Source organism: Paenibacillus sp. 01T47 (genome assembly GCF_056398245.1).
In genome coordinates this window covers 519,044-576,714 of record NZ_JBFTPA010000003.1, presented here as the reverse complement: position 1 = coordinate 576,714, position 57,671 = coordinate 519,044, and the positions used below count along the sequence as shown (strand labels likewise).

The 57,671-nt window shown below is 45.0% G+C and carries 57 protein-coding genes, 1 pseudogene and 1 other annotated feature (2 of these 59 running past the window's edge); of the genes and pseudogenes, 4 read left to right on the top strand and 54 right to left on the bottom strand.

Annotated elements, in window-relative coordinates; genetic code table 11:
- The 20 genes and pseudogenes from AC1DOV_RS09960 to AC1DOV_RS09865 all read right to left on the bottom strand — a co-directional run.
- Positions 1-409, bottom strand: partial view of a glycoside hydrolase family 32 protein gene (locus AC1DOV_RS09960; RefSeq protein ID WP_477549803.1) — the start only. The gene continues 1,085 nt to the left of window position 1, outside the view; only the first 409 of its 1,494 coding nucleotides appear in the window; the start codon lies at positions 407-409; its stop codon lies beyond the left edge, outside the window.
- Positions 410-624: 215 nt separating this feature from the next.
- Positions 625-1,638: a S66 family peptidase gene (locus AC1DOV_RS09955; RefSeq protein ID WP_477549812.1), complete on the bottom strand. Its 1,014-nt coding sequence runs from the start codon at positions 1,636-1,638 to the stop codon at positions 625-627.
- 2 nt (positions 1,639-1,640) lie between these two features.
- Positions 1,641-2,687, bottom strand: a complete 1,047-nt coding sequence (locus AC1DOV_RS09950) for a hypothetical protein (RefSeq protein ID WP_477549802.1) — start codon at positions 2,685-2,687, stop codon at positions 1,641-1,643.
- Between the two features lie 41 nt (positions 2,688-2,728).
- Positions 2,729-3,643 (bottom strand): NAD-dependent epimerase/dehydratase family protein, encoded by a 915-nt coding sequence (locus AC1DOV_RS09945; protein WP_477549801.1) that lies wholly within the window; start codon positions 3,641-3,643, stop codon positions 2,729-2,731.
- Positions 3,644-3,696: 53 nt separating this feature from the next.
- Entirely contained in the window at positions 3,697-4,560 is an 864-nt protein-coding gene (locus tag AC1DOV_RS09940) for a MerR family transcriptional regulator (RefSeq protein ID WP_477511700.1), read from the bottom strand.
- 5 nt (positions 4,561-4,565) lie between these two features.
- The gene (locus tag AC1DOV_RS09935) at positions 4,566-5,483 is read right to left on the bottom strand and encodes a phosphotransferase family protein (protein ID WP_477511699.1); all 918 of its coding nucleotides are present in this window, start codon (positions 5,481-5,483) and stop codon (positions 4,566-4,568) included.
- 215 nt (positions 5,484-5,698) lie between these two features.
- Positions 5,699-6,085 (bottom strand): VOC family protein, encoded by a 387-nt coding sequence (locus tag AC1DOV_RS09930; protein ID WP_477511698.1) that lies wholly within the window; start codon positions 6,083-6,085, stop codon positions 5,699-5,701.
- Between the two features lie 63 nt (positions 6,086-6,148).
- Positions 6,149-6,613: an NUDIX domain-containing protein gene (locus tag AC1DOV_RS09925; protein ID WP_477511697.1), complete on the bottom strand. Its 465-nt coding sequence runs from the start codon at positions 6,611-6,613 to the stop codon at positions 6,149-6,151.
- A 4-nt stretch (positions 6,614-6,617) separates the two neighbouring features.
- Positions 6,618-8,264: a methionine--tRNA ligase gene (metG, locus tag AC1DOV_RS09920; RefSeq protein WP_477511707.1), complete on the bottom strand. Its 1,647-nt coding sequence runs from the start codon at positions 8,262-8,264 to the stop codon at positions 6,618-6,620.
- Positions 8,265-8,306: 42 nt separating this feature from the next.
- Positions 8,307-8,568: a binding site (T-box leader), on the bottom strand.
- A gap of 93 nt (positions 8,569-8,661) precedes the next feature.
- The gene (locus AC1DOV_RS09915; protein ID WP_477549800.1) at positions 8,662-9,300 is read right to left on the bottom strand and encodes a hypothetical protein; all 639 of its coding nucleotides are present in this window, start codon (positions 9,298-9,300) and stop codon (positions 8,662-8,664) included.
- Positions 9,294-9,422 carry a hypothetical protein gene (locus tag AC1DOV_RS09910; RefSeq protein ID WP_477549799.1) on the bottom strand — a complete coding sequence of 43 codons (129 nt, stop codon included), beginning with the start codon at positions 9,420-9,422 and terminating at the stop codon, positions 9,294-9,296. The genes AC1DOV_RS09915 and AC1DOV_RS09910 overlap by 7 nt, the downstream gene beginning before the upstream one ends.
- A pseudogene (locus tag AC1DOV_RS09905) lies at positions 9,415-9,753 on the bottom strand (sigma-70 family RNA polymerase sigma factor); the annotation flags it as partial. The pseudogene AC1DOV_RS09905 and the gene AC1DOV_RS09910, both read right to left, overlap by 8 nt.
- Before the next feature lie 41 nt (positions 9,754-9,794).
- Positions 9,795-9,965 carry a hypothetical protein gene (locus AC1DOV_RS09900; protein WP_477549798.1) on the bottom strand — a complete coding sequence of 57 codons (171 nt, stop codon included), beginning with the start codon at positions 9,963-9,965 and terminating at the stop codon, positions 9,795-9,797.
- Positions 9,966-10,121: 156 nt separating this feature from the next.
- A complete protein-coding gene (locus AC1DOV_RS09895; protein ID WP_477549797.1) occupies positions 10,122-11,585 on the bottom strand; it encodes a serine hydrolase domain-containing protein in 1,464 nt (487 codons plus the stop codon).
- A gap of 38 nt (positions 11,586-11,623) precedes the next feature.
- Positions 11,624-12,097: a GNAT family N-acetyltransferase gene (locus AC1DOV_RS09890; protein ID WP_477549796.1), complete on the bottom strand. Its 474-nt coding sequence runs from the start codon at positions 12,095-12,097 to the stop codon at positions 11,624-11,626.
- Positions 12,098-12,134: 37 nt separating this feature from the next.
- Positions 12,135-12,392: a hypothetical protein gene (locus AC1DOV_RS09885; protein WP_339207948.1), complete on the bottom strand. Its 258-nt coding sequence runs from the start codon at positions 12,390-12,392 to the stop codon at positions 12,135-12,137.
- 14 nt (positions 12,393-12,406) lie between these two features.
- Complete coding sequence (locus tag AC1DOV_RS09880) at positions 12,407-12,991, bottom strand: GNAT family N-acetyltransferase (RefSeq protein WP_477549795.1); 585 nt, start codon at positions 12,989-12,991, stop codon at positions 12,407-12,409.
- A 133-nt stretch (positions 12,992-13,124) separates the two neighbouring features.
- Complete coding sequence (locus tag AC1DOV_RS09875; protein ID WP_477549794.1) at positions 13,125-14,963, bottom strand: FtsX-like permease family protein; 1,839 nt, start codon at positions 14,961-14,963, stop codon at positions 13,125-13,127.
- 9 nt (positions 14,964-14,972) lie between these two features.
- Positions 14,973-15,779, bottom strand: a complete 807-nt coding sequence (locus tag AC1DOV_RS09870; protein WP_076270790.1) for an ABC transporter ATP-binding protein — start codon at positions 15,777-15,779, stop codon at positions 14,973-14,975.
- A gap of 234 nt (positions 15,780-16,013) precedes the next feature.
- On the bottom strand, positions 16,014-17,270 hold the full coding sequence (locus AC1DOV_RS09865) for an MFS transporter (protein ID WP_477549793.1): 1,257 nt from the start codon (positions 17,268-17,270) through the stop codon (positions 16,014-16,016).
- A 596-nt stretch (positions 17,271-17,866) separates the two neighbouring features.
- Here AC1DOV_RS09865 and AC1DOV_RS09860 point away from each other — a divergent pair.
- Complete coding sequence (locus AC1DOV_RS09860; RefSeq protein WP_477549792.1) at positions 17,867-18,481, top strand: 3'-5' exonuclease; 615 nt, start codon at positions 17,867-17,869, stop codon at positions 18,479-18,481.
- On the opposite strand, the gene melA is transcribed toward AC1DOV_RS09860, so the two are convergent.
- The 18 genes from melA to AC1DOV_RS09770 all read right to left on the bottom strand — a co-directional run bounded on the left by melA (position 18,478) and on the right by AC1DOV_RS09770 (position 35,852).
- Positions 18,478-19,974, bottom strand: a complete 1,497-nt coding sequence (melA, locus tag AC1DOV_RS09855) for an alpha-galactosidase (protein ID WP_477549791.1) — start codon at positions 19,972-19,974, stop codon at positions 18,478-18,480. The genes AC1DOV_RS09860 and melA overlap by 4 nt on opposite strands.
- 132 nt (positions 19,975-20,106) lie before the next feature.
- Positions 20,107-21,021, bottom strand: coding sequence for an AraC family transcriptional regulator (locus AC1DOV_RS09850; RefSeq protein ID WP_477549790.1), 915 nt, complete (start codon positions 21,019-21,021; stop codon positions 20,107-20,109).
- 32 nt (positions 21,022-21,053) lie between these two features.
- The gene (locus tag AC1DOV_RS09845) at positions 21,054-21,776 is read right to left on the bottom strand and encodes a nucleoside phosphorylase (RefSeq protein ID WP_477549789.1); all 723 of its coding nucleotides are present in this window, start codon (positions 21,774-21,776) and stop codon (positions 21,054-21,056) included.
- A 4-nt stretch (positions 21,777-21,780) separates the two neighbouring features.
- Positions 21,781-22,455 carry a sulfite oxidase-like oxidoreductase gene (locus AC1DOV_RS09840; protein ID WP_076270796.1) on the bottom strand — a complete coding sequence of 225 codons (675 nt, stop codon included), beginning with the start codon at positions 22,453-22,455 and terminating at the stop codon, positions 21,781-21,783.
- A 61-nt stretch (positions 22,456-22,516) separates the two neighbouring features.
- The gene (locus AC1DOV_RS09835; RefSeq protein ID WP_076270797.1) at positions 22,517-23,440 is read right to left on the bottom strand and encodes an ABC transporter permease; all 924 of its coding nucleotides are present in this window, start codon (positions 23,438-23,440) and stop codon (positions 22,517-22,519) included.
- A gap of 2 nt (positions 23,441-23,442) precedes the next feature.
- Complete coding sequence (locus tag AC1DOV_RS09830) at positions 23,443-24,492, bottom strand: ABC transporter permease (RefSeq protein ID WP_477549788.1); 1,050 nt, start codon at positions 24,490-24,492, stop codon at positions 23,443-23,445.
- Positions 24,485-25,984: an ABC transporter ATP-binding protein gene (locus AC1DOV_RS09825; RefSeq protein WP_475447458.1), complete on the bottom strand. Its 1,500-nt coding sequence runs from the start codon at positions 25,982-25,984 to the stop codon at positions 24,485-24,487. The genes AC1DOV_RS09830 and AC1DOV_RS09825 overlap by 8 nt, the downstream gene beginning before the upstream one ends.
- Positions 25,985-26,100: 116 nt before the next feature.
- Positions 26,101-27,138, bottom strand: coding sequence for a BMP family lipoprotein (locus AC1DOV_RS09820; protein WP_339207934.1), 1,038 nt, complete (start codon positions 27,136-27,138; stop codon positions 26,101-26,103).
- A 145-nt stretch (positions 27,139-27,283) separates the two neighbouring features.
- A complete protein-coding gene (locus AC1DOV_RS09815; RefSeq protein ID WP_076270801.1) occupies positions 27,284-27,727 on the bottom strand; it encodes a MarR family winged helix-turn-helix transcriptional regulator in 444 nt (147 codons plus the stop codon).
- 196 nt (positions 27,728-27,923) lie between these two features.
- Positions 27,924-28,817: an urease accessory protein UreD gene (locus AC1DOV_RS09810; protein ID WP_477511684.1), complete on the bottom strand. Its 894-nt coding sequence runs from the start codon at positions 28,815-28,817 to the stop codon at positions 27,924-27,926.
- On the bottom strand, positions 28,817-29,545 hold the full coding sequence (gene ureG, locus AC1DOV_RS09805) for an urease accessory protein UreG (RefSeq protein ID WP_441912557.1): 729 nt from the start codon (positions 29,543-29,545) through the stop codon (positions 28,817-28,819). The genes AC1DOV_RS09810 and ureG overlap by 1 nt, the downstream gene beginning before the upstream one ends.
- A 25-nt stretch (positions 29,546-29,570) precedes the next feature.
- A complete protein-coding gene (locus AC1DOV_RS09800) occupies positions 29,571-30,263 on the bottom strand; it encodes an urease accessory protein UreF (RefSeq protein WP_477549787.1) in 693 nt (230 codons plus the stop codon).
- A gap of 42 nt (positions 30,264-30,305) precedes the next feature.
- Complete coding sequence (ureC, locus tag AC1DOV_RS09795; protein ID WP_477549786.1) at positions 30,306-32,021, bottom strand: urease subunit alpha; 1,716 nt, start codon at positions 32,019-32,021, stop codon at positions 30,306-30,308.
- Positions 32,018-32,386 carry an urease subunit beta gene (locus tag AC1DOV_RS09790; protein WP_477549785.1) on the bottom strand — a complete coding sequence of 123 codons (369 nt, stop codon included), beginning with the start codon at positions 32,384-32,386 and terminating at the stop codon, positions 32,018-32,020. The genes ureC and AC1DOV_RS09790 overlap by 4 nt, the downstream gene beginning before the upstream one ends.
- 93 nt (positions 32,387-32,479) lie before the next feature.
- Entirely contained in the window at positions 32,480-32,782 is a 303-nt protein-coding gene (locus AC1DOV_RS09785; RefSeq protein WP_441875885.1) for an urease subunit gamma, read from the bottom strand.
- Positions 32,783-32,998: 216 nt separating this feature from the next.
- Positions 32,999-33,967 (bottom strand): D-alanyl-D-alanine carboxypeptidase family protein, encoded by a 969-nt coding sequence (locus AC1DOV_RS09780; RefSeq protein ID WP_477549784.1) that lies wholly within the window; start codon positions 33,965-33,967, stop codon positions 32,999-33,001.
- Positions 33,968-34,063: 96 nt separating this feature from the next.
- The gene (locus AC1DOV_RS09775; RefSeq protein WP_441875879.1) at positions 34,064-35,158 is read right to left on the bottom strand and encodes a sensor histidine kinase; all 1,095 of its coding nucleotides are present in this window, start codon (positions 35,156-35,158) and stop codon (positions 34,064-34,066) included.
- The gene (locus tag AC1DOV_RS09770; RefSeq protein ID WP_339207922.1) at positions 35,148-35,852 is read right to left on the bottom strand and encodes a response regulator transcription factor; all 705 of its coding nucleotides are present in this window, start codon (positions 35,850-35,852) and stop codon (positions 35,148-35,150) included. Before AC1DOV_RS09770 ends, AC1DOV_RS09775 begins: the two co-directional genes overlap by 11 nt.
- A gap of 241 nt (positions 35,853-36,093) precedes the next feature.
- On the opposite strand from AC1DOV_RS09770, the gene ilvD reads away from it, so the two are divergent.
- The gene (gene ilvD / locus AC1DOV_RS09765) at positions 36,094-37,779 is read left to right on the top strand and encodes a dihydroxy-acid dehydratase (RefSeq protein ID WP_076270807.1); all 1,686 of its coding nucleotides are present in this window, start codon (positions 36,094-36,096) and stop codon (positions 37,777-37,779) included.
- 170 nt (positions 37,780-37,949) lie between these two features.
- Here the strand turns inward: ilvD and AC1DOV_RS09760 are convergent, their stop codons facing one another.
- A complete protein-coding gene (locus tag AC1DOV_RS09760) occupies positions 37,950-39,341 on the bottom strand; it encodes a polysaccharide deacetylase family protein (protein WP_477549783.1) in 1,392 nt (463 codons plus the stop codon).
- A gap of 166 nt (positions 39,342-39,507) precedes the next feature.
- On the opposite strand from AC1DOV_RS09760, the gene ytvI reads away from it, so the two are divergent.
- Positions 39,508-40,671 carry a sporulation integral membrane protein YtvI gene (gene ytvI, locus AC1DOV_RS09755; protein WP_441875872.1) on the top strand — a complete coding sequence of 388 codons (1,164 nt, stop codon included), beginning with the start codon at positions 39,508-39,510 and terminating at the stop codon, positions 40,669-40,671.
- A 68-nt stretch (positions 40,672-40,739) separates the two neighbouring features.
- Here the strand turns inward: ytvI and AC1DOV_RS09750 are convergent, their stop codons facing one another.
- The 15 genes from AC1DOV_RS09750 to cymR form a co-directional block, all read right to left on the bottom strand.
- The gene (locus AC1DOV_RS09750; RefSeq protein WP_477549782.1) at positions 40,740-42,803 is read right to left on the bottom strand and encodes a peptidoglycan D,D-transpeptidase FtsI family protein; all 2,064 of its coding nucleotides are present in this window, start codon (positions 42,801-42,803) and stop codon (positions 40,740-40,742) included.
- Positions 42,804-43,012: 209 nt separating this feature from the next.
- Positions 43,013-45,229 carry a methyl-accepting chemotaxis protein gene (locus AC1DOV_RS09745; RefSeq protein WP_477511677.1) on the bottom strand — a complete coding sequence of 739 codons (2,217 nt, stop codon included), beginning with the start codon at positions 45,227-45,229 and terminating at the stop codon, positions 43,013-43,015.
- A 198-nt stretch (positions 45,230-45,427) separates the two neighbouring features.
- On the bottom strand, positions 45,428-46,690 hold the full coding sequence (locus tag AC1DOV_RS09740) for a peptidase U32 family protein (protein WP_339207918.1): 1,263 nt from the start codon (positions 46,688-46,690) through the stop codon (positions 45,428-45,430).
- Positions 46,691-46,865: 175 nt separating this feature from the next.
- Positions 46,866-47,798: a peptidase U32 family protein gene (locus tag AC1DOV_RS09735; RefSeq protein ID WP_441875863.1), complete on the bottom strand. Its 933-nt coding sequence runs from the start codon at positions 47,796-47,798 to the stop codon at positions 46,866-46,868.
- 55 nt (positions 47,799-47,853) lie between these two features.
- Complete coding sequence (mltG, locus tag AC1DOV_RS09730; RefSeq protein ID WP_441875860.1) at positions 47,854-48,960, bottom strand: endolytic transglycosylase MltG; 1,107 nt, start codon at positions 48,958-48,960, stop codon at positions 47,854-47,856.
- 217 nt (positions 48,961-49,177) lie between these two features.
- Positions 49,178-49,489, bottom strand: a complete 312-nt coding sequence (locus AC1DOV_RS09725) for a DUF1292 domain-containing protein (protein ID WP_054027280.1) — start codon at positions 49,487-49,489, stop codon at positions 49,178-49,180.
- Positions 49,489-49,785: a DUF1292 domain-containing protein gene (locus AC1DOV_RS09720; RefSeq protein ID WP_076270813.1), complete on the bottom strand. Its 297-nt coding sequence runs from the start codon at positions 49,783-49,785 to the stop codon at positions 49,489-49,491. Before AC1DOV_RS09720 ends, AC1DOV_RS09725 begins: the two co-directional genes overlap by 1 nt.
- Positions 49,786-49,793: 8 nt before the next feature.
- Positions 49,794-50,210 (bottom strand): Holliday junction resolvase RuvX, encoded by a 417-nt coding sequence (gene ruvX / locus AC1DOV_RS09715; RefSeq protein WP_076270814.1) that lies wholly within the window; start codon positions 50,208-50,210, stop codon positions 49,794-49,796.
- 121 nt (positions 50,211-50,331) lie between these two features.
- Positions 50,332-50,598 carry an IreB family regulatory phosphoprotein gene (locus tag AC1DOV_RS09710; protein ID WP_076270873.1) on the bottom strand — a complete coding sequence of 89 codons (267 nt, stop codon included), beginning with the start codon at positions 50,596-50,598 and terminating at the stop codon, positions 50,332-50,334.
- A 50-nt stretch (positions 50,599-50,648) separates the two neighbouring features.
- A complete protein-coding gene (gene alaS / locus AC1DOV_RS09705) occupies positions 50,649-53,282 on the bottom strand; it encodes an alanine--tRNA ligase (RefSeq protein ID WP_477528158.1) in 2,634 nt (877 codons plus the stop codon).
- A gap of 355 nt (positions 53,283-53,637) precedes the next feature.
- Entirely contained in the window at positions 53,638-54,708 is a 1,071-nt protein-coding gene (locus AC1DOV_RS09700) for an AI-2E family transporter (RefSeq protein ID WP_076270816.1), read from the bottom strand.
- A 155-nt stretch (positions 54,709-54,863) separates the two neighbouring features.
- Positions 54,864-55,061, bottom strand: a complete 198-nt coding sequence (locus AC1DOV_RS09695; RefSeq protein WP_054027275.1) for a hypothetical protein — start codon at positions 55,059-55,061, stop codon at positions 54,864-54,866.
- Between the two features lie 13 nt (positions 55,062-55,074).
- Positions 55,075-55,611 (bottom strand): PRC-barrel domain-containing protein, encoded by a 537-nt coding sequence (locus AC1DOV_RS09690; RefSeq protein ID WP_083682557.1) that lies wholly within the window; start codon positions 55,609-55,611, stop codon positions 55,075-55,077.
- Positions 55,612-55,628: 17 nt separating this feature from the next.
- Positions 55,629-56,783 carry a cysteine desulfurase family protein gene (locus AC1DOV_RS09685; RefSeq protein WP_339207912.1) on the bottom strand — a complete coding sequence of 385 codons (1,155 nt, stop codon included), beginning with the start codon at positions 56,781-56,783 and terminating at the stop codon, positions 55,629-55,631.
- A 12-nt stretch (positions 56,784-56,795) separates the two neighbouring features.
- Positions 56,796-57,215, bottom strand: coding sequence for a cysteine metabolism transcriptional regulator CymR (gene cymR, locus AC1DOV_RS09680; RefSeq protein WP_054027272.1), 420 nt, complete (start codon positions 57,213-57,215; stop codon positions 56,796-56,798).
- 201 nt (positions 57,216-57,416) lie between these two features.
- Here cymR and mnmA point away from each other — a divergent pair, with 201 nt between their 5' ends.
- Positions 57,417-57,671 carry the beginning of a tRNA 2-thiouridine(34) synthase MnmA gene (gene mnmA / locus AC1DOV_RS09675; RefSeq protein WP_441875841.1) on the top strand. The gene runs 879 nt beyond the window's last position, so 255 of the gene's 1,134 nt are visible here — the first part of the coding sequence; the start codon lies at positions 57,417-57,419; the stop codon falls past the right edge of the window.

The following is a 57,671-nucleotide window of genomic DNA, read 5'->3' as shown; positions in this document are numbered from 1 at the left end:
CCGGTGTTTTGCCATCAACATGCCCCGTATAAATTAACGTTAAAACCCCATTGTTATCTACTGCGCTTCCTGACCAACAGCCCTGTCCGCCAAACTCTGCTTTGTCATAATCCTCGGAGGGTGCTATCGCAACCGGCAGATGCTCCCAGTGAACTAAATCCTTGCTCCTAGCGTGTCCCCAGTGCATCGGACCTTGCTTCGATTGATAGGGGTCATGCTGATAAAACAAATGATAATGTCCTTCAAAATAAATCATGCCGTTCGGGTCATTCATCCAGCCTGCTGGCGGCATCATATGATAATGAAGCCGATATGTTGTATCAATCGTTTTCACATTTTCTTGAAGCGCTTTATTCGCATTTGCAATATAACGTTGATGAAGGTCTTGTTTGCTTGTCGTATTTTCCAACCTGATCACCCATCCTTGCTTGTGAATTTTCATCACGCCAATTGAGCATGTGTAAACGCTTAATTTTTTATACCAATCCGTCCTCCCGATCGCAAATAGCTCCAGACCATTGCTTTCGAAAGACGGACTCACCTCTGCTGTAAATACTGCTGCTACGTTCTCTTAATTCTAGGATCAGCACTATATTGCAAATAGTATTCTTTTGACCTTTGCCACTATTTAAAATACTGCTTGACTATACCTTTACCCTCATCAACTTCCACTTCGGCATAAGCACCGTTTATGAGTGTAATTTGTGGAGGGACATGCCCGCAATCCAGATCATAAATGATCGGAATTTGAAGCTCTTCTGCGAGCTCTTGATATACATCTTCAACAGTATAACCATCTACAGGTTGATTTGCTGGACTCCGTCCGAACAAAATGCATGGGCTTTGCTCAAACCAGCCTGCCAGCTTCATTTGAACCAGTGATCTTCGTAAATCTACGGTCGATAACTCACAGTTTTCGAGGTACCACAAAATAGGCTCACCATCAATAAACTGCTCTCGAAAAGCGGATACATCACCATAAGGTGTGCCGACTAAATGTCTGATCACATCAATACAGCCTCCAAGTATACGCCCCTCGGTCTTCACTTGTTGGTTGGAGGTCGATTTCCAGTATGTAGGCTCGTTCAAATGAAATACATAAGGGGTTGGATTATCGTGCTGCCATTCTTTTTGATAGTTGTTAGACGAGTATTGAATGATAACTTCTCCCGCCTTAGTTGATAAAACCGGTTGCCACATGGCTGTCGTCTCATCCGAATATTCGCCTCTTAGATCAAATAAATTAGCACCATGTGCAGTCGCTATGCCTGTCTTTAACGTAGTAGCAAACAGCAGCACGCTTATATCTGAATAGCCCATTATCCATTTATCATTTAAGCGGTTGAAATCAATATATTCAAGCATCTCAATCAACAGCTCACCTCCCCATGGAGGAATGACGATATCAATGTGATCGCTGCTCATCATTTCATTAAACTCGTCCGCACGTTTTTTGGCAGGCGATGATTTGGCTTTATTTTGCGTCCAAACTGTCTCCCCGCAAATGATTGAATATCCTTTCGTCTCCATACGACTGCAAGCCAGCTTAAACGAATCATGCATAGAAGCAGAAACCCCATGCGATGGTGCCGTTACGCCTATCGTTGCTCCTTCTTCAAACCTCGGATATTTGATCATCATTATCCCCCAGCATAAATGTCTTTTAACATAGAAAAAGCGTCATTCTCTACTGTCATTAGCTCTTTAACGATGGTTATACATTGCTCTTTTTGATTCACTTCGCTCTCTCGCGGCTCTTGATACGGATACATCTCTTTCAGCTTATTAGATCGAGAGACAACTTGTCTATACGTATGGATTAACTCGTTAAAGCTTTGTCCTCCCACGCCGGATAATTTTCCACTTAACTCCATTAGAAACAGCACGGCATGACTCCTAGCTTCGCACAAAATTTCGATAAATAAACTGAAATAATATTTATCCATCGTTTCCCTCTCGAGTGCGTCAAGCCACCGTTCGTAAGCTTTTGCACCAACGAGATACGTTTTATCCTGCCACCGATAATCGCCATCCTCATTTAAACGAATAACATAATCAAGCGCTTCTATAAAAGCGGTTCGTTCGTCTACTGCTTGAATAGGAACAACCGAATGCAAAGAAATGAGGCCGCATGCCTTGTTTTTTTGTTCGGATTTCTCTCCATTCTTTACACAGTTTATACAAGGACAGCGGCTTAGACCTAAGAAACTCCAAGGTATTGCATCTTCGCTGTGCTCATACCCTGTATGCCAATTATATGTATAATAACCGTGATCATCATGGGCGTACACGACAGATGTCTGGTTTTGAATATCAATATTTTTAGAAAAAACGGGATGATTGGCACGTAAGGCGCACTTTGCTTTCTCCCACGCTTCCGCTTGCAGACGTTTAAAGTCTTCTCCTTCCGCATAAGCATGCAACCCACTAACCTCTAATCCAATATTGCGAACAAGCCGAAAAACCTCCGGCTCAGGCGGTCCCCCGTTAGGTTCAACTAGTCTTTCATCAATGACATGTAAGAAAGCAAGACCCGTCATGCCATAAATCCATGCTGCCGATAGAGGCATTTGATAAAAGTCAGCCGTAGATTTAATGGCACCGATTAAAGAACTGTCCAGTCCACTAAATTTGTAATGATCAATTTTCACCAGTGTGTTAGCACTCCATTGATTATTTTCATCCATAAGTGTACCTCCATCTCTTCATGGTCACACCTGCAAAACCTCTACACTACAGTAGATTCCAATGTTTTTGCTATAGATTCCTCTAAGGGTGTAGCCGTGAAGCCAAACCTCTCTGAAAATAGACTGCTATCAATAATAAAATCATTTTCGAACTGGTACAGCATTTCGATGCTTTCTCGAGCTGCCGGTATAAACAATCCCCCAATTCGAAGCATCGCTTTCCCCATGGTTTGAAGGTTTGCAGGGAATCCAGCAAGTCGATAAGCTGTTTCAACAAATTCTCTTGTTGTAACCGTAGCATCGTTCGGAACATGCCACGCGCGGCCATATGCATCTTCATGTTGACTTAACACAACGAGCGCTTTACCAAAATCATCGATAAACGTATACGTATGCTTCTTATCCGGGTTTCCCATTACCGTGCAAGCTTTGCCTTTCACTATCGGCTTGAACAACCGTGAACCAACAGAAGAATGGTGAACATTCGGTCCAAAAAAATCCGCTCCCCGCCCCATCGTCACCTGCAGCATTCCCTCTTGATAGAGCTGCAGCAGTCGACTAGACATGTCTGCGCGTACTTTCCCCTTCTTAGTCACAGCTGTGTACGGTAATCCTTCATGCATGCTCCCATTAACCTGCCCATACATATATACATTTTCGGCAACGACCAGCTTCGCTCCTGCAGCTATAGCTCCCGAAATGATATGCTCCTGAAAAGGCAAAAACAACTCATGCCACTTCTGATATGGCGGCTGCGCACACTGAAAGACAACCTTTGCATGTTTCATTATGGCCTTTGTCTCATCCTCATTCATTACGTTCGCTTGCTTTACACTCACCCCTGAAGGCACAGTCGCTTTCCCGCTCAAACTAACCATTTTGACAGGTTCTCCAAGAGCAACAAGCTCCCTCATGACGGCCATACCCAGCGGACCCGTTCCGAAAATCACATTCATATTGTTTTTTCCTCCCCATTTGACGAATAAAAACAATATAAACCCTATAGTAACTATAGGGTCAACGCTTTTCGAACAGAAACTTGAAGCTCTACAATAAACTCCTCCGGCTTCATCATTTGAGCCATATCAACCAAATACAGCTCAATTGACGGACCCGCTTCGATGTAGTTATGCTTCTCCATCCACGACAGCAGCTTGCTGTAAATTCGTTTGCACGATTCGGCGTTCGGAATTCCGCAATAAAGAGCTGTAATATAATCGCCTTCAGGGATAATTCGGCTATATTCATTTGGAGCGTGAGCACCAGTAGAGTCGGTAGAAATGCAAAATTCCAAATCGGAATCCTCACGATCAAATGTCAAAATATTTTCATGGTAAATCGTCATCAATTGCTTCGGAATTAATCCGTTTGCTTCCGCCTGCTGGAATAATCGTGTAAACTTAACAACCGACGCTTCCATCCCACACGCTGATCTGCTGCGATCAGATAGGATAAGCCGCTCCGGCAAATGTTTTAATTCCACTAACACATCAAGGTTTTTAAGCTCATCGCCTAAATCCAGCAAATAATTGATTTGTTCCGATCTCTTTCCTATTAATTGTACAAGCTGCTCTAATTGTTCTATTTCAGTAATCGTGTTCCTTCGTTTTAATTCAAGCTTCTCTACTAAACTGCTTAAGCTTCCCTCTTTTAAAGCTGCTTTTATTTCATCAAGCGAAAATTGCAATGTTTTCATGTCTTGGACGATTTTAATATAAAGAAGTTCATAATTGGAATAATACCGATAACCAGTGGATTTATCCGTATGGCTAGGTATGACCAAACCGATCTTGTCGTAAAAGCGCAGTGTTTGAACAGCGATATTACATATCTTTGCCGCTTGGCCTATAGAGTAAAATTGATCGTTGCTCATCGAAACTATTCCCCTTTGAGAGTCTCGCCTGTTAATAAATCTATCTGCTGCAAAATGGGTTCAGCTAATTCAAGTTGTTTCGTTGCAAACTCCAAATCACCATGCCCTGCGAGAGCAAAATCCAGATTGCCCAAGGTAGACATCAGTATGCGTGCAGAAACTGCAAAACCAAATGCCTTTTTGTCAGAAACAATATCAGAATGATTCAGCATACATGTGAAAGTTGGCTCTTGTGTTCCACCAAATAAAACAAGATTGCCAACATAGGAGGACAAATCCCAGTAGTGGGGCATTAATGATATGTCCTCAAAATCCATCCATAACCAACCCTCCGGGCTCGGTATCAGGTTACCTGCATGGGCATCTCCATGACTGGGTACTAACAAGTCTAGCTCCTCCCGCATCTTCTCGTCCCATTTATGAAATTTCTGCAATAAAGCTTGTATTCGTTCATCGGGGTTAAGTCTTAATCTTTGTGCTGATTGACAAGTGCGCTCCCAAACACCAAGCATAGGAACCTCACCTTCAAAGTCTTTTATTGCCTTAGAAAGTTTGTTAATAAGATCAACTGCTTCCTTCGGCGATGGAGGTTGCAAGGCTACAGGAGGGACATAAGCCCACAGCGTCAGCCATGTATCTGCCACGTTATGAGGACCCGCATCAACAAGGCTAGTTGGCAGCAGCACAGGGACATTCTTGGAATGAAGGTAACGCGCTACAAGCAGCTCTCGATCCTGTATCTTGTATGCATTCTCTCCATCTGCTTCAGAGAGGACAATTGCTATTCTTGCCACAATGGGATAAGGAGCTAGATGAATAATTAAATTCCCACCCTCACTAAGCACATGAGGCGTAATATCCGTTAACCCCCATTCATTGGCCAGTAATAATAATGATGAGATAAGCTCGTTTTTATTAGGCATTGCAGCAGCTCCTTAACAAGGTTATACATTTATTTTAGCTTCACTGCTGGATCGCTCAAAGGTAAAAAACGTTTCATAGTCAACTCTAGGCAAAAACTGTCCAAACTATTTCTCAACGCTTCAACTTTATCTCATACTTCGATTAATGACATGCTTTATGCCATTATTCAAATCAAGGCTTTTAAGTTCGAGCACATCGACTTAAAAAATAATGCTTATCCGCCAAAAGCAATACGATAACCGTTATTGTCGACAATGGTAAGCTCACTCCATCCATCTGACCAATGCGGTCCTTGCACAATCTTCACTTCTTTTGAGATAAACAACTTATGTAATTGTCTTAGTCCCTCTGGATTCGTATAGCAGAAAGCATCAAAATAAAGTCCGCCTTCTACTGACGAATTGGGCCGAATATCACTTTTCAATTTAGCTTCGTGCAAAATAAAGGTCACATCGCCGTAGTTCATATGAATATGTCCGCCAATATTTTCTGAAGTAAATCCGATATTTTCATAAAAATGGATGGAATCGTGTATATCGGCTACTAGAAAAACCAATGATGGTCCTTTCAATTGAACCAAGTTTGCACTATTATTTCCCACTCTTAACAGCTCCTAAAATTTATAATTTATCCTAACTAATGTATCAAAAAGAAAATTCAATCATCACCCTCGCAAAATATCGGTTTTATGATTTAATAGATCCCTAAAAAGCTGCTTCTGCACGCTGCTAATGCATTCAATATCGATATCCTCCAATTTCGTAAAAACCAACTGCAGCGACTCATTATTGCTATCCGTATGCAGTAGATTCTTACCATCCTCAGCTAATTTACCTGTTAAATCTACCGCCACGTTGAAGATAAACATGACGAATACAACTTCATTGCCATCTGGATATCGATACTGCATATTGGGACCAGTGTAAATGGAATACAAATCATATTCATTTACTTGCAGCCCCGTTTCCTCCAGCACCTCTCTTATCATTGTTTCTTCAATTTTCTCTCCCGCTTCCATTCCGCCGCCAGGCAGACCCCAATCTCCGTAGTCTGATCTTCTCTGTAATAATATTCTTCCAGCTTCATCTTTAATAATGGCTCCGCCAGTGACGATAATTCTCTTATTCATAGGCTCACTCCCTTTTGGATTGAATCTTTAGCGCATTTGTTTCTTCCTCAATGCAACCAACGTCAATACGCTCAAACAACAGCTCTAAACCTTGAATTTTTTGGTTAGCAGCTACACTAATGAGCTCCCAGCTAGGCTCAGGAAGAGTCAGAAACCTTCTTATTTTCTCGCATGAGAAAGGAATAAACGGGCTCAACAATTGAGACAGATTCGCTATAATTTGCACGCAAGTGTTTATAGTAAAAGCACAAGCCTCTCGATTTTCTTTAATCTGAATCCATGGCTTTTGTTCATCAAAATATTTGTTTGCTCTGCGAATAGTAGCAAAAATTAACTCAATCGCTTCCTTTAGTCGTCCTTCTTCAATGCATGCACCTGACTCAACATATAAAGAAGCAATGGCTTTCATCCATTCCGCGTTCTGCTTGCTTTCAGGAACGTTTCCTTCAAAAGATTTATTTATAAACGCTAGCGTACGATTGACTAGATTGCCAAATGCACCAAGCAATTCTCCATTGTGACTATAAATAAATTCTCGCCAAGAGAAATCAGTATCCCGTTTCTCTGGACCGTTTGCGATCAGAAAATAACGAATAGAGTCTGGCTCATAGCGCTTCAAAATGTCCGGCACCCAAACCGCCCAATTATTGCTTGTCGAAAACTTTTTCCCTTCCAGCGTCATGTATTCACAAGAGATGATTCGATCAGGCAAATGATATTCCTCGGCACCAATCAGTACTGCCGGCCATATTAGTGTATGAAAAGGGATATTGTCTTTACCGTGTACATAATAAGCGGTTATTTCCTCATTTCCGTCCTTCCAGAAAGCCTCCCAGCTGCCGCCTGTTTCTGCAGCCCATTGCTTGCTTGCCGATAAATATCCGCTCACTGCTTCAATCCAGACGTAAATTTTTTTATCCTCGAACCCTGCAACCGGAACCTCCACGCCCCAATCTAAGTCCCTTGTCGCCGCTCGATCTTGAAGCCCCTCTGCAAGATATCTTTGCGTTAATTGTACTGCATTTTCTTTCCAACCTTTTGTTTTTTTTGCATACTTAGTCAATTCAGCTTGGAAGGAAGAGAGTGCAAGATAATAATGTTCCGTTGGCCGCTCAATTGGAGGATTCCCGCAAAGCTTGCATGTCTTGTCTGTCAGGTCGGCTGGGTCAAGCAAGGTTGAACAAAAATCACATTGATCGCCTCTCGCACGGTTACTGCAAACAGGGCAAATCCCTTCAACATATCGATCCGGCAAAAATCGTTGATCTGTTTCACAATACGTTTGTTGGATTGTTTTTTTATATAAATGTCCTTTTTCTAAAAGTGCCAAAAATAACTGTTGAACGACTTGGTGATGAAATGGCTGGTCTGTTCGAGTATACAAATCATACGTAAACCCAAGCTGTTTAAAACATTCGGCAAATTCCTGATGAAATCGATCTGCAATATCTCCTGGAGAAACACCCTCCTGAATCGCTTGCACCGCAACAGGCGTACCGTGGCAGTCACTTCCAGATACGTACAACACCTTATTTCCTTTTGCGCGGTAATAACGTGCCAACACATCCCCTGGCAATACACTCGCCAATCTTCCCAAATGCAATGAACCGTTCGCATAGGGCCAAGCACCGCCAATAAACACATTTGTCATCATAACTCCTCCTTTTTTTGACAAACAAAAAAGCCCTCATCCCAAAGGGACGAGAGCTGTGCTCACGCGGTACCACCCAATTTTATTAATGCCTCGCGACATTAACCTCTTCAGGTACGATGCTTATGCATGTATACCCTAGCACAGTAACGGGTGCGGGTTCCGGCGCAGCCTACAACCATATGAGGTTTCGATGCGCAGCTCAGAGACCATATTCCCAAAGTTATTCTTTACCCCTTTTCAGCAACCGGGACTCTCTGTAAAAAGACATCGCCTTGGTACTCTTTCTCATCATAGCTTTTGTTAGAATATTCAATTTATTGGAATTATACTCAATATGATATTTCAAGTCAAGGTGATTATGTTACTGCCCACATCTCCTTATTCCTAACTCGCTTTATTGTATCTCCATCAAACTATCCGCGATTGCACATACCCACATTTTCGAAACCTCAAATGCCCTTACCTCATATTGGATGTTAATTCCGTTATCATCCGTTACCCAAATTAATTGATGCTGCTTCCCATCCGATAAGTATACGCCTTCCTTTTCACCAACAAAAATGGTCTCAATGAGATGATCGTTGATGTCGGGAACATGAATTCTGTTCTTGGTTGTCGTCAAAATATGCAGTTCGAATTCAATGCCTTCTTTCTCGTATACGAACGCAGTCCCAACTATTCGGTCAGATTTTTTTAAATCTCTCACGATTACATTTTCACCCGTATATTCTGCTTCTTCAACCATTTCGGCTAGTTCAATCTCAGTCAGTGAATCAAACCCATACATCACATAACTAGCTTTCAACTCTGCGACCAGAGGTGTTTTGAATACATATGGTTTTATTTTTTCTCGAAGCTCGTCTATTCCTTCATGCCATATTTCTTTTTCATAATTGGTTTGATTGCTTATTATTTTATGTGGATTATCGTGAACGATGTATATCGCTTTACCCGTTCCCGGTTTCAATGAATTAATAATCTGATCAAAAGGATTATCCATATTTAGCGTATCAACCGTAACTTTAGCTAACATCTCACCTTTTTTTTAACGAGCATGATTTCTTCAAGCACCTTTTGCTTCAATCCCGCTCGCGGATGAATATGATTTGCCTTTTCCATCAACATGCGTTTCAACTCATCTGCACTATTAAACATGGATATCTCTCCTCCTCTTATTCCTTAGTTGTTTTAATGCGTAGTGTAGTCTGGATTTCACCGTTCCGACTGGAATTCGAACGATTTCTGCAACCACTTCCTGTGTTAAATCATTTAAATAGTGCAGCACTACCACTTGCTTCAGCTTATACGAAAGACAATCCATATCATCCAATATCCTGTGGCTGGACAGCTTTTCTATCACAGAGTCAGAAAAATCATTTTCGAGTGTTTGTGAGTAGTTATTAAGCTCATGTGCATGATTGCGAAATTGCCTCCACTTTTTTCGTTTGTAGGCTTGATGTTGTCTAATTGTGATACCGTAAAGCCAAGGCTGAAAGGTCTCGTACCGTCAAAATTCCGAAGGCTCCTTTACAATTCGACGTAAACGTCCTGAACAAGATCATCCACATCATTTTTGTTTTCGGTTAGCAAGAATAGGGTACGGTAAACCATATCAATGGTCGCGTTATAAATATCGGAAAATGCTTCTAGATTGCCTCCTAATACTTGCTCAATACGACGATTGATTTCTACAGGCAAAAGAACTCACCTCTCATTGTGTAATATATGATATCGCTCGCTAACGGCGGCCTTCGGTAGTCTATAAAAATTAGACGCCTGTATGCATGAAAAAAGGACGCCGCTTGGCATCCTCTCTGAATGTACGCTAAAGCGCATAACTATGCTGTCACAATACTAAACCTGTACACCAATTAATTCGTAAGCATCAAAACCAAATGACACGTTATGAGTACATTTAAGTTCTATTTTATGATCATAAAAGCGAACGAAATAGGTTATTACATACGGGGCTTCTATGTAGATCAAAGTAAGAGATAGTTGATTGCTATCTATCCAACAAGCCTGTGTAACCACTTCCTGATCATGTGTCTCCAAATCTTTCACAAAATGATCGATTGAATGGTTTATGGTGCTGAAGTTAAACGGATACGTCTTCACACTCTGTTCGCCAAAAAATAACTTAAACTGTAATTCGTTCCCGCTTGCTGCAAAATGAAGCTCAGTGAGTCCTTGTTTATTATCCATGAAAGAAAAACGAAGATCAGCTAAGCGAATAGGACTAGGCTCACTTAATGCTGGTATGAACGGATAAGCCATTTTCAAGAGATGCTGATCTAAATCTGTTTTTTGTTCACCATCTTCAAAGTGGATATCCATGTCTATTTGCATGAGAATATGTTCATACACTAAATCTAGCATGGTTTGAAGCTGTTTCATGGAAGAGAAGCTCGATGTTGCCGCAATGACAACCTGATGTTTGGGCGACACAAAACATAACTGCCCATACCCGCCATTTCCCATATAACATCCATCACGACATAGAAAAAATTGATACCCATAACCTTGGGAAAAATCGATGCGATCTTCGTCTCGCGATGTATCGCTTTGCACGCTGGTGGCGAGTAAAATGTATTTCTCTGAAACGATTCGCTGGCCATTAAATATGCCTTTGTTTAGCAGCATTTGCCCAAACTTAGCTATCCCTTCAGTAGGAATACTTAGTCCCATTCCTCCAGCAACGACGCCAAGCGGACAGGTCTCCCAAGAAGGGGATGAAATGCCTAGAGGCACAAACAAACGAGGCATTAAATATTCGGTTAACTTTTGACCTGTTACTCTCTCAAGGATAGCAGACATCATATAGGTAGAATGTGTACTGTAACGGTAATAGGTTCCTGGCTTATGCTCTACTTCCATTGCTAAATAGGCTTTAACCCAGTCCGTTTGCTCCGCTACGCTTCCGTAAATATTGTCATGATGGCCGGCATTCATCGATAGCAGATGGTGAATGGTCATTTCAGCCAAGTTATCCGAAATCGCGGGAGGCAGCTGATCAGGAAAAAAAGAGATAACCTTGTCTCTTAAATCCAGTAGGCCCTCGTCACAAGCAATGTCTATTGCGATAGATGTGAAGCTTTTGCTAAGTGAGAATAACAGCTGCGGCGTGCCTGGACGATAAGGATCACGATAAAACTTGGAAGTAGTCTTGCCGTTTTGCATTAGGATAAAGCTGTTCAACTTCAAGTTTAATTGCTTGATTTGAGTAAAAAACGCAAGCAACGACTTTGATGATAAACCATGGTTTTCTGGTCGATCCATTTCCATAACACTTATCAAGCCTTCAACATCGTTAGTCATGAATGCAATCACCCACTCTTTTATACTCAACGAATCTACTAGCTCAATTGTTTAATAAACGTCACTCTATCGTAACCACTGCTGAAATAGTCCTTTTCATATAGGCTGACCTCAAAACCGATCCGTTGATAAAACGATAGCGTATCTTCAGTACCCGGATGCCCTAAAGTATAAAGAATAATTTCCTTCTCTTTCAGCTCGTATACTTTATTGCAGATGGTAGAAAGCAAAGCTTTGCCAACGCCCGCTCGTTGAAAATCCTTTTTCACGACTACGCCTACGATTTCATAAAGCCCTACTTCATCATTATAGAGATATCCTGCATGACCCATAATTTGATTGTCATCGCTATAAGCAACATAATATTGGCTATTACCCGCTGGAGCTTTGGCGAAGTCCGCCCACCGAGGCGGATATCTTTCAATAACGAAATCTGGGAATTGCAGCGGATGCTCCGATAATATATTTATTACATCCTGCCTGTCGTTGTGCTCGAACAATCGAATATTCATAATTTATTATCCTCCTAGTCGGCATCATCTCGTGCATTCACTTAAGATTCTCATTAAAAATCTTTTTGTAAGGGGAAGTGTTAAACTGATCCTCGATCACGTCTACTCTTCTCCAAAATTCGTTCTCATCAAATCCGTCATAATCCATTACGATAAAATCTGCAAGGTTATGAAAAACATGCGCAATGCGGAAACTTCTATAAAAGTTTTCCTCGTTAAACTCGCCACTATTTTTTATATCAAGGAAGGCTTGATAGATCAGTTTCTCATACGCTTTCTTCTTTGTTTCATTCAAAGAAACCGCTCCCTTTAATCGATGGTTATGCTATTCTGCTGTTCTACAAATTCATCCTTCGTTAGACCAAATAAAATGAGATCTTTATACTCACCGTTAGTGTAAATCACTTTCCTGCGCACACCCTCTTGCTGGCAGCCCAGCTTGATCATCATGTTTGTTGAGCCTACGTTGCCTTCCAGCACATAATCATTAAACTTATTAAGCCGTCTTTCCATAAAAGCATACTTTAAAAGGATTCTCATCGCTCTAGTCCCGTATCCCTTGCCACGGTGATCTCTATCGATCTGTATGCCAATGCTAAACGTGCCGTTTTTCTCATCGATACTATTTAGATTAACGCCTCCAACATTTTCAGCGTTTCTATTTTCAATCGCAAACATGATACGCCTATTATCCGTAGAGAAATCAGCATAAGTTTCAACGAAATTTTTGGCCTCGGCAATCGTAGGCGGCAGCTCAACCGTGCACTCTAGTAAGCGCCGAGCTGGCGTATCAAAGCGGTTGAAGTAATGCCCTTCCCAGTCAGCGTCTTGAATTGCTCGTAATCTGATCTCCTCATCCTGCCAAAAATATTGACTATAATCTATTTCTCTCATGTGATCCTCCCATAATCAATAATCGTATTAAGCGCTATTATACATAAAATTAATATTAAAAAGGAAATTATTTGTAATGTTCTATCCAAAAAAAGAGCCCTCAGGTCATTCATCCTGAGAGCTCTTTTTTTGGTTACCTTGAATGTACAGCCTTGTCCCGCTTTGACAGCACGATGTTCTGGTACAATCGAACGGTTAATAGATAGTAAGCAGCATAGATAGCCACGAACAACGCAATGGGAATCCATAAACGATAATATGGCTCAGTTAACATAAACGAGAAGAGATTCATACCAACTAGAACATGCGTGAGCCCAACGATACCAGGAAATAAAAATACGAGGAACAGCTCGTGATAGATTGAACGCGATAACCTCTCTCTCCTTACCCCAAGCTTGCTGAGCATCTCATATCGCTGAACATCCTTCGCTGCACCCGATAATATTTTGAACATTAAGCAGCTCGCCATCATAGCAAGAAAGGCGATGCCAAGGAAAAAGCCCATAAAGACTGTACCGCTAGCGATACCTATTGCATTCTCATAGTTCTTGTACTTGCTCCATGATAGGTACTCCCCATTGGATTTCTCTGTTTCCAGCTGGTCTAATGCCTTCCATGACATCCGATAAGCGAGGAAATCACCCGTCCTTCCGATCACAACGAACTGTTCCTTTGCTTCAAGCTTTGCGAACTCTCCTGCATCAACAAGCCTGAACTCACTTATGGGTGGCGAAATCTCCCAGATGAAACCTCTCCACTTCTGACTGGACAGCTCTTCTGTATCCGTATTATCTGCATCACTCGCAGAGCCTGCTGGAAGAGGGCCTTTGATCTGTTCTATCTCATCCCAATACTCGCGGCCCTGCCCCGAATGAACAAATGGCCGCTGGCTCTCGAGGTCCTCTTTCGCATAATAAACCATTTCGTTCTCTATTTTGTAGCGATACTTGAACTGCTCCTTGAACGGAATGGAAGCGAGTATCTTTGCTTCTTCCGCATTCGGGTTATGCACGATCGCGTCATAAACGCGGTAGCTCTCTCCCCTAATTTTCGCATCGTTCACAAAAGCCATACCTCCGGCAATTGCACCAGCTCCAAGTGCAATCAGCATCGCTACCGTTGCCAGCAGCTTCGTTAAGCCATTTATTCGGAAGCTCAGCTGGCCGAAAGTGAAGGCGCGGATTCCACGTGTTTGATTCCTCTTTTTCATTCTTACTACAAGTGGCGGAAGCAGCATCATAAACAGAAGGTACGTTCCGAGCGGTGTCATGAATGTGGCGGTATACAATCCAATCTCCCGCAGCTGCTCCATAAACGTAAGGGAGAAGTAACCGAGCCCGAGAGCAATTGCTCCGACGATGCTAAGTACAATTTTCCACGGGCTGCTTCCCCACAGCCGATCTGCTTTCATATTGCCATGGACAAGATGCAATACCTTCATGCGAGAAAGCTTCAGCTGATTCCATATCGCAGACAATCCAAATAAACAAGTAAAGAAGATAATAGTAAATAAAATGGCTGGTCCAAATACAGCATGGTAACCGATAAGACTCGTCTGAAGCTGCTTAGCCATGAGACGCCCCACAAGTGTGGATAAGCCAAACCCGAGCCCAAGCCCAACCGCTAGTGAAATTAAGCCGAGCGCAATCGTTTCAATAAACATTAAAGTACGTATTTTACTTTTGCGTGCCCCCAGAACGAGATAGAGTCCGAATTCCCGCTGGCGCAGCGACAGCAAAAAGCTGTTGGCATAAATAATGTAGAAAAAAGTGATCGACGAGAGCAGTACCGAGCCTAATATATAGACGAGCCCAATTGAGTTGATAACTGCATTTGCCTCCGTAAAATCGCGGTTCCACGCCATCGTCTGGAACATATAAAAAATGGCTATCGACATGACAAGTCCAGCAAGCAGCACGATATAATCTTTGAATTTGCTCTTCATGCCGGATAAAGCTAGTTTTATAAGCATGTTCTCACCTCACTGCCTTTCCGATTCGTAAGTTTCATCGGATGCAGCAGCGGCAGCTGCCGAGCCATAATCGCCGAGCACGTCCAAAATTTGCTTATAAAAGGATTCACGGCTGCCCGTGCGGTACAGCTCTTTCACAAGCTGACCATCCTGTATAAATAAAATTCTTCCGCAATAGCTTGCACTGAACGCGTCATGAGTCACCATGAGAATCGATATTCGCTGTTCCTCGTTTAGACGCTTCATCGTCTCGAGCAGACTAACCGCATTTTTCAAATCAAGCGAGCCTGTCGGCTCGTCACCCAGCAGCAATGCAGGCTCATGAACGATGGCGCGAGCCGCAGCTGTTCGCTGCCGCTGCCCTCCTGAGATCATCGCTGGATATTGTTCGGCTAGCGCTGTAATACCAAGATTGTCCATAACTTGACGCACTTTGATTCGGATCTCGCCAGCAGGGACGTCCTGCAAGGACAAGGGAAGTGCGATATTCTCATAGACTGTCAGATTGTCGAGCAGATTAAAATCTTGAAAAATAAACCCAAGCCGCTGCGCACGGAAATCCGAAAGCTCACGGGCTTTCATTCGTGTAATATCTGTTCCAGCAATTGAAATCGTACCCTCTGTTGGATTATCCAGCGTCGAGATTACGTTGAGCAGTGTGGTTTTGCCCGAACCGGAAGCTCCCATAATGCCGATGAACTCTCCTTCTTGCATCGTGAACGAAATATTGTTCAGCGCATAAACCTGATTCGCCTTATTGCTTCCGTATATTTTGGATATTTGTCTTATATCAATAACGGGATTTTTTGTTGTCATAGCTTAGTGACATCTCCTTCTGCCTTGGTACCTGTACGATACCCTGCACTCTACTTAGTATAAGGAAGACGCCTAAAGCGAGCTTAATGTAACCGTTAAGATTTCATAAAGATTATCTTAATACTTTTTTACGAATTAACAGACAGCTCCTGAACTTCACGGCAAAAAGCCCCAACCATGTCATACCACGGTCGAGGCTCTTCTTTCAAGATAATTAATATTACCTTCTTTTTGTTAATTTTGCTCCGAGTTTTGCTTCTCCTTAATGAGCAATACCGATATGTATTGCAATACCGCCATGGCAAACAGCACAATTGGCATCCATATAGATTCCAGATCTTTAGCAAGTATAATGAGCAAGCAAATGGAGAGCACCCTGCCCGCATTTAGAAAAAGCTCCCGCATGACAACGGATTCTATTCGCAGCTGCCCTTTAAGAGGCAATGTACCGATTAAGCGATAATAATAGGAAGTAAGCGTATTGACGGCAAGCGGATTGCATATCGAGAACAAAATCATAAATAAGGCAACCGACCAAAATTCCACTTGAATGAGCAACAGCGATGAACCGATGGCTACCCCAGTTGTAGACAGGAGCACATATTTGCGTACCTGCTCCTTCTGTGCTTTTCTTGAAATGACGTAACCCGTCGCTACCGTAAGCGAAGAGAAGAAAACACCCAAATAGCCTACCCAATCCTCACGCCCAACCGTCTGATACAGCATAATATTTGGCAGGAAGAGCATAATTCCCTGAAATAGACCTAATACAAAAAAGCTGTACAATGCCTTCAGCCAGCGACGATTCTTATGCATCACCAGCCCCATGAATTTTAAATAATAGGCTTTGTGATGTGATTTGATCATCGGAATGCGGAAGCTGACGATCGCTGCGATAAGGAACATAATGAAGGCAAGTGTGAAAATAATGATGTAACCCTGCAGCCCCTCGCTTCGCTGAATAATGAACCCCGCAAGCGCCGGCCCTGCTAGCCCGGATGCATTAAAGAAAATCATATTGATTGCAAGAAAACGTATGCGATTCGCTTCTGTTGAGACATCATATTGAATAACTAAATAACCAGTCCAGTAAAGCCCCGCGGCAATTCCATTAAAAATAGCAAACCATATGTAATACTGAGCCACATGCTCTTGTGCAATGACGACCATCAAATAAAAGACGGCAATCATGACGATACCTAGTCGATAAGTGACCATACGATCATGCCGCTTCGCAATCCAGCCACCTAGTGCAAAGGCCGGAGGCGTCACGATGAAAACGATGATGTTATAAATTCCGTTTACTGTCAAATCCTGCGTTAACCGCCACAAATATAAATTGAGAAACAAACCCGACATCGATGCGCCAAACTGAAAGCAGCAATGAATGATTAAAGCCGTTATCGCTTCCTTGCTAAGTCTGCTCTCTGGCGGAAGCGGCGTACCTTTCATTACATTCCATTTACTCCAAAATCTCGACCCCGTCCGCATTTGCAGTATCCCCCGTTGCTTCTCAACTGAATAGCGCTTTCTTTTCTATTTAGTTTATCACATGGCTATCATATACCCTCGACTCAATAAAGCGCTCACTCCTTCAAAATAGCCGTTATTCTTCCATATGGAGCAATCAAGTAACCGTATTCATTGTTTATATCCTTTGTTCGCATGATTAGACTTGCCGATCCGACTTGAAAATAGTAGACATAGCGATTAAACAGATCTAATTTGGTTAATTTTTACATGTGCTTCAAAAGCATGCTAATCGTACCTAATCGCGAATAGCCTCACCCCTCAAATCACAAAATACAACCATTACATTGAGAAGGGGGTGAACCGATCATGGCGAAGCAGCAAGGTCATGCAACCAAAAATACAACGACAAAAACTTCCGACAAAAAAGGCAATGCATCCGGCAATAACCACTAGTCCGCAAAACGAATTTATCAACGCAAAAACGACCCATTACCGGCTTACTAAGCTCTGGTAATGGGTCGTTTTATGTTTACAATAGAAGGTTATTTATCTTTTTTGTCGAATTATTTCATATACGATTGCAACTTATAACTAGAAAAAGTGGTGAACCAACTATGACTAATCATTCTTATACTGTCATCGATTTTGAAACGAGCGGACTTGATCCGAAAAAGGATCGTGTAATTGAGATGGCTGCGATCCGCTGCGTGAATGGTGAAATAGCGAGTGAATTCAGCACTCTCGTACGTTACGATGGCAAGCTGTCTTCCAAAATAACAGAGCTGACCGGCATCACGGATGAGATGACTTCCTACGGCATGGACGAGGACACCGCATTCCGTATTTTGAACCGAATGATAGGCGATAACGTTTTGATTGCTCATAATGCTGCCTTCGACCTTGGTTTCCTGCACCATTCCTTGCTTCGCATTGCGGGCAGATCATTTTCGAACAGCTTCATCGATACGCTCACGATTAGCCGAGCGCGGCATGTTTATCCGCATACACTGAAAGACATGTCCGATCGTTATGGCATTCCGCTCATTGGCGGTCATCGTGCACTGAATGATGTTATCGCTTGTTGGGAAATTTTCCGCAAGATGGATGAAGAGCAATCGGTAGAGAGCTACCTCAATACACTAGGCTACCTCAAGAAATTTGGACCGCCTGCTTGGACGCCGCCAGGGACTAGGCTTGAAGCAATGGAGCTGAAATACGCTCCGCGTTAAACCCGCTCCTTGCCCTTATCCGATTCGCCTGCATTTTTATTGGCGGCATCTCGGTCCTGCTGCATTTCCTCAACCGTCTTCACCTTCAGGCGCGCTGCGCCTTTATAATCACGCGTAGGAAGCAAAGGCCCTTCCTCTAGGCGTTTCTTGGCTGCTGCGATAGAATCTGTATACTGCGGCAGCCACTGCTCCTGCGCCACAAGCATCTCATCGACCATCTGCCAAATTTCCTTCGGATTGCAAACTGCGCCAACTAGCGGGTCCATCATAAAAGCTTGTCTGAGCAGGTTAATGTCGCCATTTATGGCTGCCTCTACAGCAAGACGCTGCACAGAGATGCTTACATTGCACACCGCAGCGGCGCCAAGCGGCATATCGCCCACGATTGGCATTGAAATGCCGTTGCGATCAACATAACCTGGAGCTTCAATGATGGCATCGTTAGGCAGGTTAGCTATAACCCCTTTGTTTTCCACATTAAAGTGACCTCGGTAGATTCGTCCTGTTTCGAGTCCTTCAATGATGTATGAACCATGCTCATGACTGCGCAGCTCCGACTTGAATTCATTTGCAGGGTCCTTCATCCAGTTTGGAAAATCAGTCTCGAACCAATTGCGTCCTTCCGTGCATACACGAAGATACCCGCCCGTTTCTCCGTTAATCCATGAGCTCAAGTCGATCCAATCGTTAATTTCTTCAGGCCGCTTCCGATACCAAGGGACATATTCGCTCAAATGACCGTTAGACTCTGTACTGTAATACCCGAAGCGGCGCAGCATATCAATGCGTACCTTTTCCGTACGGCTGAAATCTGGATGTTTCTCAAATGCTTCGAGCAGCTTGCCGGTTAGATCCTTACCGTTATGCTTAATTTGGATGTACCAGGTCTGATGGTTGATACCCGCGCAAATAATATCGACTTCCCCTTGCTTTAGTCCAAAAGCTTCGGCTATTTGCCAGTGTCCGCCTTGCACGCCATGGCATAAACCAATCGTCCGGACACCGCCATACTTGTTGCATGCCCAAGTCATCATCGCCATCGGGTTCGCGTAGTTGAGCAGAAGCACATCCTTTGCAGCAACCTCGCGGATATCACGGCATATGTTCATCATCTCAGCGATGCCCCGCTGCCCATACATAATGCCGCCAGCACAGAGCGTATCGCCAACGCATTGGTCAACGCCGTATTTGAGCGGAATATCAACATCCGTTGCGAAAGCCTCAAGACCACCGACACGAATAGTGCAAATGACGTACTTCGCATCCTTCAAAGCCTCGCGCCGATCAGTTGTAGATTGAATAGAAATCGATAGACCATTCTCATGAATATCACGCTGACAAAGCGCAGTCACCATCTCCAGGTTATGTGCATTAATATCTGTAAATGCGATTTCAATGTTTTGAAACTCCTGTACAGCGAGCAAATCCCGCAGCAGTCCACGCGTGAATCCAATCGAGCCTGCGCCTATAAATGCAATTTTAAAAGTAGACATGCCAATCAGCCTCCGATTATCGTCTAAATAGAGTTTGTTTAATCTCCTCTACATTTTAGCAACGATAAAACGGAAGCGTTATCAATATTGTGACCAACTGCCATTCATAATGTCAGAAATCGTCACTTTGTATTATTCATTGCTCTGCCAGCGGAAGTCCAATGTTTGCGTATTGACCGAGTGACGGTAAGCAATTGGCGTCTGCTTCGTATATTTTTTGAACATCGCATGAAAGTATTGCCTACTCCCCACTCCAACATAATCACAAATATCCGCTATTGCAATATCCGTCTCACGGAGCAGCATTTTTGCTTTCTCCATTCGCAGCTCCGTTAAATAGCCTGTTAGCGTTTGGCCTATCTGCGCGCGAAATACACGATGCAAATAACCTGGATGCAAGCTTACAGCTGCAGCAATATCCTTTACTTGAATATCTCTATCATAGTTATGATGCATATATTCAATCGATTGCTTCACATAAGCTTCAATCGGATTAGCCCCTTTTACGCCAGCTTCCTTATGAAGTCGCGCTATCGCCAAGATCAGTTGAGCAAACAACAGCTCTGCCTTCATATTGACGCTCCTGCCTCGGCTGTCCAGCTCAAGCACTAGGCTCTTTAGTACCTGATACACTTCATTTGGATCACGCAAAAACAAATAAGAGGACGGCTCTGTGATCAATCTGTCCACAAATTCGTCCTCCATCGCAAGCTGCCGTATAGAGGGAAACGCCGAGGGGCGTTCCCTAAAATCAAATTCAACATTAAGCATCCGGCAGGGCCCACGCTCGTCAACGGTCAGTCGGTGCGGCACATTCGCATCAAGAATAATGAAATCACCCTTCTTGAGCGTCATTTCACATGCATGGCTGGTTGCCTCTGCTTCCAGCTCTATCCCGCAAGCTCCGGAAATGACATACATTATTTCGATTGCATCATGCGTGTGGAAGGCCATCTCGTAATCAGACCATTGCTTAAAATAATAAGCAAACACATGCGGATAAAAATCTCCATTCAGCCATTCTCGCTTAAACAACGTCCCACTCACGTGAAGCCCCCCTTACTTAAAGACAAGTATGGTTACGCGGATGCAAGCTTAACTACGGCAAGAAGCGCCGTTTCAATCTCACGCTCGATCGCATTCGCTACAACATCTGTATGCGGATCATATTCGCCCGCCAAATCAGAATCTGCGTAACCGTCCAGTGCGAGAATCGCTCCCGCACGTGCACCGCGCATCGTAGCGATAACGAACAAAGCTGCAATTTCCATTTCAACAGCTAGTGCGCCTGCTTGTTTGTACTGGCGATGCGGAATGTCTACAACTCCTGAGAAAAAGACATCAAGCGTTACCGTTATGCCTTTTTTAACAATGCCTTCGCTCTCAAGCGCAGATGCATATAACGCTTCAGTAACCGCGCTGTCTGCAACAGCTGGGAATCCTGCCGGCACCAGCTGATGCGTGAGCCCTTCCGCTCTAACTGCTGCTGTACTGACGATTAGGCTTCCTGCAGGGTGATCTGCTGAATAAGATCCCGCTGTACCGACACGAATAAGTGTCTTAACGCCTCCGCGGATAAGCTCCTCAAAGCATACCGCGGCACCTGGCGAACCTACGCCGTGGCTTACCACGGCTAGTCTTACTCCTTGATATTCACCAACAAATGTCCGATATTCGCGAGCGAATGCAAGCTCTTTTACATTGTCCAGCTTCTGTGAAATCGTCTCCGCACGGCGCGGATCACCGCATACGATAGCGTAAGCCGGCAAATCTTCTGGGTTAACTTGTAGTATAGGCAGCATCTGATTAATCAAACTCCTTCGTTATCCATTCGTCTTCCGGCATCGAATTCTCTTCGCTCGTGAAGCGTTGTTCTTTAAATGGATCGGCATAGTTATGGAAGCCGTTGCGCTCCCAGAAGCCTTCGCGATCCTCTTTCATAAACTCAATACCTCTAATCCACTTTGCGCTTTTCCAAAAATACAAATGAGGAACGAGCATCCGCATCGGCCAGCCATGCTTGTCAGTCAGCGGCTCACCGTCAAATCGATGTGCAAGCAGTACATTATCGTGCAATAAATCCTCAAGCGGCACATTCGTGTCATAGTCCTCATCTGCATGAAACATAACATATTTGGCATCTGGCTTAACGCCCAGTAAAGGCAGCAAGTCCTTAAACTTAATGCCTTCCCATTCTGTGTCCAGCTTCGACCAGCGCGTTACACAATGAATGTCGCACTTCGTTTGAGTTTGAGGCATAGCAAGCAGCTCTTCGAAGCTGAACGTACGCTCCTCCTCTACCTCGCCGAATACACGCAGCGACCAGGTGTTGATGTCATAGGAAGGAACCTCTCCCTCATGCAAAATCGGAAAACGCTCGGTCATCGTTTGACCAGGCGGAATCCGATGAGCGATCTCGGGAGCAAGCACCGTCTGTTTAATGCTAGTCACTTTTTTGAGACGTTCTGCTTTTTTATGCATCTCGTATACCTCCAAATTCCATCCCTTACTGATTCATTTCAAGTTATAAAGCATCTCTGCTCTACCTGGAGCTCTCATTCGACTTGCGAGCTTCCTGCATATAACCTTTATCTTTAAAGAACAACATAGCGAGAATCGTAACGATATAAGGCAGCATCATCGTAAAATGAGTCGGCAGCGCGAAGCCCTGCAGCCTGATGCTGAGTGCATCCATAAATCCGAACAGCAAGCTTGATGCCGCAACACCAATTGGATTGGATTGGCCTAACATCGTTGCAACGAGCGCAATGAAACCTCTACCGGAAGTCATTCCCTCTGTAAACATAGTGACATTGCCGAGCGACAGCTGCGCGCCTGCTAACCCGCACAGAGCGCCGCAGAGCAGCACTGCTCCATATTGAATGCGAGTTACTTTGATGCCTAAGCTTTTGGCTGCTGTTGGATTCTCTCCAGCTGCCAGCAAGCGAAAGCCGGTAACCGTTTTGAACAAAAACAGCTGCAGCACAATAACGAGAATGATGGACAAGTATACCAGCGGGGAATGCCCGGATAAAACTTCTCCGAACCATGGAATATCCTTTAACAATGGAATATCCCATTTAGGTAGCCCAATCATATCCTTATTGTAGTATGCGCCTTTCACATCAAAGATCGCACGCAGCGAGAATGTCGTAAGTCCAAGCGCCAGAAAGTTAAGCGCAATACCAACAACGATAACATTCGCTTTCAGATGAATACTCATAAAACCGAACAACACTGAAAACAGGAGTGAGCATAATACCGCAAACAATACGGCTGCGAACACATTTCCGGTGAAGTGGTTGCCTACAATCCCAGAAAATGCACCGATCAATACTAAACCTTCAAGGCCTACATTAAACAAACCAACACGCGCGCATATTGCGCCGCCGAGTGCCGCAAGCAGAATTGGTGTAACCATACGAAGTGTCGAGGCATACAGCGAGACATCTAATAAAAAATCCATACTTATGACCTCGCCTTCCTGCGTTTAATGAACGAATATGTGAACTTAGCAGAAACGAACAAAATGAGCACCGCTTGAATAATGCTGGATACCTCCAGCGGAACATCTGTATTCCGCTCCATGCCCATACCGCCGGTCTGCAGTGCAGCAATCAAAATCGCAGCTACAGCCGTTCCGAGTGGATGCGATCCAGCAAGCAATGTTGCCATGATGCCCGACCATGCGTAACCTGGAGAAGTCAAAGCGCCGTCCAAATAACGATACTGCGTGCCAAGCACTTCAACGGAGCCAGCTAGTCCTGCAAAACCTCCGCTGACAAACATGCTGATAAGCATCATTTTTCCACGCTGCACGCCGCCATAGCTTGCAAACAACGGATTGCCGCCAAGCATTCTAATTTCATAACCCTTAACGGTATAGCGCATGAACAAGAACAGCAATATTGCTCCGACTACAGCGATAATAAATCCGCCATGAAGGCTCATTCCTTTAAACAGCTTCGGCAGCCATACGCTTTGATCAAGCATAACCGTTTGCGCCATTGCAGCAGATCCTGTACGATCCTTGAGCGGATACGATACAATATACCCTGCAAACAACGTTGCAATATAATTGAGCAATAATGTGGTAATGAGCAGATTCATTCGAAATCTAGCATCGAGCCATCCTGCGAATGCCGACCATATTCCCCCGGAAATAATTCCAGCTATAATAGCAGCTACGAGCTTAAACCAACCTGGTCCCGGCAAATAGATTGCCGTTACCGCTGCGCTTAGAGCGCCTAATACCATTTGGCCTTCTGAGCCCATATTAAAAAATCCAGCACGGAATGCCAGTGCCACCCCTAGGCCAATAAGGATAATAGGCGTAGCTCTACTGAGCGTATTCGTAAAAAAATAAAAGCTGCCGAAGGCGCCCTTCCACATTTCCGCGTATGTCTCCATTACGGAGCCACCGACGATAACAATGGCAATCGCACCCGCTGCTAAACCAATGATAACAGCCAAAAGCGGCTGTAACAGCGAACGTCCGAATTGTACCAGCTTATCCAACCGCTTTTCCTCCCGCCATTAACAAACTAATTTGCTCTTCTGTAGCTTTGTCAGCATCCAATTCCCCTACGATCTTACCTTCATACATGACCAACACCCGGTCAGATAGCTTCAAAATTTCAGTCAGCTCTGATGAAACAAGCAATATCGCTCCGCCTTCATCCCGCTTCTTTAGAAGCTCGCCATGTATAATTTCCATTGCGCCAACGTCAACGCCTCGCGTTGGCTCCGCTGCGATAAGAAACGGCGTCTTCTGCGCAAGTTCCCGTGCAACGATAAGCTTCTGTAGGTTTCCGCCGGATAAATACTGAGCTTTTGTAGATAAAGAGCCTGTTTTTATCCCAAAGCGAGTCACCCACTCGCCTACCATCTGACGAATGCTCGTCCCATTCAATACACCAAGCTTTTGATGCTTGTCAGCATGTCCCATCAAGCCATTCTCCGTAACGGTCGCATCCTTCGCAACGCCCCACTGGTAACGGTCCTCAGGAATATGAGCAAGCCCGCTTTCACGAATATCGCCAACTGGCGCACCGGTCACATCTTTACCCAGCAGCTTGATTGTGCCTGCTCCGGGTTTCATTAAACCGGATATCGTCTGCAATAACTCGGATTGACCATTGCCTGAAATACCCGCGATCCCCACAATTTCGCCCCCATTGACATGAAGACTAATATCGCTAAGCAGCGGCTTCGCTTTGACACCAGGAATAGAAACATTCGATACCTCAAGAACAGGCTTGCCTCTGCTCACCTTATTTCGTGATATATGTACTAAATCCCGGCCTACCATAAGCCGTGACAAATGTTCCGCATTCGTGTCTTTCGCTTCGACTGTTCCCGTCACCTTGCCATCTCGAAGGACGGTAACGCGGTCAGCAACTTCCATAATTTCTTGCAGCTTATGACTAATAAGAATAAAGCTTTTGCCCTGCGCGGCTAATCCTTTAATCGCAATGAGCAGCTCTTTCACTTCGAGCGGCGTCAAGACGCCAGTCGGCTCATCCAAAATAATAACTTCAGCGCCCTGATAGAGCACTTTCAATATTTCAACGCGCTGCTGCATGCCAAGCGAGCAATCTGCAACTTTCTTCCAAGGGTCTACCGGCATGCCATAAAGCTTGCCGATTCTTTCCACCTCTGTGGCAGCTGCCTTACGGTCAAAACCTACCCCTTTGGAGGGCTCGCGCCCAATAACGATATTTTCGGCAATCGTAAACGTCGGGAATAACATGAAATGCTGATGAACCATTCCAATCTTATGCTTAATCGCATCAGCTGGGTTCCCGAACGAAACCGGCTTGCCGTCAATGCGAATTTCACCGCTAGTTGGACTTTCCATCCCGTACAGAATACGCATTAACGTCGTTTTTCCTGCACCGTTTTCACCTACTAAGGCATGAATTTCTCCTTTTTGCAGCGAAAACTGAACATTGCTATTTGCGGTTACGCTCCCATATGACTTCGTAATGCTGTCCATTTGCAGCAACATACAAAAGCTCTCCCCTTTCAATCCCGATATAAACAAAAAAACCGCTCCCTCGATTACAGAGGAAGCTTCTAGGCAACAAGCAAACCGGCTGCATGGGTAGCAGCCGGCCTGTTGTACTATTGAGCTAGCGGATTAACTACTACGATTTTACCAGATTTAATGTCTTCTGCGATAGCTTTTACTTTATCGACATTTTCTTGGCCAATAAACGGGCTAAGCGTTGATTTGCTGTCTCTTGTTACGAAAGTCAAGCCTACGCCGTCTTCTTTCAAGCCGTAGTCTGCAACGCCGAATGCAAAGCTGCCATCAACGAAGCTTTTCACTGTTTCGTAAGCAACTGCATCCGTACCTTTCAATTGTGAAAGCACGATATGCTCTGGATCTTCATCTGTACGGTCTGTATCTTGACCTGAAGTGAAGAAGCCTTTTTCTTTCGCTGCGTCAAACACACCATTATCGCCAACTGCTGCCATACCTGCGATAAAGTCAGCGCCTTTGGACTGTTGAAGAAGCGCAAGCTCTTTACCTTTAACTGGATCCGTGAAGCTGCCTACATAGTTGATAAGGAATTGCGCATCTGGATTAGTGCTTTTCAGACCTTGTTCAAATCCTGATGTATATTTGCTAAGAAGTGGAGCGTCCATTGCAACGACTGCACCCACAATATTTGTTTTAGTTGCAAGACCAGCAAGTGCTCCCATCAAGTAGGAAGCTTCATGCTCGCGGAAGTTAACGCTGCGAACGTTTGGAAGATCAACTACAGTATCGATAACTGCAAAAGACTTGTCCGGATTTTCAGCAGCCACTTTCTTAAGTGCATCTTCTGCTTGGAATGTTGCTGTAATAATCAAGTCGTAATCTTCAGCTACAGTTGCACGAAGATTTTGTTCAAAACCCGCTGGGTCAGTGGACTCAATTGTTTTCACTTCAGCGCCAAATTCGGAGCCTGCTTTTTTGAAGCCTTCATCCATCAATACAAAAAACTTGTTAACGCCAATTTTTTCGGGCAATACAAGAGCGATTTTTTTCTTGTCCGCTTTGTCGCCTGCACCGTTATTCGCTGCGTTTCCTGGTTCATTTTTGTTAGATCCGCAAGCTGCAACAATCGCAACCATTAGAAACAACGATACCGCCAAAGCAAAAACCTTTTTCATCGTAATCTCCCCTAAACAATTGAATGTATTAATTCCTTTTAATCCTAGTTGTTTTATCGGATTTTGTCAATCTTTTTCGATTCGACAAATTTCTAGTTTATTCTACACTAAATTCATCCACAATAATAATAAAATATGAAATTAGTCACGAATTTGTAACATCCGATTCCATATTACGACTCATTTGCTCAAACAACTGAACACCTTGCTCCATATCTGCTATCGACATGCCATCGAACAGCTTAAGCATCAGCTTCGAGCGTATCGTCTCAATTAAATGGATGATTTCCAAGCCCTCTTCCGTAATTTCGAGCATCACGACACGCCGATCCTTCTCGCCGCGTTCGCGCTTCACATACCCAAGCTCTATCAAACGATCAGCAATTCCAGTAACTCCCCCACTAGTGATGAGCAGCTGCTCAGCCAAAGCTGATGCTTTCTGTGGTCCTGATTTCCCTAAAATAATTAACATTTTTCCATGGGTCATGCCTAAGCCATGCACATTATAGGTGTGCCATTCGGTGTTTATTTGTCTTCTCACTTGACGAAATGATTCGTCCAGCCGCCTCATTAATTCTTGTCTTTCCATATTTGAAGCTTCCAATTGATCACCAACCTATCTACTTTCTTTAGTCCATACTGTTGTTCATATTATACCTTCCCTTTCTTTGTTTAACTAACGTTCTGCACGAAATAAATATGAAACCTTTTTGATTTAGCACAAAAAGACCAACCCAAGGTTGCAGGTTGACCTTTTTGTCTGAAAAAGTATAAAACTGCTTGATCTATCCTTGCAAAAATCGCAGCGGCGGCTTGCCAAGCAGTCCCATTCGCGCAGTCTGCCACAGCTCTTGCATTAATTGCTGCAGCGGCCATGCTGCCGTTGATGCTGCGGACACCGCAACACCGTAACGATAGGTCATAGACGCTCCGCCAATTACTTTATGAGCCTCGGGAGCTTCGAAGCTGTCCAGTTTCTCCTGAAGCTGCTCCAGATGGCTGCTGTTGACACGATCACTGAACACATAAAAGGTAGCCCAGTGCGTCATCTCATCCCAGCTGCCAGGCGCAGTTATAACTTGACTGCCTGGCACTACTCGCTGACGCTGCGAGAAGATAAGCTCTTCACCATAATGAACGGTTAATGAATTGCTGTATGAGCGATAGTCGAAGCGTTCGCCGCGAAGCGTGCGACCTGGACAAAGGACGTCGGCTTGCAGCCAAGCGGACCCTTTTTGCAGTCGAACCTGAGTATCGTTTCGAAAGGCTGCTTCCTTATATAGCATAATGGGCTCCGGCATATGCTCGACGACTGCATCTGCCTCTAGTTCGAACAATTGCTGCATCGAAGATTCACTGTTAGGTAAACTAGGATGCACCTTCGTATAAGATTGGTTCGTAATCATGACATGAGAGTGCTGCTCGGCTGTCCATTCCAGCTCATACCGGTCACCGCTGAGCAGGCCAGGTGAAACATCCATTACGATTACGCCCAGCTGACCATCCAGTGGAAAAGCTTTGGCAATCTTTATCGGAGCGGTATGATATTTATTGCCGATTAACGTTTGACCGAGGCGGCTGGCAAACGTTGCACGCAGTACGGATGTCCTTACCTCTCCCACTGCATTATCCTCGTGCCGAATGGCTGCAGCCTCTGCACTGCTTTGCTCACGCCTCATTAGGAAGCTGTGTGCCGCTTGTCATCAGGTATGCTCGTAAGCTGGATCACATGGGAGTGTTCCGTTCCGCGCGCATGTGCTACCTCATGTGTAAGCCAATTCACAATCTCATCCACGCCATCGCCGCCAAACAAATTAGAGAAAACGAAAGGACGCTCCCCGCGCATCTTAATTGTGTCAGCTTCCATAACTGCGAGACTCGCTCCTACATACGGCGCTAGATCGATTTTGTTAATGACAAGCAGGTCCGAGCGCATAATGCCAGGTCCGCCTTTGCGTGGAATCTTCTCGCCTTGGGCAACATCGATAATATAAATAAAACGATCGACAAGCTCAGGACTAAACGCCGCAGCAAGATTATCTCCGCCGCTCTCAATGAAAATCAGATCCAGATGGTCAAAACGCCGCTCCAGCTCCTCGATAGCTTCAAAATTCATCGATGCATCCTCTCGAATGGCTGTATGCGGGCACCCGCCAGTTTCAACACCGATAATACGTTCTTCCGGCAGCACACCCGTATTGAACAAAATACGAGCATCTTCCTTCGTGTAAATATCGTTCGTAATGACAGCGAGGCTGTATTTGGTATGAAGCTCACGCGTTAATCGTTCAACAAGCGCTGTTTTTCCTGAGCCTACTGGTCCCCCGATACCGATACGGATCGGCCTTGAGCTGTCTATTGCCGGGCTTTCCCATTCCTGATGCGTATGTCCTTGTCCTTGGCACATTTTTCATTCCTCCATTAATTTATAATTAAGACATAAATAATCGCGAATATAACCTCTCGTGGCGCATCATCGCCATCTCCGCCATCGGCATATTAGAATAGGCTTGTTCCGGATCCGTCGCACGCACGATTTCCAAAGCGTCTGTTGTTAGCGGTATAAGCCTTGCGATCAACGATTGACCCTCCGTCTGTCCCATCGACATCAGCCGCAAAGCGCTGTTGACGCAAGTTACGATGCAAGTATACAAATAGCCTTGGATCGCTTTCTCCTCCGATATGCCAAGCACCCAGCAGGCATAGCCGTGCGAGAGAGGATGGGAAGCAAAACAATTCCCTGCCTTCATTGCTTCCAGTAAAGGCGACCAATCCAGCTGCGGATGTATAGCTGCTGCAAGCTGAAGCAGCCGACGCCCCATTTTCTCTACGCCGCTGCGTGTTTCTGATGCGACCCTTTGCAAATGAACAATCCGCTCAATCGCCCACACCTTCTCCCAATTCCCTTTTGGCGCATTTCTATATACGGCCTTGATCACCATCGCATCCGAGCTTGCCCAGCTTTGCAAAAGCATGGCTGAGGCATAATCATAGAGCTGAGCAGAACGATTCATACGGCCATCTTGAACCATGGTCTCAAGACCGAACGAATGCGAGAAGCCGCCGATCGGCAACGCTGAATCGAGCAGCTGCTGCATAGCCAGCCATTTCATATCATCATTCAATTTTTCGCTCGCCCTCCTGTCGTCCATGGCCGCAGCGCGCAGCTAAAATAAGAAATAACGCTGCGCCATCGGCAGCACCTCAGCTGGCTCGCAGGTCACATGCTCGCCATCTACCAGAACATGATAGGTTTCCGCGTCAACCTCAAGCTTAGGCGTTGCATCATTGTGGATCATATCCTTCTTCGTTACGCTGCGGCAGCCTTTTACTGGTTCAATACGTTTCTGCAGTCCGAGCTCCTTCGCAACCCCGAGGTCATAGGCTGCCTGAGATACAAACGTAATCGAGCTGCTAAACACCAGCTTCCCAAAAGAGGCGAACATCGGCCGACCGAACACAGGCTGCGGTGTTGGGATGGAAGCGTTTGGATCACCCATCTGCGCAAATGCGATGCTCCCGCCCTTCAGCACGAGATCCGGCTTGACGCCAAAAAACATTGGATTCCAAATGACAAGATCGGCGAATTTGCCCACTTCCAGCGAACCTACCAGATGAGAGACACCATGCGTGATCGCAGGATTAATCGTATATTTGGCAATGTAGCGCTTAATACGGAAGTTATCATGCTGTTCATTGTCGGGAAGGAGCGGTCCTCGCTGCTTTTTCATCTTGTCTGCCGTTTGCCATGTGCGGATAATAACTTCTCCTACGCGCCCCATCGCCTGTGAATCGGAGCTAATCATGCTGAATACGCCCATATCATGCAAAATATCTTCCGCTGCAATCGTCTCCGGCCTAATCCGAGAATCAGCGAATGCAACGTCCTCAGGAATGCTGCTGTCCAAATGGTGGCAAACCATCAGCATATCCAAATGTTCTTCTATCGTATTAATTGTAAAAGGACGAGTAGGGTTCGTGGATGACGGCAAAACATTCATCTCACCCGCCGCGATGATGATGTCTGGGGCATGACCGCCGCCCGCGCCCTCGGTATGATAAGTATGAATCGTTCTTCCGCCTATGGCCGCAAGCGTATCCTCAACAAAACCTGCCTCATTCAGCGTATCGCTGTGGATAGCAACTTGAATGTCATACTGATCTGCGGCTTGCAGGCAAGCGTCAATTGCTGCTGGTGTTGTTCCCCAGTCCTCATGCAGCTTAAGCCCAATGGCTCCCGCTTCAATTTGCTCAATGAGCGGAGCGGTGAATGAAGCATTGCCTTTACCCGTAAAGCCGATATTCATCGGAAAATGTTCGGCTGCCTCCAGCATGCGCCGCATATGCCACGCGCCAGGTGTAACCGTCGTTGCATTGGTTCCTGTTGCCGGACCTGTTCCGCCGCCGATCATCGTCGTGACGCCTGAGGAGAGCGCCGTTTCAATTTGCTGCGGACAAATAAAATGAATATGCGAATCAATGGCTCCTGCTGTTACAATCTTTCCTTCACCGGCAATAACCTCGGTACTTGCGCCAACAATCATATTCGGGTGCACGCCGTCCATTATGTCTGGATTTCCGGCTTTGCCGATGCCAACGATAAATCCATCCTTTAGGCCGATATCCGCTTTCACAATGCCGGAATGATCGATAATAACGGCATTCGTAATCAATGTATCCAGCACACCCTCATCACGCTGCGCGCCGCTCGACTGCCCCATGCCATCGCGTATAACTTTGCCGCCGCCGAACTTGCATTCGTCGCCATACACCGTGTAATCTTGTTCAATCTGTGCCCATAGCTCCGTATCTGCCAGCCGAATGGCATCACCCGTTGTAGGGCCAAACATGGCCGCATAGCTGCGTCGATCCATCTTAGTCATTTACCTTCGCCCTCCCAAGCCGCAAGTCGTTCGCGAACAACATCTGGCAGCCTGCCGTTCTCCGCTTTCCCTTGGCTGAGACCATTAAGTCCATAAGATTGCTTTTTACCACCCAGCTCAACGACGGTTATAGGCTTCTCCTCACCGGGCTCGAAACGAACCGCTGTCCCTGCTGCGATGTGAAGACGCATCCCGAAAGCTGCCTCGCGATCAAACCTCAATGCACGATTCACTTCAAAAAAATGAAAATGAGAGCCTACCTGAACCGGTCTATCTCCAGTATTTACTACAATTAACTGCTTCGTCATTCGCCTTGCATTTAATTCAATTTCACCGTCAGCCGTTCGATATTGTCCAGGTATCACAGGCCATTCTCTCCTCCCCTATAAAGCTGATCGTTCACATACCACTTTCTATATCAAATGAAATGATGCCCATAGCCGTTTTACTTATCGTTTTCAGGTTATCGGGTCGTGAATGGTAACAAGCTTCGTTCCGTCTGGGAAAGTCGCTTCCACCTGAACCTCGTGAATCATTTGCGGTATGCCAGTCATGACTTGATCTGCATTCAAAATTTTTGTTCCAAATGCCATTAGCTGTGCAACGGTCATTCCATCACGAGCGCCTTCCATAATTTCAGAGGTGATTAACGCTATGCTTTCAGGATAATTAAGCTTCAAGCCGCGATTCATTCGTCGTCTTGCCAAATCTGCAGCGATCGTAATGAGCAGCTTTTCTTTTTCACGTTCGGTCAATTGCATATACTCACCTCTTTATCTGTATTAGTTTTATTATAAACAGCAAATACGGGTTCGTAAATCATTTAATGTTAGTTTTTGTGACATAAAAACAAAAAGTCCAGAAAAAGCGACTCGCGCTCGCCCTAGACTTAACATGACAATAACACAATTATTGCGATGAGAATAATCGACTATTTTCTGCATCATTCGAGAAAAATAGATTTAACTCTACATTATTTATCCTACTTTAAAGCCTAGTTTGCTTTGGACATGCCCCATCACGCTCTCCAAGCCGCTTAATTGAAAACCGTATTCAAACAGCTTCCCTGTTTCCGTGAATCGCTGCTCTGGCGTCTTCGCCCCCATAATGACGGATACAAGCCGTTTGCCATCCTGCTTCGCAGTACCTGTAAAGCAATAGCCAGCCTGCACGGTATAACCTGTTTTCAATCCGTCATTGCCCGGAAATGCATACGGCATGCCGCTTAGCATCATGTTTGTCGTCTTCAATCTTTGCGAGGTGCTCGCAAGCTTCACGCTATTGCGGCTGGAAACATCGACTACCTCAGGATACTTCTTCAGTAAATAGGCAGCTAGTGTTGCTGTATCCTTAGCTGACATCATGGTATCCCTGTCTGAGGAAGCAGCTTCGAACGGAAGCAGATCCTCATGGCTTAGGCCCGTTGCATTCGCAAAGACGGTTTGATTGGACAAGTCCAGCTTAGCAGCCCGATTGTTCATTAATTGAACAAATGCAGCCTCACTGCCGCTAACATGCTCTGCAAGCGCTACTGCCGCATCGTTCGCGGAATGAATCGCCATCGCTTCAAAAAGCTCTCTAACCGTATAGGTCTCCCCCGCCGCAAAGCCTATTTGGGAACCTGGCACCTCTGCAGCATAAGCGCTGGTTTTCACTTGTTCTTTCCAATCAAGCGTACCTTCACTTGTGAGATCTAATATGACAAGCTCTGTCATCAGCTTCGACATGCTTGCAGGCGGCAGCGCTTCATTTGCATTTTTTTCGTAGAGCACTTCCCCTGTATTGAGATCTATTAAAATAGCCGAGCTAGAATCCAATTGCAAATCAGCTTTAGATGGGCTGCCTTTTAATGAAATGACGTAAAAGACACTGACGATCACTCCAATTGCGGTTAGAAGCCACAAGATTGTACCTCCACGTTTTCTTCCATACGTTTCTTGCTGCATAAAAAACGATCCCCTTTCACTGTCTCTTCTATACAACCAAGTATAGGAGAGTCAGTTTAAGGAGACCGTAAACAAACCATAAGAAACCCTTAATTATTAATTAATAATCGGCAATGTTATACGGAATGCCGTTTGCTCCGAATCACTCGTAACCGAAATCGTACCTTCATGCTTTTCAACGATGCCTTTGACAATGGCAAGCCCTAAGCCGGAACCGCCAGACCACTGTGTTCTTGATTTGTCTACGCGATAAAATCGTTCAAAAATATGAGGAATGTCCATCATTGGAATCGGTTCACCAAAATTAATAACCTCGATAACGGCTGCACTGCCCTCCAACTGAACAGTCACAACGACCTGTTTGCCGTCTCTGCCGTAATTCATGGCATTCACTATCAAGTTTTCGAATACACGCACAAGCTTGGCTGCATCTCCCTTGATCATGACTGACGTTTTATCTGTCACCAGCTTGCTCTGCATTCCCGCTTCCTCCAGCGGCAAACGAAACTGCACAAGCAGCTGTCCGAGCATTTCGATTAAATTAAAATTCGTTACTTTAAGCGCAGTCGTATCATGCCTCATTCTCGTATATTCAAAAAGATCATTAATGAGGACATTCAGCCGCATCGATTTTTCATAAGCGATTTGAACATAGTGGCGCAGCTCTACCTCGTCTCGATAACGATCCTGCTCAATAAGTCCCAAATACCCAAGCACTGACGTTAAAGGTGTTCGCAAATCATGGGAAACGTTCGTGATCAATTCGTTTTTGGTTTGCTCTGCCTTCCGCTCTTCCACGAGCGCATGATGGAGCCTTCCTGCCAAGCTGTTCATATTGGCTGCCATAGGACCAAATATATTTCTTTTCCGCACTTCGATTTTGTAATCCATATCATAGGTACCGTCAGCAATGCCGCGAACCGTCTTATTCATTTGACCGAGATAATGAAATAAGCTCCACTGGAGAATGATGTAGTAAAAAAGAGACATTACAATGCCCGCAGCACCATACACAAGCCGTCGATCAAACCTATCAATGAATTGATAAAAAACTCTCATTGGCCTTACATTATCGATAAGCCACATTCCGAACCCTAATAGGATATACAGTGAAAAGGCCGCTAGCACGGCGCTTATCGCGATATTCAGCAACGAACGGAAGACAAGCTTTAATGCAATGTTATCCTTCAATTTTATAGCCAACCCCCCAGACCGTGATGATCATCTTATCTCCAAGCTCCTTCTCCAGCTTATCTCTGAGCTTGCTAATATGGACCATTACCGTATTGTTGGAATCAAAATATTTTTCTTTCCACACCTGCTGGAAAATATCCTCCGCACTAAACACGCGACCAGGCTGGCCAGCGAGCAAATGCAAAATGCCGAACTCAGTAGAAGTTAGATGCAGCGGATTGCCGTCTATTTCAGCCGTATGGCTCAGCTTATCGATCCGCAGCGGTCCAAGGCGAAGTTCCTTATCTAGTCGCGCCCCGTTATTCGCACTTGCTTGGCCGCTGTACTGATAGGATCTTCTCAGTAAAGAGCGTACCCTAGCCACAAGTTCAAGCGGATTAAACGGCTTGATCATATAATCGTCTGCACCGGTCATCAGCCCCATAATTTTATCCATATCCTCTGCTTTTGCACTGAGCATTAGAATAGGGACCGATTGATCGCGTCTGAGCCGCCTCGTAGCTTCCAGCCCATCCATATTCGGCATCATGATGTCTAAGATGACTAAGTCAAACGGATCTCGCGCATAAGCAAGCAGCGCCTGCTCCCCGTCATACGCCTTTTCGGTAATAAACCCTTCATTTTTCAAATAGATCTCTATAAGATCGGCAATTTCCCGCTCATCATCAACAATTAATACTCTTCTTTCCAATTTCAAGCGCCTCCTTATTCATCTTCAAATTATTCTCATCGTTACCAATGAGCATACTATACATGAATAACCTGCATCATGTCCTATTGTTTCACGGAATATCACAATGTTTAAGCCATTTTTAATGTTTTTTTAACATTTATTTGCGAAACGCCTTTCGGCTGACGTTATAGCCAACGCCTGTCCGTTGTGATAAAATCGAGAGTATTGATATTTTAATAAGCATATAGGGGGAACTTACATGGCGGCCAAAAGAATGCGTTCAGACATGATCAAAAAAGGATTCGACCGCGCACCGCATCGCAGCTTGCTTCGCGCCGCAGGCGTAAAAGAGGAAGATTTCGACAAGCCGTTTATCGCGGTTTGCAACTCGTATATTGATATTATTCCTGGTCACGTTCATCTACAGGAGTTCGGCAAGCTCGTTAAAGAAGCGATCCGTGAAGCTGGCGGCGTTCCTTTCGAATTTAACACAATTGGCGTTGATGATGGTATTGCAATGGGTCACATCGGTATGCGTTATTCACTTGCCAGCCGTGAAATTATTGCCGATTCCATTGAAACAGTCGTAAATGCTCACTGGTTCGACGGTATGGTTTGTATTCCAAACTGTGACAAAATTACACCGGGCATGATCATGGGCGCACTTCGCGTCAATATCCCGACTATGCTTGTAAGCGGCGGACCTATGAAAGCCGGTAAAACATCCGATGGTCGTTCAATTTCACTCTCCAGCGTATTTGAAGGCGTAGGCGCTCACCAAGCTGGTAAAATCAATGACGATCAACTGATGGAGCTTGAACAATTCGGTTGTCCGACTTGCGGCTCTTGCTCCGGTATGTTTACGGCAAACTCCATGAACTGCTTGGCAGAAGGCATGGGACTTGCAATGCCTGGTAACGGCACGATTCTTGCTGTTTCTCCAGAACGCAAAGAGTTCGTTAAAGACGCTGCTCGCCAATTGATGAAAATCATCGAGCTAGGCATCAAACCTCGCGACATCGTTACAAAAGATACAATCGACAATGCATTTGCTCTAGATATGGCAATGGGCGGCTCAACAAACACAGTTCTTCACACGCTAGCAATCGCGCATGAAGCTGGAATCGAGTACCCAATTGAGCGTATTAACGAAGTAGCTGAACGCGTACCGCATTTGGCAAAAATCGCTCCTGCATCCGATTATCACATTGAAGATGTGCATAATGCAGGCGGCGTAAGTGCTGTCCTTAATGAGCTATTCAAGAAAGAAGGCGCATTGCATGGTGACTGCATCACCGTTACTGGCAAAACGCTTCGTGAAAATGTTATTGGCTGTGAAATTCAAGACACCGATGTTATTCATACCATCGACAACCCGCATACAGAACGCGGCGGTTTGGCTGTACTATTTGGTAATCTGGCTCCACACGGCGCTATTATCAAAACAGGTGCAGTTGACAAGTCCGTTGGCGGCTACCACAAAGGTCCTGCTATCTGTTTCGATTCCCAAGACGAAGCGCTTCACGGCATCGCTAACGGAAAAATCAAAGAAGGTCATGTCGTAGTCATTCGTTACGAAGGACCACGCGGCGGCCCAGGTATGCCAGAAATGCTTGCACCAACTTCGCAAATCGTAGGTATGGGACTCGGCGCTAAGGTTGCCCTCATTACAGACGGACGTTTCTCCGGCGCATCTCGCGGCATCAGCATCGGCCACGCTTCTCCTGAAGCAGCTGAAGGCGGCCCTATCGCTTTCGTACAAGACGGCGATATCATCGAGATCGACATGAACAACCGTACGATGGATCTTCTTATTAGCGACGAAGAGTTCGAGAAACGCCGTTCCGAATGGAAAGGCTTCGAGCTAAAAATCAAGCGCGGCTACTTGGCTCGCTACGCTCACCTTGTTACATCTGCCAGCACGGGCGGCGTAATGAAAATGTAGTTATCGCCTTCAGCATCCTCTGGATGCTGAAGCAGCTTTGACCGAAAAGATAAGTTGGAGCAATAGATAACTTTTCTTATATTTAAACAAAAGGAGTGCAGGCTGGAAACAGCCTGCACTCCTTTATTTATTTAACATTCATTTGGATAAATGTCATTTATATCTCAACATTAAATCGCTGTTGTTTTTGTACCTAACTGCGCAGCTTCGTCGGCTGCTGCGTTTAAAGTTCTCTCTACTGTCTGGCTTATATCTTGAATCATGTTCAGCTGTGCCGTTGCATAGGACCTAATCGTTGCGACGGGCATTAACAGCATACGCGGCGAGATCAGTTCTCTTTTCTTCTTGCTCTGAGAAGTCTGCTTCGTGTTCGTTAATACTTTAATCAATACACGCAAGTACACACGCGATGATCTGGCAAACCAGCCCTCAGGCAGCTGAAATATTTCAAATCCTAATCGATCAGCCCCGCGATGGATCATTGTAACCCCATATACCGCTTTGATGTCATTCGCATCTGTATCTTCAGCAAGCTGATTTGCGAGCAGTGGAAGAGCTTGCTCCACTTCACGCAGCATACGAATACCTGTAGCTACAGGGGATTTTGAGGTTGCTGCAATCATCGACAATTTCTTGTTGTCAAAATGCAGTTCTGCAATACGGTCTCCCTTTGAGACGCGTCCTCCCTCTGCTAATTCAATGTCCTGACCAGTGTATGTGGTCACCCGGTAATGAAATGCTGCATCCTTCACATCACCAACGGTCTTCAAACGGAAAACGACGTGAAAAAGACGCTCCCATGTCAGCCAAAGCGATATCATCGCTTTCTTTAAGAGTGATGTATGAGCAGCACGCGCTGCTTCAGATCGCTTCATCATTTCTTCAATGCCAACAAAGCGGAAACCTTGCTTCGTACCTTCTTCTAAGTAAGCCTCAAGTGCCGTAAGCATATTTCTCGGTGCATCCTTGTCCGCCCCAAAGGTCATGCCGCAATCATGCAATAGAATGACTTCACCTGGCCGAAGCTTTTTCATCATCCGGTTTTTCAATCGTTCTGACCCTAAACGTATCCGCCAATCACCGAACATTGCCGACCACAAAATAATTTGCAAATGGCCTAGGTTCGCATAATCGAATACATTTACGATTCCCCATGGCGGGCGATAATAAGTCGATCGCACTCCCGTAGCATGCTCAATAATGTCAAGCGTACGCTCGATTTGGCGCTTAACCGTCCTCGGACGCATTAACCAGTTCGATTTGTGAACGTAATTATGGACACCAATATTGTGACCCTCATCCTTCATCCGCTTCAGCAGCTCTTCTTGCCCCTCGGCATGTGAGCCGACAACAAAAAAGGTTGCCTTCGCATTGTAGCGGGCAAGAAGATCGAGCAATTGCGGCGTATAGATCTCATCTGGCCCATCATCGAACGTTAAAGATATTTCGTTTCCCACACGGCCCTTCTTAAAAACACGAAAGCCAAAAGTACGGCTAATGAGGCCAGGAAGAAACGCATAGAAGGATGCTACGTATAATCCCCATAACAGCAAATTTTCCATTTTGTTTTCCCCACCGTTATATGATTTAGTCGACGAATAAATAGCGGTACAAAACAACAACAGTAGTATTAATTGTAGCATAACGCAATTAAAAATAGGCATCTTTTTAAAAACTATAGTACAATCTTTATGGAAATATGAATATGGAAAAAGAAGGAGAAACATTATGCTGCCCTTTTACAAAAAGTATTGGCGAACCGCCTTTGACATCGCACTCATTGCACTAACTGTCTATTTAATTATGTTTTCATTCAGCTATTTGTACCGAATCGCAACGCCTATATTTTTATCCTTTCTCATTTTCTTATGTATCGAGCCGCTGGCAAGGCGTCTAAATAAGCTTGGCATGAAAAAATCGATCGCTTCCGGCATTTCGATTCTGCTATTCACTTTAATTTTACTTACCGCCTTCTCAGGCGCTGCTTATCTAATTACGAAGCAAGGAACTGAGCTCGTTAACAACTTCCCGAAATATCAAGAAATGCTCGCTGTTCAAATCGCTAATCTGACAGAAGAGGTGCAAACCAGATTTGGGAATCTGCCCGCAGATTTGGATTTGGTTCAGCGCTCCAAAGACCTCATTGAAGGTGCTTCTTCAACCTTGGCATTGTTTGGAAAGACTGTACTGCTTAGCATCATCGGGTACGTCACATCCTTCTCAACTTTCATCTTTAATTTTGTAGTCGGGATTATATTAGCTTATTTCTTAAGCATCGAAATTACGACTTGGAAAAAGACGGCCGAGGACAAAACGCCAAACACCTTCAAAACGGCATTTTTCTTCCTTAGAAACAATGTATTTAAAGGAATCGCGTTATATATTAAAGCGCAAGCCAAGATGATTAGTATCACCTTTGTCGTTATTTTGATCGCGCTCCTTCTGCTGCGCGTAGAAAATGCTTTTGTCATAGCAGTCGTATCCGCTATCTTCGACATTTTGCCGCTGCTAGGCGTAGGCACTATTTTTATCCCATGGATTATTTACTTAATTATTGTCGGCAAAGTCTCGCTTGCCATTTGGCTGTCCGTCCTCTTTCTCGCAGTTGTGCTTACACGCCAAATTCTTGAACCAAAAATTACAGGCGACTCCTTAGGCGTATCCGCCTTTACAATGCTCGCTTTCATGATTGTATCCTTATCGCTTTTTGGCGTCGCAGGTGTCATATTATCACCTATTCTTATGATCTTAATCAAAGCGCTGTATGATCAAGGGTATCTCCACCGCTGGATTCATGCTCCGCAGGGGGAATACGACAACCCTCCGGACAAGCCGGACGACGCTGATAGTATATCGGTGAAAATAAATAACAAGGACATCAAGGAACAATAATACGCAAATAAAACAGAGCCACCCCATTGCAAACGAACGTTGATTCGTCTGCAATGGGGTGGCTCATTTTATTTGGAATGGCGTGCGGCGATATCCATGACGCCGCGAAAGAGCTTAGTCGCCTGGTGCGAGCTTCCAGGCGGCTTGTTCTCCACGAGGACGGCTACCGCGTATCGTGGAGCTTTGACCGGGCCGTAGCCCGCAAACCACTGGTGGTTGCGGGCGATTCCGGCATGAGTCGTTTCGGCGGTGCCGGATTTGCCGGCAATCGCCCACAGCCCTTGGCGGATCGATCGACCGGTTCCATGGTCGACGACCGCCTGCATGCCGCGCAGCAGCGCATGCGCCGTGGCCGGTTTAATCCGGCCACGGATCGCTTGCGCGCGCTGCGCGGGCAGCTTCACCATCCGCTGGCCGTTGGCATAGCGGATTTCACTCACTAGGCGCGGCTCCATTACGCGCCCCTCATTCAGCAGCGTTACAATCAGATTTGCCGCTTGCAGCGGCGACATCCTTACATCACGCTGCCCAAGCGCGCTTTGCGCGAGCACGCCGCCATCGACGCCATCCAGCATGGCTGCTTCTTCCCGCGCTTGCTGCGCCGCGTCAAACTTCCCGCTCCGCTTCTCATTACGCTTGCCATTACCACTGCCATTACCCTTGCCACTGCCATTAATACTGCCATTACCGTTGCCATTTCCATTCTCATTGTCATTGCCACTGCCATTCTCATTCTCATTCACATGCCCATTCCCAATCTCATGTTCACTCTCGTGCTCATTCTCACCCATCTCAACGCCGTTATTCCAAGCGAGCTTACTCTTAACGGCTGCAAACAGCTGTCCGCGATCTTCCTCCTCAAGCAGTCTCAGAGGCGATGTAAAGGGGCCAAAAGCTTCATCGCGATGCCAGCCCGCTTGCTGCCCTATCCCGAGCAAACCCGCGGTCCGCTTCAACTGCCTAGCTTCAAGCCGCTCAGCCAGCGTTGCAAACACAATATTGCATGATTGCGCCAAGCCCTCTTGGAGTGTCAAGCGGCCGTGTCCACCTTCCTTCCAGCAGGATAAGCCATATTTGCCGTATTCACCATTGCAAAAAAACGTTTCATGCTGATTCACTACACCCGCTTCCAGCGCAGCTGCTTCCGCAACAAGCTTGAACACAGAGCCGGGAGCGACTGCCTTGATTGCATGATTAGCCCACTCGCTGCCGTCGGAGCTTTGGAACTGTCCTGGCTTCAATTGCGGCCGTGATACCATCGCTACAATATCCGCATTGCTCGCATCCAGCACAACGATTGCTCCCTCTTGCAAGCCTTGTGCATCCACATACGCTTCGATTTCGTTTTGCAGCTGCAAATCAATCGTCGTCATCGCTTTAAGAGGATAATATCGATTGCCAGGCTGCGTAATCCGCATATCAAGGCCGTGCATAGGAGCATTACGTCCATCCAGGAAGTAGGAAACAGAAGTAGCCCCTACTCCATGCAGCAGCTTGTCCAGCGATTTCTCAAGACCCGACCCGCCAACCTGATCTACTAGCTTTCTTTTGCCACTTACGAGATCTTCCGCATGGTTAGTCTGCAGCCACTCAGGATGCTGGCTTGTAAAGCCAATCAGATGCTTCGCATCAAAATCCGGCAAATAGCGATTGCGATAAGGAAGCACACGTATACCGTTTAGCTCAAGTTTTTTTAGGCGGGTAATTTGATCATTTGTCAGTCGCAAAGGCGCTTGCATCCCATCAGCCTTCCAAAACACAGGCTCTCGCACAGCATCCCATTTCTGCTGCAGCTGCTCCGTGGTTACGCCTAGTAAGCGGCTAAGCTCAGCTAAACTCTTTTCTTGACCACGTAGCTCTGCCCGTACGGGAAATAAGGCAACGGCCGAGTAAGTTTCACCTGTTATCGGTTTTCCATAGCGATCATAAAAGTCACCTCTGCCTGTGTCCAGCACCAAGTTTCGTTGACGCTGCTGAACTGACAGCCGTTGCCATCCTCCCCGGTTTGCCAGTGGAGAAAGGACCGCTGAAGAAGAGCTTCCAGGGATCAATTGAATCCAAGCTAAGCGGCCAATATAAAACATCATTATTAAACTAATGAAACAAGCAGCCATAGTTATTCGTTTAATCATGTCCTGTTCTCATCCTGCGAAAGCTCCTTTTTAATGCTGCCTAATGTTTAATGAGCGCTGGAATCGTTGTTATACGTTCATTATCTCCTTCCGCGGCTCTCCTTCAAACATCCATTCTATTTTCTACAACAAAAAAAAGAGCTGTTCAGCATTAACTGCCTGAATAGCTCTTCCTTCAAAATTATCAATTTAATAGGATACCGTGATTGCTAATTAATTTTAAATTTAGAAAGTGAATCCTTGAGCTCACGAGACACCGTATCCAGCTTCTCCGACAAGCGCACCATACCGTCGCTAATGCTTAACTGTTCTGTGCTAAGTGATGCGACTTCTTCTGATGTAGCGGAAGATTCTTCAGCTACTGCACTCACGTTAGTCATCGCTTCGCCTAATACGACTTGCGATTCATCCAATTGCCCGATTGAATCCGTAACAAGATCCAGCTTCTTAACTAGTTCTCCCATTTGGCCAGAAACGGTTAAGAAAATTTGATTCGCTTCTTTTACAGAACCGATTTGCTCTTGGAATAACGGATAAGCATCGGACAAAACATGAACGGTCTCGTCAATCTCGCCTCTAATTTTCTCCGTGATTTGACCAACAACGTCAATGGATTGGCGGCTTTGATCCGCCAGCTTGCGAATTTCATCGGCAACGACCATAAAGCCTTTTCCTGCTGCGCCAGCGCGAGCAGCTTCAATCGTCGCATTCAATGACAAGATGTTCGTTTGCTTCGTTAAGCTGTTGAGCACGTCTAGGATTTTTACGATTGAGCCCGTGCTTTCCTTCAAAGCATCAACCTTCTCTACCATAGAACGGGTCATTTCTTCTGTCATGCTCGTTTTTTGAATAAGTACGCCCATATAGTTTGTTCCTTGCTCACTTGCCTTCTCAACGGCTTGCGCAGAGTTCACCATTTGTTCGTTGGCTGCAATAACTTTTTTCATTTGAACATCGATGTTTCCTGTAAGGTCAGAACCTCGCTCCGCTTCAACAGCCAAGCTTGTTGCTCCTCCCGCGATCTCCTCTGTTGCGACTGCAATCTCCTTAGCAGAAATAGCTGTTTTCCGAGAAGCATCTCCGAGCTCAGTAGCTGTAACCAGTACATCCTCAGCTGATCTTGTCGTCTGTACTGCAAGAGCAGTTATTTGTGTCATCATAAGATTAAAGCTGTCGCTTAGCTCACCAATTTCATCTTGGCGTTTTTTCATGACAGATCGTACGGTCAGGTTGCCGCTTGCTCCTTCAGTCATTAGGTTGCGAAGCTTAACCAGTGGCTGTGCAATCGTCATAATTACGAGAATACCGATTGCAATTGCAATAAGTGCTGCGATAACTACCGTAATCCATGTCAAATTTTGAATCGCTTTAGCATCTTTTACTAGTTCTTTTACCGGTACCGTGCCTAGCAGCTTCCAGTTCATCGTTTCGAATGTTTTGTATGTAGCCAAAACCTCAGCACCGTTTGTCGTTTTCATTTTCGACGAATCCTCAAGCGCTTTATCGCCTTCGGTTGGGAATGTAATACTCGCTGGCTTGCCTACCAATTCTGGATCATTATTTGTAATATATTCACCGTTTGCATTCACGATTGAAAGCTGGCTTCCTTCACCAAGGTTAACTTCTTCGAAGCGTTTCGCAAGCGTCGAGGCTTGCACCTCCAGCAGCAGTACATAAGATGCTTCACTTGAAGTTATATCTTTAATGAGTCGACTCAAGCCTATAGTTGGCGCACCCGCTGGATCTGACATGCCTTCAGGCTGTGGCGGAATCCAGTTTGTTTTCCCCGCATTTTCGACAGTTTCCATAAACCATGCTGTTTTCATTAATTTCTCCGCAGTGCCGGTGGTTGCCCGGCCGGATGTTACAACCGTCAATTTCGGATTTACAGGCAGCAGCATCATGGAAACGATCGTATTATTACCCATAACGTAAGATTGCATTTTGTCGCTTAAATTACGCGATGCCTCAAACTTGCTGAAATCGTCATCGCCGTCAAGCATTTTCCTTACAATTTCATGGAAGCTTTTATCAATTAATATTTGCAGCGATAAATCTTCATACGTCTTGAAAATAACGTCCATATTGTTTGCAACCTGATTGATCGTTTGAAAGCTCGCTTCTGAAACTTTATTTTCAATAATCGACTTCGACTTTGAATAAGCCATTAGACCTACTGTCAATACACACGCGATAATGCTGCAAAAGATAATCGTAAACAGCTTCGTTCCTACTGATTTAATCGGGCTTGACAGCTTTGTGCTTTTTACAGATAACGTCGCTGCCTTTGCTGCTTGTGATAAAGATTGCATTTTTGATGACGCTTTCATACTTGTACCTGACTTAATTTCGTTTGTGCTATTTTGCTCTTTTTCCTGTTTCTGTTTCTTTGTTTTCTTCTTTTTTTGTTCTTCTTGGTTTTCCATGAGGGAAGACACCGCCTTTAATATTGTAAGTCCAAAATAGTACGTTTGCTGCTAGCGCATCTTGCCGAAATATGTATTTACAGTAGATTTACAGTATATTATTTTATATCGACACATTCTTGTCATTTCATAATAATAAATACAAAAAAAAGAGTCTTATTTTCTAAAAAAATAAGACTCTAGTCATGTTTTGCCTATTTACTTCTTCCCGATCTTCTTTCTCATCATATCCATCGGTTTAACCGGCTTTAACGTACGAATGCGAATATGCTGCAAAGGATGGCGAGCCGCTTCAAGCGCATTGCCATCTGTATCCGTAATTTCGGTTACTGTTTGCTTGAAAAAAGTACCCTTCGGACCAACAAATTCGATTTCTTGTCCTAGTTTAAAGTGATTGCGCTGCTGCACGATCGCAAAACCCGTTTTATCATTATAATCTACGACTACTCCAGCAAAATCATATGGCGCTGCTTTTTCCTCTGGCTCATAAATATGATCCTCCGCACCCGGTGTATCAAGGAAAAATCCAGTGTTTAGCGGACGGTTGGCAGCCTTATTTATCTCATCCACCCATTCCTGCTTCAGCTCGAAATGCTCAGGATCAGCGAAATACGCATCAATCGCTTGACGATAAACATTAACGACTGTCGCCACATAGTGAATGCTTTTCATTCGTCCTTCGATTTTGAAGCTGTCAACGCCAACTTCGATAAGCTCCGGCAAATATTCAATCATGCATAGATCTTTAGAGCCCATTGTGAACTTATCTTCTTCTTCCGGGTACATTGGCATATCGTCAACAAACAAATCGTATTTCCAGCGACATGACTGACAGCAGCCTCCACGATTGGAGTCACGATCCGTAAAATGATTAGACAACACGCAGCGACCAGAGAAAGATGAGCACATCGCACCATGAATAAACGCTTCGATCTCAATATCAACATTTTTTTTTATTTCTGCAATGTCTTTAAAGCTCGTTTCACGGGCCAGCACAACGCGCGGCAAGCCTTCTTCCTTCCAGAACTGCACAGCCTGCCAATTCAGCGTAGATTGCTGCGTGCTCAAATGAACCTCAAGCTTAGGAGCTACTCGCTGCGCCGTTTCAATAATGGCAGGATCTGCGGCAATGATAGCTGAGATTCCTGCTGCTTCTAGATTGCGCAAGTAGTCTTCAAGTCCCTCTACATCCTCATTGTGCGCATATATATTTGTCGCGACAAACACCTTTGCACCATAGCGGTTGGCGAACTCAACGCCTTCCTTCATTTCTTCAAAGCTGAAATTGTCTGCATTGGAGCGCAAGCCATACTTTTGACCGCCGATATAAACCGCGTCAGCTCCGTAATGAATCGCAAATTTCAGCTTCTCTAAATTTCCGGCTGGTGCGAGCAGCTCCGGCTTGTCCAGCCGATGGCGTTTGCCTTGATAGCGAGGTGTCGTCTTCTCAATTGTTGTCACTATGTGTACCTCCTAAGTTTTGCGAAGCAAAACTCACTTCGTAAGCATTAACTTTGGTTTTGCGAAGCAAAACTCACTTCGTAAGCATTAACTTTGGTTTTGCGAAGCAAAACTCACTTCGTAAGCATTAACTTTGGTTTTGCGAAGCAAAACTCACTTCGTAAGCATTAACATATTAATAGACTTGCTCTTTGAAGAAGAAGCCAAAACTCAGCTCTCGCTGCGGATTCTGGACTTTCTTAATCGCGTCAAGCCATTCCTCTTGGAAAATGTAGCCCTCTGGATCAGCCAAATAGGCATTGATTGCTTGCCGATATGAGCGCACAACAATTTCGTTGTACTCGGTAGATTTCATTAATCCCTCAATCTTCAAGCTGGTTACTTTAGCATCCAGCAGCTCATGAAGGTTCTCTACCATACAAACATCATCCGAGCTCATAATATGAGTGCCGTTCGCATCTTCGTAGATTGGATAACGCTCGTCCTGCCGCTCCGCTTCCATCACATAAAGCCCGCGATCCTTGTCTTTCTCCGGAAGCCGATCCGTCTCCGACTGATGCTCCATATAGCTCTCTACAAGCGAACGCTTTGAATGATAAATATTCGTCATCCCATGCACATGTACTTGAACCTCAAGTTCTGTACTAGCCGTTGTCTCGCAAACCTGATCCATATTGAGTTCGCGTGCGAGCACATATCTAGTCGCACCTCTGCGGCCCCAATAATTAGCTGTAACATAATTAGTTGAGGTCATTTCGGCATTCCAGTGCAGCGCCATGCCTGGGGCATGCAACCTAGCAGCCATTAAGACCGCAGGGTCGCCGAATACTAGTGCATCAACGCCAGCTTCAGCAAGCGAGGATACATAATCATTTAATGAATCCGCTGCTTCATTATCCATAAGATTGTTAAGGGCAGCATAGATTTTCACACCCTTAGGCTTAGCGAGCTTTACGGCCTGCGCTATCATTTCTTTGTTAAACTCTCCTGCTAATCGCATACCGTAGCGTGCTTCGCCAATGACAAAAGCATCCGCGCCTGCTGCCATGAGCCTCTCCAGCTCTTCTATAGATGCAGCGGTAGCTAACAATTCCGGCTTGTACGCCATACTTGATCCTCCTTAAAAACACCGTGAAGCTTCGTTTCCTATCTAATCGTTATGACTACCCAGCCGTCTGATTACTTTTCTCGATGTTTTTCAAATGCTCTTTATATGTTTTTGCGAACAAATGAGTCTGACTTCCATCCTTCTTGGTTACATAGAAAAAATATTCCGTATCTTCCGGATATATAGCCGCTTCAATCGACTTAAGACTTGGACTTGCGATAGGTCCAGGCGGCAAACCTTCTACCTTATACGTGTTATAAGGACTGTCTACGAGCAAATCCTTCTCGTAAAGACGTTCCTTTGGCTTATCTAATGAATATTGAACGGTAGCATCAATTTGCAGCTTCATGCCATCGGCAATCCGGTTGTAAATAATGCCCGATACGAGAGCTCTTTCCTCGTCCACAACGACTTCACGCTCTACAAGCGACGCGATTGTCAGCATATCATGAAAGGACATTTTTTTCTCTTCAAGCACTTCCATCCAGCCCTCTGGAAGCTCAGCAAGCTTCCGGTCGAGTTCAAGCGCCATCCGTTTAATAATATCTTCTTCTGTGCTTTCTTTTTTCATCTCATACGTTTCAGGGAACAGATAACCTTCAAGACGCTGATGCAGCTTATCGTTATTGGGAATGGAGCGAACAGCCTCCGCATCACCCCAATTGTTTTCCGATGCAATTAATCCAATAAACTTTTCTTTGTTGATCAATTTCTCTTGAGCAAGCTTGTCAGCAATTTGCAATACGGTAAAGCCCTCAGGAATCGTGAATCGAATCGTTTCTGCTTCTACGGTGTCGCCAGCATTTAGCTTGGCTATAATGGCTTCATTATTCATGCCGGGGTTCAGCTCATAAAGTCCCGCCTGAAAGCGGCCGCCTTGATCCTTAAGCTTCAAGTAATATTTAAATATAAATGCATTTTTAATAATCCCTTGCTCTTCCAGTAATTCTGCAACCTCATTCGCTGATGTTCCTCTTGGAATATCAATCTTCTGAACCGCACCAGCAGCTGTTGGCTTCAAGCTGCTCCACACATATAAAGCAACGCTTCCAGCACCTATAATCATAATTCCTAACAAGCTTAAAATAACCCATAATGTAATGCGGCTTTTCCTCGGTCCCGATGATGATTGTTGCTCAAGGTGCTGTGATGACTTGTCCAAAATTAGACCCCCTTTTTTATAATGCATCATTTTCGGTATATCGATTTGCGCAGGCGAAATGGCTGAGACCATCCTATGGTGGCTCAGCTGAAAATGCTGTTAAACAGGTCAATGAAGAGAATTACAACCGCATGTTTGAGTAATTAACGCTAAACATGGAACAAAAGAGCGGTTATTGGCCGCTCTCTCGTTAGATGCATATACATTAGACGACGTTTTATGGACGCTCGTCAGTAGCAAACAATAAATCATCGTACGCTTCTGATGCAGCTTCCCACTCTTCATCGTTTTCGATGTTTTCCAGCTGCGGTTCACCATCGACTTGAATGACGCGGAATAGCTCAACATCATCCTCGCCACGCATCGGATCCGATTGCAGGGCTGCATAAATGCGATCCCCTAGCTGAAACTCAGCTTTAATATCGTATACCTCTACGCTGCCGTCATCTGCTTCAAGCTCAATTTCATTGCCGAATGCCGCTCGTAGCGTATTCAGCTTCTTAGGTGCTTCATGCTCTGTGCCGGACATTAATTTTCTTCCTCCATCTCACCAAGGAGAGTGTTGAACGTTTCCTCAACCATATTCCATTCTTCTTCATCTTCAATGGTATACAGCTTCAGGTCATCGCCTTCTTCTTCATAACGGAAAGCATATACTTCATCTTCCTCGTCATTTTCTCCATGAAGCGGAACTACCATCATATATTTCTGATCGGAACCATCAACTTCAAATTTCATGATGACTTCGAATTCCTCTTCGTTTCCTTCTTCATCCGGGATATAAATAATTTCCGGCTCTTCGAATTCCAACTCTTCATTTGTCATGTTTACCCTCACCTTTTCGCTTTAGAATCGAGATAATTTTGCAAAATAAGCGTTGCCGCCATTTTGTCTATTACAAGCTTTCGCTTCTTCCGGCTGACGTCCGCTTCAATAAGCGTTCGTTCGGCAGCTACCGTTGTCAGCCTTTCGTCCCAAAGGTGAACAGGTATGTTTAGTTTCTGCTTAATCTGTTCTGCGAATTCTATACAAATTTCTCCACGTGGACCGATGGTGCCATTCATGTTTTTTGGAAGACCAACAACAATTTCACTAACCTCATGCTCCTTAACCAGATCGGCAATGCGGTCAAACTCACTATGGTCTCGCCTTCGTTCAATAACACCAGTTCCTTGCGCGGTCCAACGAAAAGCGTCGCTGACAGCAACTCCTATGTTGCGGTCACCGTAATCAAGTCCCATCAATCTCATGTCTTGTCCGGCTCCTGCCTCATTAGTTAAAATATAAGAATTTATAAGTTTATCTGCTTATAAACTGCTTATATTTCTCTGCGAAACGATAGCTAAGCCTCCTAAGGGGGGCTTTAGCCGTTTACGCTTGTTGTTTCTTATGGTTTAGATAAAACCGGACAAGCTCTTCGATTAATTCGTCTCGTTCCTTCTTGCGAATTAAACTCCTGGCGTTGTTATGCCGCGGAATATACGCGGGATCTCCGGACAGCAAATACCCAACGATCTGGTTAATCGGATTATACTCTTTCTCTAGAAGCGCTTCATGCACGGATAGCAGAATGTCTTGAGAAGATTCAACCCCCTCCGCCTTCACGTTAAATTTCATTGTTTTGTCCATGGAACTCATCGCCAGCACCTCGCTTTCCAAACCGCATTTCAATGAGATATACACTCATATCATATCACATTTGTTTGATTAAGAACTAGTTCTTCTGTAAGTTTCAATGCTTCATCCAACTTCGTTGTGTCTTTTCCGCCTGCTTGCGCCATATCTGGGCGTCCGCCGCCGCTGCCGCCGCAATGAATTGCAGCTTCTTTTACAATTTTGCCCGCATGGAAACCTTTTTTAATTAAATCTGCAGAAACGGCAGCTGCAAGGTTCACTTTGTCATCCGAAATCGCACCAAGCACGATAACACTTGACTCCAGCTTCAGCTTCAATTCATCAACTATGCCGCGAAGCGCGTCCATTGAAGGAGCATTCACTTTTGCGCAAAGGACAGTAATGCCATTCACTATTTTCGCGTTTTGCTCAAGTGATCCTGCTTCGATCCGGCTCAGCTTCGCTTGAAGTGATTCATTCTCGCGAGAGAATTCCTTCACTTGACCGAACAATGCTTCAATCCGTTTTGGCACATCATTTGCATTTGATTTCAGAAGTGCAGCCGATTGCTTAAGCAGGTCAAGCTGACCATCTAAATAGTTATACGCATGTTTACCCGTAACGGCTTCAATTCTTCGAACACCCGACCCAATACCGCTCTCGCTTAACAGCTTGAACAATCCGATTTGCGATGTATTGCTTACATGACAGCCTCCGCATAGCTCCAAGCTATAGCTGCCAACTTGAACCACACGAACCTCATCGCCGTATTTCTCGCCGAACAACGCCATCGCGCCCATCGCTTTAGCTTCATTCAATGATTTCGTTTCGATGGATACTGGAGTTCCGAGCCAAATTTGCTCATTGACGCGGCGTTCAATCGTCACTAGTTCTTCAGCAGTTATACTGCCAAAGTGCGAGAAGTCGAAGCGCAGGCGTTCAGCCTCTACCGAAGAGCCCGCTTGATTGACATGATCGCCAAGCACTTCTTTGAGCGCTTTATGAAGCAAATGCGTTGCCGTATGGTTTTTGATAATGTCATCGCGTACAGCTCTAGCAACGCTCGCCTCTACTGCTTCACCTGTACGAGCAGTACCTGAGGTAACAACAGCATGATGGACGCTTTGACCGTGCGGTGCTTTGGTTACTTCTTCAACCTGCAGCGTAAAGCCGTTGCCCGTAATCGTTCCTGTATCTCCGATTTGTCCGCCGCTTTCTGCATAGAAAGGTGTCCGATCCAATATTACAACGACTTTGCTGCCTTCTGGAGCCGATTCAACCAACAGATCCTCATGAACAATGGCAATGATTTTGGACTCAGTTACCAGTTCATTATAGCCAACAAACTCACTTTTAACCGTGAAATCGCCGAGCGGTCCGCCTTGAACCTTCATGCTTCCAGTATCTTGGCGAGCTGCGCGGGCACGGTCGCGCTGTGCTTCCATGGCTGCGTCGAATCCAGCACGATCAACCGTCATTCCATTTTCTGAAGCAAAGTCCTCCGTCAAATCGAAAGGAAAGCCGTAAGTATCATACAAGCGGAATGCATCATCGCCATTAATCTCTTTTTGGCCAGCTTTCGTACCAGCAGCTACCAGATCAGACAGCATAGATAGTCCATCGGACAATGTCTCATGGAAACGCTCTTCTTCCGTACGGATAACCCGCTCGATAAATTCACGCTTTTCTACAACCTCTGGATAATAAACGCCCATAACTTCGCCAACAATTGAAGTCAGCTCATGCAAAAACGGACGGTCGATTCCGATTGTTTTTCCGTAACGAACAGCTCTGCGAAGCAAACGGCGAATGATGTAGCCACGGCCTTCGTTAGAAGGCATTACGCCATCACCTACTGCGAACGCTACTGTACGAATATGATCGGCAATAACTTTAAGCGCAACATCATGCTCTTCATTCACTTTGTAGCTTACTTTCGCAATTTCACAAGTGCGGTCGATAATTGGACGGAATAAATCCGTATCAAAGTTCGAATCCACATCCTGCAATATAGAAGCAAAACGCTCAAGTCCTGCACCTGTATCGATGTTTTTGATTGGAAGCGGCGTGTAGCTGCCGTCTTTATTATGATTGAATTGTGAGAATACAACGTTCCAAACTTCTAGGAAACGCTCGTTCTCACCGCCTGGCCAGCATTCTGGGTCCGAAAGATCGCCATATTTGTCGCCGCGGTCATAGAAAATTTCTGTACAAGGTCCGCAAGGGCCCTCGCCAATATCCCAAAAATTTTCTTCCAGCTTATAAATCCGTTCAGCAGGAAGGCCAATTTTCGTATTCCAGAACTCGAATGCTTCTACATCTTCTGGATATACCGTTACCGACAAGCGATTAGGATCAAAACCAATCCATTTTGGCTCAGTCAGAAACTCCCATGCCCAAGTAATAGCTTCTTCCTTGAAGTAATCACCGATCGAGAAATTGCCCAGCATCTCGAAAAACGTATGATGACGGCGGGTTTTGCCTACGTTTTCGATATCATTCGTACGAATGCACTTCTGTGAATTCGTAATACGCGGGTTTTCTGGAACGATGCGTCCGTCAAAATAAGCCTTTAGCGGCGCCATACCTGCATTAATCCATAGCAAGGACGGGTCATTATGCGGTACAAGCGATGCACTTGGTTCAATTTTGTGGCCTTTGCTTTCAAAAAATGCAAGCCATTTTGCACGAATTTCACTAGCTTTCATTAGGATGAGCCCCCTTCAAATGATAAAACACAAAAAAAGCCCCTGTCATTGACAGGGACGAATAGAATCGCGGTACCACCCTGGTTATTGCCTCGCTGCAAACAGCTAGAGCAATCGCCTTCATTAGACATTAACGGGTCCAACCGGTGAAGTTCATTCACACTCCGAAAATAGCTTTCGGCCACTCTTCGTTATAAAAGCTCTCTCAACCGACGCGGCTGCTTATCGAAAAGCAAATGCGAAGAAGCTTTCTCTCTGGCTAACGGGCATTGGCTTACTTCATTTCATCAACGATTTATTCCCTTATAATTGACACTTGATTATTTTAAAATTATAGCCACAGCCTATCCGCCTGTCAAATAATCTTTCTTCGCACGTAGTAGGCGAACATATGCTGAATGATCACTTTGCAGGCTGCAAAAATAGGAACCGCCAAAATCATGCCAACAATGCCTGCAATCTCCCCTCCGACCAGCAATGCAAAAATGATCGACAAGGGATGCATATGGAGCGTACGGCCTACCACCTGTGGAGATATTACGTTGCCTTCGAGTATTTGGCACAGGGTGTTGATAATCGCGACAAGGATGACCATCTTAATGGAAACCGTAGATGCCATTAGTATTGCAGGTGCGGCTCCAAAAAAAGGACCGAGATACGGAATGACATTCGTTATCGCAACGATGCCGGCAAGGAGCAGCGCATAAGGCATACCGATCAACAGGTACCCGAAATAAGCAAGCACGCCAACGATAATACAAACCAAAAACTGTCCGCGAATATAGCTGCCGAGTGCCGTATCGATATCTTTAAGCAGCCTGACCGTGTTTTTGCGATGTGATTTGGGTACATACGTAATGACCGTTCTTTCAAACACATCAAAATCCTTTAATATATAGAAGGCGAGAAACGGAATAATGAACGCGATAAACACTGCATTTAACATGGACCCAATATTGTTAACAAAGTTGAACAAACTCTCCGACAGCTTTTTTTCCATATGCAAAAGTGACTTATTAAGCCCGCTTCGAATACTCTCCGGTAAAAAAGAAGTGTTGTTAATGTCCGTGACGATATTTTGAGCACGCATGGAAAGCTCAGGCACATGACGATTGATTTCCTGTACTTGTTCGATGAACATTGGAATCAAGTTAACGAGAATCACCGTAATGACTGCACAAAACACTGCATATATGAGCAGCACGGCAATCGTCCTAGGAACCTTCCGGTCATGCAGCATCGTAACGATCGGATTCAGCACATAAGAAATTATCATCGCGATTATAAATGGAGCAAAAACGGCTTTTACAAACACATATACGTTCACAATAAGCGGCTTTATAAGCAGCATAAGATAAATCGCAAGCAGACCCAATATGATGTAAACCAGCCAGACAAACAGACGGTTCTTCGTAAAGCGCTCCACCGTCCTCACCCCCGAACTTTCTTTATCCGCTTCGCTCTTAGCAAGACAAGCCGAACTAGTTCAGTATATGTACAAGCGCCCTAAATCATCCTATAACAGCAAAAAAAAGACGGCCGAAGACCGTCTTTTGATATTCAAGTTTATAGCAACGCACGTCAGTTGACGTGAACTTGTGTAATTTCTTCCTCAAAGAACAAGTCGTCGAGTGAGCTTAACGTGCCATCCTCTTCCACTTGGTAAACCGACATTTTGTCGCCGTTAACCGTCAGTTCAATGAAGCAGCCCCAGCAATAAAACTGGTGGGAACCGATCTTTCCGATATCTTTCGAATTACAATTCGGACATCTCATCATCTTTCATTTCTCCCTATCCTCTGAAATTGGAAGCTGCGACAGGCTCCAATTCCGCTTCACTGACAGCAGGAACAATAATCGCGTCTTCCCCGAGTAATACGCTATCCGGATCACTCGGCGCCTTCAGCCATCTGCGCCCTTCCATCAGATCCGAAACAAAACCGTCCGTAAGCTCGTAGCCTATTATTTGTGTACCCTCTTTTGGGTAAAAATAAACATCCGACACTCTGCCAAGTTGAATACCTTGTACAGTTACGACGGGCAGATCCTTTAATTTCACTAATCCTGTGTCATAAGAACGTAGCAATTGCTTCGACTTCATCCGAACGATCGCTGCTTCACTTGCTATAATAACGGTGTCCTCTCCGCAAGATATCACGTGAGTCCACTCCACTATTTTTACGGAGGAAGCAAACCACTTGGGACAATCGAGTATTAGCCCTTTCAGCTGCCAATGCTCATCGAACCAGGCGTCCTTGACAGTTCCAACAAGTTTGCCGGAATGGATAACGATTACGGGTAGTCCAATAAGCCGTTGAAGTTTGATCACGCTTAGCTGGAGTCCTCCTAGTAGTTATTACGAATACGCCTCACGATTGTTCCAACTTTTTGTGCGGCATCTTCTAATTCCTCCAAAGTATTCCCCAAACCAAAGCTAAATCTTACAGCAGAATTAATTTGTTCCTCGGGCAATTGCATTGCTCGAAGTACATGTGAGCGTTCAAGCGCGCCGGAGGTACAAGCAGAACCGCTTGCTGCTGCGATACCTTCCATATCCAAATTCATGAGCATCGTTTCCGTATCGACACCAATAAAGCTGATATTTACGATATGCGGCAAATAGTGCTGCTCCGAGCCATTTATAACGATAGGCACTTCAACATGGTTGTGAAGCAGTTCTATCCATCTCTTACGAAGCTCGTCCATAAAAAGTTGCTTATTTTCTCGCTCGTTCACACAAATGTCAACTGCGGCAGCAAACCCGACGATCCCCGCAATATTTTCTGTCCCTGCACGCCGCTTTCTCTCTTGAGATCCACCATGCTGTAGAGCGTCAATCGGCGTACCGTTAGCCACATAAAGTGCGCCAACACCTTGAGGACCGTTGATCTTATGGGCGGAGAAGCTCATCAAATCAACTGGCAGCTCATTGAGCCTATACTCGAATGAGCCCAAAGCTTGAACTGCATCCACATGAAAAACAGCACCGCCAGCTCTAGCTATGCGCCCTATTTCTTCAATCGGCTGAATCGTTCCAACCTCGTTATTTCCATGCATGATGCTAATAAGGCCTGTTTCTGGGGTCATGGCTTCTTGAACAAGCTCTGGTGATGTTCGTCCAAAGCTATCAATAGGTAGTACGGTTAGGGAGAAACCTTCTTCCTTAACCAGCCATTCGCATGTATGAAGAACAGCGTGATGTTCACCCGCTGAAGTTATAATATGTGATTTGCCTCGTTTACGCTGTGCTCTAGCAGCCCCAATTAGAGCGGCATTATCGCTTTCCGTTCCACCTGAGGTAAATAATAATTGTCCCGGCTTGCAGCCTATTGCTGCTGAAATGAGATCTCGTGATCGATTTAACTGATGCTTGGCCGCTCTTCCAAAAGCATGCATACTAGACGAATTGCCGCCGGAGCCTTGCATTACCTCAAGCATCGCTTGGATGACTTTCGGATGCATAGGTGTAGTGGCGGCATGATCAAAATAATGATTTGTCATAGGTCGGCTTCCTTAAATATAGAACATATAGCTATCAGGTTTGCCAGCATCTTCGAAATTAATTAGATCTGCAAGCGTAGTCGAATCTAATACTTCTGCAATACTGTCTCTAATGCGCAGCCAAAGCTGACGTTTAGCCGGATCGTCTTCTTCTGTAAAGTCTACAGGCGAAATCGGGCCTTCAAGAATTCGAATAATATCCCCAGACGTAATTGTTTCCGGATCCTTCGATAAAATATAACCGCCATAAGCTCCGCGAATACTTTTCACAAGACCAGCATTTCTAAGGGGTGCTACTAATTGCTCCAAATAGTGCTCGGAAAGCTGATTTCGTTCAGCGATACTCTTGAGCGAAGTCGGGCCTTCACCAAATTTAGCCGCAAGCTCCATCATAATTGTTAAGCCATAACGGCCTTTCGTCGATATTTTCAAAGTGGCACCTCTTTTATTGTTTTTAGTATTGATTTATGATTGTGTCTTCCTCATTGGTTGTTAATTCTCTGTATTCCCATTTCACTTATATGTTAACATATCGAGCGGGCGGAGTGTGCAAAAAGGTTGACATCTTCATGAAAAAGTTTGCAGCCTATGTTACAATAATAAATGTTTGATTCAAGCAAGGTGGTGTTTACGATGGAAAAACCAAAAGCTTCGACAAGAGTTGTCGTCGGGATGTCAGGCGGCGTCGATTCCTCCGTCACTGCACTGCTGCTAAAGCAGCAAGGGTATGACGTTGTCGGCATTTTTATGAAAAACTGGGATGATACCGATGAATTCGGTCATTGCACGGCGGAAGAGGATTCTGAAGATGTACGCCGCGTATGTGAACAAATTGGCATTCCCTACTATACCGTGAATTTTGAACGGCAATATTTTGACAAGGTATTC

Bases quoted from the DNA above. Each gene is read 5' to 3' on its own strand.
- AC1DOV_RS09750 (WP_477549782.1), bottom strand. From the start codon at position 42,803: ATGATTAAACGAATAACTATGGCTGCTTGTTTCATTAGTTTAATAATG.
- AC1DOV_RS09720 (WP_076270813.1), bottom strand. From the start codon at position 49,785: ATGACAAATGAAGAGTTGGAATTCGAAGAGCCGGAAATTATTTATATC.
- AC1DOV_RS09780 (WP_477549784.1), bottom strand. From the start codon at position 33,967: ATGCAGCAAGAAACGTATGGAAGAAAACGTGGAGGTACAATCTTGTGG.
- AC1DOV_RS09925 (WP_477511697.1), bottom strand. From the start codon at position 6,613: ATGAATAAGAGAATTATCGTCACTGGCGGAGCCATTATTAAAGATGAA.
- AC1DOV_RS09945 (WP_477549801.1), bottom strand. From the start codon at position 3,643: ATGAATGTGATTTTCGGAACGGGTCCGCTGGGTATGGCCGTCATGAGG.
- AC1DOV_RS09895 (WP_477549797.1), bottom strand. From the start codon at position 11,585: ATGACTAACGATGTTGAAGGCTTGATAAGTGTTATGGAAATGGATCGA.
- AC1DOV_RS09865 (WP_477549793.1), bottom strand. From the start codon at position 17,270: ATGCGGACGGGGTCGAGATTTTGGAGTAAATGGAATGTAATGAAAGGT.
- AC1DOV_RS09915 (WP_477549800.1), bottom strand. From the start codon at position 9,300: ATGTTAGCTAAAGTTACGGTTGATACGCTAAATATGGATAATCCTTTT.
- AC1DOV_RS09860 (WP_477549792.1), top strand. From the start codon at position 17,867: ATGACTAATCATTCTTATACTGTCATCGATTTTGAAACGAGCGGACTT.
- AC1DOV_RS09810 (WP_477511684.1), bottom strand. From the start codon at position 28,817: ATGAGGCGTGAGCAAAGCAGTGCAGAGGCTGCAGCCATTCGGCACGAG.
- AC1DOV_RS09835 (WP_076270797.1), bottom strand. From the start codon at position 23,440: ATGGATTTTTTATTAGATGTCTCGCTGTATGCCTCGACACTTCGTATG.
- AC1DOV_RS09910 (WP_477549799.1), bottom strand. From the start codon at position 9,422: ATGTTTAATAGTGCAGATGAGTTGAAACGCATGTTGATGGAAAAGGCA.
- alaS (WP_477528158.1), bottom strand. From the start codon at position 53,282: ATGAAAGCTAGTGAAATTCGTGCAAAATGGCTTGCATTTTTTGAAAGC.
- ytvI (WP_441875872.1), top strand. From the start codon at position 39,508: ATGCTGCCCTTTTACAAAAAGTATTGGCGAACCGCCTTTGACATCGCA.
- AC1DOV_RS09955 (WP_477549812.1), bottom strand. From the start codon at position 1,638: ATGATCAAATATCCGAGGTTTGAAGAAGGAGCAACGATAGGCGTAACG.
- AC1DOV_RS09950 (WP_477549802.1), bottom strand. From the start codon at position 2,687: ATGGATGAAAATAATCAATGGAGTGCTAACACACTGGTGAAAATTGAT.
- AC1DOV_RS09735 (WP_441875863.1), bottom strand. From the start codon at position 47,798: ATGGCGTACAAGCCGGAATTGTTAGCTACCGCTGCATCTATAGAAGAG.
- AC1DOV_RS09820 (WP_339207934.1), bottom strand. From the start codon at position 27,138: ATGAAAAAGGTTTTTGCTTTGGCGGTATCGTTGTTTCTAATGGTTGCG.
- AC1DOV_RS09940 (WP_477511700.1), bottom strand. From the start codon at position 4,560: ATGAGCAACGATCAATTTTACTCTATAGGCCAAGCGGCAAAGATATGT.
- melA (WP_477549791.1), bottom strand. From the start codon at position 19,974: ATGTCTACTTTTAAAATTGCATTTATAGGCGCAGGCTCGATTGGATTC.
- ruvX (WP_076270814.1), bottom strand. From the start codon at position 50,210: ATGAGATTGATGGGACTTGATTACGGTGACCGCAACATAGGAGTTGCT.
- AC1DOV_RS09870 (WP_076270790.1), bottom strand. From the start codon at position 15,779: ATGACAACAAAAAATCCCGTTATTGATATAAGACAAATATCCAAAATA.
- AC1DOV_RS09825 (WP_475447458.1), bottom strand. From the start codon at position 25,984: ATGTTGCTGCAAATGGACAGCATTACGAAGTCATATGGGAGCGTAACC.
- AC1DOV_RS09745 (WP_477511677.1), bottom strand. From the start codon at position 45,229: ATGGAAAACCAAGAAGAACAAAAAAAGAAGAAAACAAAGAAACAGAAA.
- AC1DOV_RS09935 (WP_477511699.1), bottom strand. From the start codon at position 5,483: ATGCCTAATAAAAACGAGCTTATCTCATCATTATTATTACTGGCCAAT.
- AC1DOV_RS09815 (WP_076270801.1), bottom strand. From the start codon at position 27,727: ATGGAAAGACAAGAATTAATGAGGCGGCTGGACGAATCATTTCGTCAA.
- ureC (WP_477549786.1), bottom strand. From the start codon at position 32,021: ATGACTAAGATGGATCGACGCAGCTATGCGGCCATGTTTGGCCCTACA.
- AC1DOV_RS09875 (WP_477549794.1), bottom strand. From the start codon at position 14,963: ATGCTTATAAAACTAGCTTTATCCGGCATGAAGAGCAAATTCAAAGAT.
- AC1DOV_RS09695 (WP_054027275.1), bottom strand. From the start codon at position 55,061: ATGATGAGATGTCCGAATTGTAATTCGAAAGATATCGGAAAGATCGGT.
- ureG (WP_441912557.1), bottom strand. From the start codon at position 29,545: ATGTGCCAAGGACAAGGACATACGCATCAGGAATGGGAAAGCCCGGCA.
- AC1DOV_RS09725 (WP_054027280.1), bottom strand. From the start codon at position 49,489: ATGTCCGGCACAGAGCATGAAGCACCTAAGAAGCTGAATACGCTACGA.
- AC1DOV_RS09785 (WP_441875885.1), bottom strand. From the start codon at position 32,782: ATGCAATTGACCGAACGTGAAAAAGAAAAGCTGCTCATTACGATCGCT.
- AC1DOV_RS09890 (WP_477549796.1), bottom strand. From the start codon at position 12,097: ATGAATATTCGATTGTTCGAGCACAACGACAGGCAGGATGTAATAAAT.
- AC1DOV_RS09880 (WP_477549795.1), bottom strand. From the start codon at position 12,991: ATGAGAGAAATAGATTATAGTCAATATTTTTGGCAGGATGAGGAGATC.
- ilvD (WP_076270807.1), top strand. From the start codon at position 36,094: ATGGCGGCCAAAAGAATGCGTTCAGACATGATCAAAAAAGGATTCGAC.
- AC1DOV_RS09840 (WP_076270796.1), bottom strand. From the start codon at position 22,455: ATGCATAAAAAAGCAGAACGTCTCAAAAAAGTGACTAGCATTAAACAG.
- AC1DOV_RS09710 (WP_076270873.1), bottom strand. From the start codon at position 50,598: ATGAGTTCCATGGACAAAACAATGAAATTTAACGTGAAGGCGGAGGGG.
- AC1DOV_RS09760 (WP_477549783.1), bottom strand. From the start codon at position 39,341: ATGGAAAATTTGCTGTTATGGGGATTATACGTAGCATCCTTCTATGCG.
- metG (WP_477511707.1), bottom strand. From the start codon at position 8,264: ATGACAAATGTGTTTATTGGCGGTGCTTGGCCCTATGCGAACGGTTCA.
- AC1DOV_RS09685 (WP_339207912.1), bottom strand. From the start codon at position 56,783: ATGACAAATCATTATTTTGATCATGCCGCCACTACACCTATGCATCCG.
- AC1DOV_RS09845 (WP_477549789.1), bottom strand. From the start codon at position 21,776: ATGCTGCCTATACTACAAGTTAACCCAGAAGATTTGCCGGCTTACGCT.